This is a genomic window from Microbacterium sp., assembly GCF_017305435.1.
Classification (GTDB): Bacteria; Actinomycetota; Actinomycetes; order Actinomycetales; family Microbacteriaceae; genus Microbacterium.
In genome coordinates, this window is sequence record NZ_JAFKIP010000007.1 from 1 (window position 1) to 56935 (window position 56935).

The following is a 56935-nucleotide window of genomic DNA, read 5'->3' on the forward strand; positions in this document are numbered from 1 at the left end:
CAACCGAAGCTGGAACGAGGTTAATTGGCATTTGACAAGTGCACGCTGTTGAGTTCTCAAGGATCGAACGCTCCCCCCAGCCAGCCTCACGACCAACCCAGAAGGGCAACTTCACCACCTTACCCCCACACCAACCAACCGTCAAATCCACCTCAGCGCCTCTAGAGGCAAGCCATCGGTGATCTTCGACAGATGTCGAGGAGTGGGGATCCCATCCTAGACCGAAAGGTCGTGTTCTCTCAATCGAGAGGTTTGGGATGGGTGGTTCTCCGCTTGAGGGGGCGAGGCCTTCCGGCTCTTGCTCTTCCCTGTGGGGCGAACAGGTATTAAGTTACGTGGCTCCGGCGCATGGGGCAAATCCGCCCCTCATCCCGGGCGTGTCGCGGGGATAGGGTGGCGACGTGAGCGATCACGTCCCGCTTCCCGCCCGCACTGACGTGTCTGCGCTCGCGGCGAGTGCGGTCGAGCGCGTCGCGGCGGCCGCGACGCGGCTGGCGGGTCAGGGCGAGCGGCCCGCGATCGACCCCGTCCGCGTGGCGATCTCCTACTCCAGCGAGCGGTGGTTCCGTCTGGATGGCTGCGCGCAGACGGGGTTCGCGCCGCTTTCGTCGTTCTTCCGCACGCGCGACGGCCATGTCCGTACGCACGCGAACTACCCGCATCACCGCGATGCCCTGCTGCGTGGCCTCGGGCTGCCGCTTCACACCGAGCGAGACGATGTCGCCGACGCCCTTCGTTCCCGAGACACCGATCGTGTCGTCGCGGACGTCACGGCACAGGGCGGACTGTGCGTACCCGTCCGCGCGGAGGTTCCGGCCAGGGATGCCGCGCTGCGCCGCGCTCCGCTCGTGGAGATGAGCCGGATCGCCCACACGCCACCCCCTCCGCCTCGCGTCATCGCGACGGAAGGGTCGCATGCGCCACTCGGCGGCATCCGGGTCCTCGACCTCACCCGCGTCATCGCGGGCCCGGTCGCCACACGCACGCTCGCCTATCTCGGCGCCGACGTGTTGCGCATCGACCCGCCGCACGCACCCGAGCTCGAGACGCAGCACCTGGACACCGGGCACGGCAAGCGGTCGGCGCTGCTCGACCTCCGCTCCCCCGCCGGCACGGCACGCTTCGGAGCGCTCGTGCAGGGCGCCGACATCGTCGTCCTCGGTTACCGCGCCGCGGGCCTCGAGCGCCTGGGCGTCACGCCTGAACTGCTCATCGCCCGGCATCCCGGACTGATCGTCCTGTCGCTGAGCGCGTGGGGCACACCGGATCGCCGCGGCTTCGACAGCCTCGTGCAGGCCGAGAGCGGCATCGCGCTGCTCGAGTCGACGTCCGATGAGCCGGGAGCCCTGCCTGCGCAGGCGCTCGACCACACCGCCGGCTACCTCCTTGCGACCGCGGCGATCGAGCTCGTGACGCGCCGCGCACGCGAGGGCGGCTCGTGGAGGGCCACCACCTCGCTGCGTCGCATCGCCGCGGAACTGCTCGGCATGCCGCGCACGGAGCACCCGACCCCGGGTGTCCTGCCGGCCTCGGCGGACGGCCACACCCAGACTTTCGATGTCGACGGTCGGACCGTCACGACGGCCGGACCGGCATTCACCTTCCCCGGAGGCCAGGATCGGTTCGCCCCGCCGCGCCCGTGGGGACGCGACGAACCGACCTGGACCTGAGCCCGATCTGGGCCTGAACTCCTCGGAGCGCCGCGAATGGACGACGGCCCCCGCTCCGAGGAGCGAGGGCCGTCGTGGTGCGGCGGCGTCTTACTGAGCAGCCTTCACGATCGCGAGGAGGGTCGGGTTGTTGGCGTAGGCCTCGGCCGCGTTCTCCTTCGTGACGATGACGGGCGGCAGCAGGTACGCCGGGACGACCTTCACACCGTTGTCGTACTGCTCGGTGTCGTTGACGTCGACCTCTTCGCCCTTCTGCATCTGACCGATCATCTTGATCGTCTGCTGGACGAGCAGCGTCGTGTCCTTGTTGATCGTCGAGTACTGCTCGCCGGCCATGATCGACTTCACCGACTCGACCTCGGAGTCCTGACCGGTGACGGTGAACGTCGAGATGTCCTTGCCCGCCTGCTTCACCGAAGTGATGATGGCGCGGGCGAGGGTGTCGTTCGGCGACAGCACGCCGTCGATCGTCGCGGACGTGTAGTTCGCGGCGAGCAGGGCGTCCATGCGGCTCTGCGCGTTCTCGGCCTTCCAGCCCTGCGTCGCCGTCTGGGCGATCGCGGTCTGACCGGAGACGACCTTGAGGGTGCCGTCGTCGATCTTCGGCTGGAGCACCTTCATCGCGCCGTTGAAGAACACCGCCGAGTTCGCGTCGTCGGGCGAGCCGGAGAACAGCTCGATGTTCCACGGGGCGCCGTGTCCCGACCGCTGCGCCAGGCCGTCGAGGAGCGCCTGGCCCTGGAGCTCACCGACCTTGAAGTTGTCGAACGCGACGTAGTAGTCGACGTTCGGCGTGTTCTCGATGAGGCGGTCGTACGCGATGATCTTGACGCCGGCATCCGCGGCCTGCTGCAGCTGGGTGCCCAGCTGCTTGCCGTCCTTGGCACCGATGACGATGACCTTCGCGCCGTTCGTGATCATGGCGGAGATCTGGTTCTGCTGCTCGGCGACGGTGTTGGATGCCGGGGCGTACTGCACGTCGCCCGTGAAGCCGGCCTCCTTCAGCCCGTCTTCGAAGAGCTTGCCGGCGAGGACCCAGTTCTCCGAGGTCTTGTCCGGCAGCGCCACGCCGATCGTCGCGTCCGCCGCGAACCCGCCGGAGGCCCCGGCGTCACCGGAGGCGGAGGGGTCGGCGGTGCGTCCGGAGCCGGAGCAGCCGGTCAGCGCGAGCGCCGTGGCAGCGGCCAGAGCCGCCGCCGCGAGTGCGATCTTCTTCATTGATTCATCACTTTCTCTTGGTGGGTACGGAAGGGAAGGAATGGAAGGGCCGGGATGAGCGGCGGATCAGCCTTTCGGCAGGTCCGCGGGCTGGCTCGAGGTGTTCGTGCCGGAGGTGGGGACGACGGCGGGGACCTCGGCGATGACCTCGACGGACGTGTCGCGCCGTCGCATCATGAGGCCGATGATCGACGGTCCGCCGCGGCGCTTGCTGATGACGTCCACCGCGACGGCGAGGAGCAGGACGAGGCCCTTCACGATCGAGACCGTGTCGGCGCCGGCGCCGATCAGCTGGAGACCGTTGTTGAGGAACGCCATCACGAGGCCGCCGATGATCGACCCGATCACGGTGCCGATACCGCCCGAGACGGCCGCGCCGCCGATGAAGACCGCGGCGATGGCATCCAGCTCCCAGCCGTTGCCGTCCTGCGGGCCGGACGCCGTCGCCCGCCCGATGTAGATCATTCCGGCGATTGCGGCGAGCACCGACATGTTCATCATGACGAAGAAGTCGACGCGGCGATCCTTGACGCCGGACAGGCTCGCGGCGAGGCGGTTGCCGCCGACGGCGTAGATGTGGCGGCCGAACACCGTGCTGTTGGTGAGGAAGGAGTAGATCACGACGAGGACGAGGAGGATGACGCCCGAGATCGGGAAGCTCGTGCCGGGGCGCCCCGTGGCGAACAGCCATGCCGCCCAGAGGATGGCGGCGCTCAGCAGGACGACCTTGACGACCGAGACCCACACCGGCGCGCGGTCGGCGTCGATCTTGGCCTGCTGACGGCGCAGCCGGACCTCGTTCCAGACGATCCAGCCCGCACCGATGAGGCCGAGCACCATCGTCAGCACGTTGAAGTCGAAGGGCAGGGGCAGCTCGGGGAGGTAGCCCGACCCGATGAAGCTGTACTCCGGCGGGACCGGGATCGTCGTCGACTGGCCGATCGCCTGGTTCGCGCCCCGGAAGATGAGCATGCCCGCGAGGGTCACGATGAACGCCGGCACACCGACGTAGGCGACCCAGAACCCCTGCCAGGCGCCGGCGAGGGCGCCCACGACGAGGCCGATCGCGATCGCGAACGGCCACGGCACGTTCCACTCGCTCATGGACTTCGCCACGATGATGCCGACGAAGGCCGCGACAGATCCGACGGACAGGTCGATGTGACCCATGATGATCACCATCACCATGCCGATCGCCAGGATCAGGATGTACGACTGCTGGCTGACGACGTTGATGAGGTTCTGGGAGGAGAGGGTCTTTCCCCCGGTCATGATCTGGAAGAAGAGGATGATCGCGATGAGCGATCCGAGGATGCCGAACTGGCGGCCGGTCGAGCCGGATCCGAACATCTTGCGCAGGTCGGAGAACCCGCCCTGTCGGTCCTTCGCTGTCGTGTCGGTCATGCTCTCGCCTTCGGTCGGGAGGAGGTCATGCTGCGCATGAGGTTTTCAGGAGTGGCTTCGGATGCCGGGATGTCGTCGGTGATCTGACCTTCGAAGACGGTGTAGATGCGGTCGGCGATGCCGAGGAGCTCGGGGAGCTCGCTCGAGATGAGGATCACGCCCTTCCCCTGGGACGCCAGCTGCTGGATGATCGTGTAGATCTCGTACTTGGCGCCGACGTCGATGCCGCGCGTCGGCTCGTCGAGGATCAGCAGGTCGGGATCGGTGAACATCCATTTCGCGAGGACGACCTTCTGCTGGTTGCCGCCGGAGAGCTTCGAGACGCCGACGTCCACCGACGGCGTCTTGATGCGCAGTCGCTTGCGGTAGTCCTCGGCGATGTCGTTCTCCGCGTAGGGGTCGACGACGCCGCGACGGGAGATCTTCGAGAGCTTCGCGGCGACGATCGAGCGCTTGATCGTGTCGAGGAGGTTGAGGCCGAGCACCTTGCGGTCTTCGCTGACGTACGCGAGACCGTGCGCGATCGCGGCCTGGACGTCCTTCAGGACGATCTCCTGGCCGTCCTTGACGATCGTGCCCCCCAGGTACTTGCCGTAGGACCGACCGAAGATGCTCATCGCGAGCTCGGTGCGCCCGGCCCCCATGAGACCGGCGAGCCCCACGATCTCGCCGCGGCGGACGAACAGGTTCGAGCCTTTCGCCACGAGGCGCTCGGCGATCTGGGGATGCTGGACGGTCCAGTCGCGCACCTCGAAGAACACCTCCCCGATGTGCGGGGTGCGGTCGGGGAACCGGCTCTCCAGAGATCGGCCGACCATCCCGCGGATGATGCGGTCCTCGTCGACGCCGCCGCCGCGCAGATCGAGCGTCTCGATGGTGCGGCCGTCTCGGATGATCGTGATCTCGTCGGCGATCTGCTCGATCTCGTTGAGCTTGTGGCTGATGATGATCGACGTGATCCCCTTGCCCTTGAGGGAGAGGATCAGATCCAGCAGGTGCTGCGAGTCGTCCTCGTTGAGCGCCGCGGTCGGCTCGTCGAGGATCAGGAGCTTGACGTCCTTCGCGATCGCCTTCGCGATCTCCACGAGCTGCTGCTTGCCGACGCCGAGGTGCTTGATCTGGGTGTCCGGATCTTCGCGGAGTCCGACGCGGGCGAGCAGGTCGACCGCGCGCAGACGCGCCTCGGACCAGTCGATGACGCCGCCGCGGGCGATCTCGTTGCCGAGGAAGAGGTTCTCGGTGATGGAGAGCTCCGGGATCAGGGCGAGCTCCTGATGGATGATCGCGATACCGGCCTGCTCGGAGGCGCGGATGTCGCGGAAGGCCACGAGGTCACCGCGGAACCAGATCTCGCCGGTGTAGGTGCCGTGCGGGTACACGCCGGAGAGAACCTTCATGAGCGTGGACTTCCCCGCGCCGTTCTCCCCGCAGATCGCGTGGATCTCCCCCGCGCCGACCGTGATCGACACATCGCTCAGCGCCTTGACGCCGGGGAACTCCTTCGTGATGGAGCGCATCTCCAGGATCGGGACCGCGTCCGCCATGGGCTCGACCTCCTCGTCGTCCGTTATGCCCGAAGCATGATTGCGGCGGTTCTCCGCCGTCGATGTGACCGTTCACATCGCTTGAACATCGTGCACCCTCCGCCGCCTCGTGTCAATTACGCGCGGGGCCCGTTATCGAAGCGTCATCTTCGACGCGTCGCGGCGGGCGCCGTGGAGCCCCGCACGACGAGTTCGGGCGTGAGATCGACGATCCCTTCGCCCGCTCCTCCGGCGCCGCCCGCGGCATCCGTCGCCGCCGCGCTCGCGGGGCCGGCAGGCCCGATCGCGCGCAGCAGCGCACGGACAGCGCGCTCGCCCAGACCCGCGAAATGCTGGTGGACGGTCGTGAGCGGCGGGGCGGCATGGCGCGCCAGCGGGATGTCGTCGAAGCCGACGACGCTCATCTGATGCGGCAGGTCCACCCCGACGTCGCGGAAGCCGTGCAGGAGCCCGAACGCCATCGCGTCATTCCCCGCGAAGACGGCGGTGAAGTCGAGCCGGCGGGAGAGCTCCACGGCAGCCCGGTAGCCGAAGTCGGCTGTCCAGTCGCCGAGGATCGGCGGGCGGGTCGGCAGATCGGCGTCGGAGAGGGCATGGAGGTAGCCGCGCATCCGGCTCTCGGCCTCGATCCAGTCCTGCGGGCCCGCGACGTGGAGGATCTCGACATGGCCGAGCCCGATGAGATGCTCGGTCGCCAGGCGCGCCCCGCGCACCTGATCCTCCGCGATCTCCGCGACGCCGCGCTCGGCCGTGTGCAGACCCAGATACGGGACATCGACGTCGAGCTCGGCGAGGACGTCGAAAACGCGCACCTGCGGGGCGTGCACGATGATGCCCTCGACCGACTGGCGACGCAGGTGCTCCACGGCCGCGCGGATCGTCTCGGGGCGCGTGTCGGCGAGGTAGGCGGAGTTGACCCAGTAGCCGTGCGCCCGCGCCGCATCCTCGACGGCGGCGACGCTGGAGGTCGGGCCGTACTCGCCGCGCGACCCGAGAATCAGCCCCAGCGTGCGCGAGCGGCTGGTCACGAGGGCGCGGGCGGCCTGGTTGGGCCGGTAGCGCAGCTCGGTCATCGCGTCGAGCACGCGCTGCTTCGTCTCGGGGCGGATCGAGGGATGGCCGTTGAGGACGCGCGAGACGGTTTGATACGACACGTCGGCAGCGCGCGCGACATCGCGGATACTCGCCGTGCGGGTGCGCTCCTCGCCTGCGGTCACCGCGCCCTCGCCTTCGATGTGCACGTTCACATTGCTCGCGTCCACACTAGCGCGCGCGGTTCACGCACGGCGAGCACGGCTTCGTCGTGCGATGACCGCCACGCAGACGGCGACCGTGAGAACGCCCCACACGGCGCAGGCCGGCGGCAGCACGCGGTAGGCGAGGTGCTGGGCCGTCCACGTCGCGGTGAGCGGTCCGTAGGCGAGGAGCCCGATGACCCACGCTCCCGCCAGGATCACGGGCAGCGAGAACCACCACGCACGCCGCACGATCGGCGCGAGCACATGCGGGACGGATGCCGCGGGCGCACGCCGCGACATCCATCGCGCCGCCCACACGGCGAGGATGACGAGAGCGATGGCGCTCGATCCGTGCTGGAGCCATTTGTATCCCGCGAGCGGGCCCCACTGCTCGGCGAGGGCGGGGAAGAGACGCACGCCGTACCGGCCCTCGTGGGTGAAGGCATCCCACGCGATGTGCGAGAGGACCCCGATCACGAGCGAGACGATCACGAGGGCGGCGCGCACCCACGGGCGTCGCGGTGGGAGCGCGCGCACGATCGCGAGCCCCGTGGCATCCCACTGTGCCGGAAGGCGCCGCGCGACGGATGCCGGGGCGAGTTCGCGCACCGCGGGCCGCAGCAGCGCGTACCAGAGCACGAGGAGCGCGAGCGCGATCGCCGTCGACAGGGCGACGTTCGTGTGGGTCTGCTGATAGCTCAGCGGCGTGCCTCGCAGGAAGAGCGGCAGGTCCGGCGTCATGGCGCCGATCGCGATGGCCGCCGGCAGGAGCGGCGTGCGCACGAACGGCAATGCGACGACGGCGTGCGACGGAGTGAACGGCACGCGCGTGGCCTCAGGCGACGAACAGCCCGGCGAGCGTCTTCTTCCCGCGTCGCAGCACCGAGACCCCACCGGGCAGCGTGCCGCTCACGACCGCCGATTCGTCGTCGACCTTCACGCCGTCGAGCGAGACGCCGCCCTGAGCGATCGCCCGCCGCGCCTCCGACAGGCTCGACACGAGACCGGTGTCCAGGAGCGCCTGGGCCACCGACGTCTCCGCGGCGACCGCGGCGTGCGGCAGTTCCTCCAGTGCGCTGCGCAACGTCGCCGCGTCGAGCGCCCGGAGGTCGCCCGCGCCGAACAGGGCCTCGGATGCCGCGACGACCGCTGCCGCGGCGTGCGCACCGTGCACGAAGGTCGTCACCTCGAGCGCGAGTCGCTTCTGCGCGGCGCGGCGGAACGGCTCGGCGTCGACGAGCGCCGCGTACTCCTCGATCTCGGCGCGGGTGAGGAATGTGAAGACCTTGAGCCGATCGACCACGTCGGCATCGGCCGACGACAGCCAGAACTGGTACATGCGGTACGGGCTGCACATCGCGGCATCCAGCCAGATCGCGTTGCCCTCGCTCTTGCCGAACTTCGTGCCGTCGCTGTTCGTGATCAGCGGGGTGCCGATCGCGTGCACCCCCACACCCTCGACGCGATGGATGAGATCGACGCCGCTCGTGAGGTTGCCCCACTGGTCCGAGCCCCCCGACTGCAGCACGCAGCCGTACTGGCGGTACAGCTCCAGGTAATCCATCCCCTGCAGGATCTGGTAGCTGAACTCGGTGTAGCTGATGCCCGCTTCGGAGTTCAGCCGCGCGGAGACGGCGTCCTTCTTCAGCATCGTGCCGACCCGGTAGTGCTTGCCGATCTCTCGCAGGAAGTCGATCGCCGACATCGGCGCCGTCCAGTCGAGGTTGTTGACCATCCGAGCGGCGCTGTCGCCCTCGAAGCTCAGGAACCGCTCGACCTGGGCACGAAGGAAGCCGACCCACTCGGCGACGGTGTCCTTCGTGTTGAGCGTGCGCTCCGCGGTCGGTCGCGGGTCGCCGATGAGGCCGGTCGACCCGCCGACGAGACCGAGGGGCTTGTGGCCGGCCAGCTGGAGGCGGCGCATCGTCAGCAGCTGGACGAGATTGCCCAGATGCAGACTCGGCGCCGTCGGGTCGAATCCGCAGTAGTACGTGATCGGGTCGCCGGACAGCAGCTCGCGCAGAGCCTCTTGATCGGTGGACACATGCACGAGGCCACGCCAGACGATCTCATCCCAGACGTTCTCGAACGTCGGGTCGTTCGCGGGCTCCAGTGCTTTCACGGAGACGGATTCAGACACGCGCTTCAGGCTATCAGTGGCCTTCTGCGGTTTCGGAGCCAAGTGGTCTGACCACAGGTAGAATTGATCTGCAGACACCGGACGACGTCACCCGCCGTCGTCACGCGGATGCCGTGACCGCCCTCACGAGGGACGGTGCCCCGGGCATCCGCCACGACCCCCTCACAAAGGACGGACATGCACACTCGCCCACCCCGCCCCCGCAGAACGACCCGCTGGCTCGCGCGCGCGACGGCATCGGCCACTGTTCTCGCGATCAGCGCCGCACTGGCGCCAGCCGCCTCCGCCGCGCCGCCCACGATGCCTTCGACATCGATCACGGTCACCGGCAACGCCGCCGGCGAGCGCGTCATCGGCGCGGTGCCGCTCACCGGCGGCGGCACCGCGATCGACCTCGCCGACCCCTACCCGGACGCGATTCCCGATGGCTATCGTGACCCGCAACGCCTGTGGGCGCGCATCCAGATCGCGCAGACGTCGAGCGGCACGGTGCTCGAGATGTACTGCATCGACTTCCTCACGTCGATCGTCCACGGCCATGAGTACGACCAGGGCTCCTGGGCCGAGGCGGGCGTTCCCCACACGGGGTACATCTCGCGCCTCATGGCCGAGAACTACCCCGCCGTCCCCTCCCAGCCGGTCGACGTCTCCGACGATGTGCGCGCCGCGGCCGTTCAATCCGCGATCTGGTACTTCAGCGACGGCTACGTCCTTGCCGCCGATGACCCGATCCGACCCCATACGGCGGCACTCGTGACCGCGGCGCTCGGCGCCGGGCCGCTCAGCGAGCCCGTCATCCCCGAGCTGTCGATCACCCCCGACGCCCAAGAGGTCCTCCACGACGAGCTCGCCGGCCCGTACACGATCACGGGCTCGGTCGACGCGCCGACCGTCTCGTCCTCCGGTGCGTCGATGTATGCCGACGCGGACGCCACCGTGCCGATCGCGGACGGCGCGATCGTCGAGAACGGAACGAGCATCTGGCTACGCGCCACCGCCGACGGCACCGGTGCGACCCTGACCGCCGTCGGCAGTGTGACGATGCCCGGCGGGTCGACCTTCCTGTACGCGCACCGGCAGGCCGAGGCCGACGGACAGCGACTCATCGCCGCGCGAGATGCGGATCTCGTCGCGACGGCGCAGGCGACCGCGACCTTCGTGCCGTTCGGCGCCCTCACGGTCACCAAGACGATCACCGGCGACGGCGCGGGATGGCAGGACGACGTCGTGCTCCACGTCACAAGCGACCACGGTCTGGACGAACGGGTGACGATCCCCGCGGGAGCCGCCGCCGGTGCGCACCGTCGCACCTTCGACCGGCTGCCCGTCGGATCGGTCGTCACGGTCACCGAGACGAGCACCGGCGCCAACGCCTTCGTCACGGTCTCCGGCCGCGAGCCGCAGACGGCGACGATCGTCGCCGTCGACATCGTCACGGCAGCGATGACGAACACCTACACGCGCATCCTCGGCGCCGTCGATATCGTGAAGTCGATCAGCGGCGAGGGCGCCGGGGCGCAAGACGACATCGTGATCGATGTCCTCGCCGATGACGTCCCCCTGCAGACGATCACGATCCCTGCGGGCACCACCACGCAGACCACGACCTCGATCACCGATCTTCCCGTGGGCACCGTGGTCTCCGCCGTCGAACGCGTGTCCGGCGCGAACGCCGTCGTCACCGTCGAGGCGAGCGGCACGGAGCCGATCGTCGTCCGCGGCGACGAGCGGGCCCGAATGGACATCGAGAACGTCTACACCTTCACCTCCCCGCCGCCCGTCCCGGGCGACGACGGCCGGGCGTCCGCGCCGCTCGCGGCGAGCGGAGGGGACGGTGCCGGACTCGCGATGCTCCTCCTCGGCGCCGCCGTTCTCCTGTGCGCAGGGGCTGCGACCCGGCTCGTGGAGCGGCGCTGATTCGCCGAGGGGGCGTGCGGCCGCGGCATCCATCGTCGTGACAGACTGTCCGCGTGGATGCCGCAGCCGTCGACCTCGCTGGGATGACGCTCGACGCGCTCATCCTCGTCGTCGGCGTCGTCGCGGCGCTCACAGCGGCGCTGGTGCTCGTGACGGTCTCTTCCCGGTCGGTGCGGACGGGCCCGCTCGCGGTCGCCGGAGCGCTCGTCGTGGTGTGCTTCGTCGCCGTCTCGGTCGTCCCGGCACGGATCCCTGCGCTCGCCGGCGCGGTGCTCGCGCTCCTGACGATCGCGCTCGCGACCGTCGGGGGGAATCCGGTCGCGCGCTGGGTGCTCCGCGCGGCGGACGGAGGAAAGACCACGGAGGGGCCGCGCGGCGGCATCCTGGTCGAACTGATGGCCGAGCGCTCCGTCGCCGCGACGGTGTCGGGGACACACCAAGAGGAGATCCTGCGCGGCGGCACGACGATCGGCTACCTCGAACGGCTGGCGGCGGCGCTCAGTCTGGTCGCGGGCTTCCCCGCGGCGATCGCCGTCATCGTCGCACTGAAGGGCATCGGCCGCTTCACGGAGCTCGCGACGCCGGCCGCTCGCGAGCGTTTCATCGTCGGCACCCTCGCGAGCCTCGTCTGGGCGTGCGCCGTGGGGGCGATCGCACCGCTCGCCCTGTGGTGAGCACCCGTCAGAGATCGACGAGCTGCGCGTAGGCGAGGATGATCGTCGTCGCGCCGGCCGTGGCGAGCGTCTGGGAGACCGCGGACTGGCTGATCCCGTGCGCCTCCGCCAGGTCGCCCTGCGTCACGCCGGCGATCCGCCCGGAGACGAGGGCACGAACCCGATCGCTCCAACGCCCGATGACACGGTCGCGCGCGAGCGCCCCGGCGTTCGCGATCCCGACGAGCTCGTCGACGCCCGCGGATTCCGCCGCATCGGCGACCACCCACGTGCGCGCCTGCGGCGCCTCGCGACGTGCCACGTCCTCGACGCGCTCGACGGCGGCGCGAGCGGCCCACCATCCGGGACCCTCGGCGAGCACGCCTCCCACCGACGGGATGTCCTGCACGGCGCCCATGCCCAATCCGAACCTCAGATCCAGCCCCGACGGCAGCGCGAGCCGCACGAGCAGTGTGCCCGCCAGCGCCGCGCGGAGCGAGGGGAAGACCCCTTGGAACTCGTCGCCGACGACGGCTTCCAGCGATCGGACAGGGCGCGCGTGGGCGGGGAGCACGCGCTCGGCATCGGCCAGCGCCTGCTCGATTCCGCGCTGCGCGACACGTCGATCAGCCAGTTCGCGGGAGCCGACGATGTCGGCGATCACAGGAACCATCACGCCATCAATCTATATCTTATGATGCTGGAGAAAGAAGCTTTGGGCCTATATTCCGCCGGATATCAGGCGATCACGGAGCGCGCGGCAGTCTGCGCGCGTGCGACGAGCTCGGCCCGCTGCTCCGCGACCCGCACGCCGGCCGTGCCGCCGACACCGGTGCGGCTCGCCACCGACCCCTCGATCGACAGCACCTCCCGCACCGACGGATCCAACTGCGGCGACACCGCGGCGAGGAGGGCGTCATCGGCATCCTCCAGCCCGATCCCGTGCTCCTCGCACGCCCTGACGAGCGCACCGGAGATCTCGTGCGCATCACGGAAAGGCACACCGCGCTTGACGAGCCATTCGGCGACGTCGGTGGCGAGCGAGAAGCCCGCCGGCGCCAGCGTCGCCATCCGGTCCGTGTCGAAGCGGAGCGTCGCGACCATCCCCGCGAAGGCGGGCAGGACGACCTCAAGCGTCGTCACGGAGTCGAACACGGGTTCCTTGTCCTCCTGCAGATCGCGGTTGTACGCGAGAGGCAGCGCCTTCAGGGTCGCCATCAGCCCGGACAGGTTGCCGATCAGACGGCCGGCCTTGCCGCGCGCGAGCTCGGCGATGTCGGGGTTCTTCTTCTGCGGCATGATGCTCGAGCCCGTCGAGTATGCGTCGTCGAGGGTGACGAAGCCGAACTCGCGCGTGTTCCAGATGATGATGTCCTCGGCGAACCGTGAGAGGTCCACGCCGATCATCGCGGCGATGAACGCGAACTCGGCGACGACATCGCGGGCCGCCGTCCCGTCGATCGAGTTCTCCGCGGGGCGTGCGAGGCCGAGCCGATCCGCCACCAGCTGGGGGTCGAGGCCGAGCGTGGCCCCGGCGAGCGCACCGCCGCCGTACGGCGAGACGGCCGCGCGGACGGACCAGTCACGCAGGCGCTCGAGGTCGCGCACGAGCGGCCAGGCGTGCGCCTGCAGGTGATGCGCGAGCAGCACCGGCTGCGCGTGCTGCAGGTGCGTGCGCCCCGGCATGATGGCCTCCGCGTGCGCATCGGCCTGGGAGACGATGGCGTCGATGAGCCGCAGGATGTCGCGGGCGATGACACGTGCGTGGTCACGCAGGTACAGGCGGACGAGCGTCGCGATCTGGTCGTTGCGGCTGCGCCCGGCGCGCAGCTTGCCGCCGAGTTCGGCGCTCACCTCGGCGATGAGCGCGGCTTCCAGCGCACCGTGGACGTCCTCATCGGCGTCGGATGCCACGAGCGCGCCCGACTCCCAGGCATCCCGCAACGCGTCGAGCCCGGCATGCATGCGCTGCTCCTCGTCGGGCGTGAGATAGCCGGCGGCGGCGAGGGCCGCCGCGTGCGCGTGCGAACCGGCGAGATCGTAAGGGGCCAGCGCCCAGTCGAAGTGCGTCGAGCGGCTGAGCGCGGCGAGCTCGGGCGAGGGGCCGGACGCGAATCGCGCGCCCCAGAGCGACCCCTCGTTGGTGCGCGCTCCCTCGTTCGTGCTCTGTGCGGTGGAATCAGTCACCGCGCCAGCCTACCGACCTCGCCCGGGGCTCCCGATCCCGCCTCCGCCACCGGAACCAGGTAAGGGTGCCCTAACATCGTCACCGTGACTCCGCGCGAACGCACGTTCTTCTCGACCCGCACCCTCCTCACGCTCGCCGCGATCGGCGTCGGCGCGGGCCTCATCGTGATCCCCATCTCGTGGGTGTCCCAACTGGTGTGGGCAGGGGCGCCCATGCTCTACGGCGCGTTCGTGATCCCGTGGGTGCTCCCCGGCGTCATCGCGCAGGCCGTCGTGCCCCGCGGCGGCAGCGCACTCGTCTCGGGCCTCATCGCCGGCCTCGTGGCGGTGCCGTTCACCGGCGGGATCGGCGGGCTCAGCCTGTTCCTGTTCATCGCCGCGTTCCTCGAGCTGCCCTATGCGCTCACACTGTGGCGCCGCTGGACCGCGGCGATGGCGTACCTCGCAGCCGGTGTCCTGTCGGTCGGCTATGCCGCCTTCTGGTGGTTCACGCTGGATGCGGGGCGCTTCCCGCCCGTCGTCCGGGCGATCACGATCGTCGTGCTGGTCGCCGCGATCCTCATCGCGACGGCGCTCGGCCGCCTCATCGCCGCCCGGCTGCAGCGCGCGGGGGTCGGCGTGGCGGCTGGCCGCGCCCGCGAGGTCAGCGCCCCAGCACCCGTCGGCTGACGACGGCGAGAAGGGCTTCGAGGGGGCCGCGCCCGACGAGGAGCGCCCACGCCGTGCACAGCAGCACCGTGCCGACGACGAACGGCCAGAACGGATGCAGCGCGCGCATGCCGTCGAGATCGGCGGTATCACCCAGGACGATCGCGGCGACGACGGCCCACGCGACGATCTGCGCCACGTATGCCGTCAGCGGCATCGACCCGACCGCGCGAAGCGGCAGAACGGCGGCGGCCACGGCCCGCGCCCGACACACGAGCCCGCACGCCCCAATGACCGCGAGAGCGACACCGCCCGACCCGACGACCTCGAAGAGACCGCCGGAGTGGGCGCGCGCCGTCAGCACCGCCGTCAGCTCCGCGCCGAGCAACGGGTCGCCGGCGATCGAGGAGCTGAACGGCGCCGATCCGGCCGCGCCGGCGCGAACGACCGCATCGGCGCCGTAGCCGATCACGGCGAGCGCCGCACCCGCGCCCAGCAGCCGCGCCTGCGTCGCGCGTACGGCGAGGCCCGAGCGACCGGCGGCGAGACCGGCGACGAGGAAGACGATCCACACCGTCACGGGATAGTGCCAGCCGAGGAGCAGGGCGAGGATCGCGCCCTGCTCCCCCTGCCAGAGCGGCAGCGCGTCGAGTGCCGGCTGGATCCAGGGCATGACGAGCGCCAGGGCGGCCGCGACGATCCAGAGTGTCCGGGCCGCCAGCCGCAGGAGCGGGAGCGCGAGGAGGAAGAGGAGCGCGTACGCGGGAAGGATCACGAACACCGGCACGCCCGTCGCGATGAGGGCGAGGCCGATGAGCCAGAGCAGGATGCCGCGGATCGCGAGCGCCTGGCGCACGAACGTCAGCCGCGGCCCCCGCGGCATCCTGTGCGCGCCCCCCGACACGAGCGCGATCGAGACGCCCGCGAGCGTCGCGAACAGGATCGACGACCGCCCGCTCGCGATGTCACCCCACGTCGCCGGTTCGCGCCAGTCCCACGGCGCAAGCGCGATGAGGTGCGCCGCGAACATCCCGAGCACGGCGAGCCCGCGCGCGAGATCGACGCCGGGCAGTCGGCCCGGCGCCGAGAGTCCGCCTCTTACGGCTGACGCAGCAGCCACACCAGCAGCGCCTTCTGCGCGTGCAGGCGGTTCTCGGCCTCATCCCAGACGACCGACTGCGGGCCATCGATGACCTCGGCGTCGACCTCGTATCCCCGATCGGCGGGGAGGCAGTGGATGAAGATCGCCTCGGGCGACGCGAGCGCCATGATCTCCTCGGTGACCTTGTAGCCCCCGAGGTCGTGCACCCGCTGGATCTTCTCCTCCTCCTTGCCCATCGACACCCACGTGTCGGTGACGATGACGTCGGAGCCGGCCGCCGCCTCGTTCGGGTCGGTGAAGAGGGTGACGGACCCGCCAGTCTGCGCGGCGATGCGATCCGCGTCGGCGATGACGTCCGCGCGCGGCGCGTAGGCGGCCGGGGATGCCACGCGCACGTGCATGCCCGCGGTGACGCAGGCGAGCACGTAGGAGTGGCCCATGTTGGACAGCCCGTCGCCGAAGAAGGTGAGGGTGAGGCCCTTCAGGTCGCCCTTGTGTTCGCGGATCGTGAGCAGGTCGGCGAGCAGCTGGCAGGGGTGGAAGTCGTCGCTCAGCGCGTTGACGACGGGCACCGTCGTGCCGCGAGCCATCTCCTCGAGGCCCGCCTGCGCGTACGTCCGCCACACGATGGCGGCGACCTGGCGCTCGAGGACCCGCGCCGTGTCGGACGGAGTCTCCTTGCCGCCGAGCTGGCTGTTGGCCGTCGAGATGACGAGCGGCGAGCCGCCGAGGTCGGCGATGCCGACGGCGAAGGAGACGCGCGTGCGGGTGGAGCTCTTGTCGAAGATCACCGCGACGGTCTGCGGACCCTCGAGGGGCTTGAGCTTCCAGCGGTCCTTCTTGAGCGAGACGGCGAGGTCGAGGATCTCGGCCTGCTCGGCCGGGCTCAGGTCGTCGTCGCGGAGCAGATGGCGGGTCATGCGGGCACCTCCGAGGTCGGGGTCTGGGCATCGAGGAGGAGGGCGTCCTGCACGGTCGCGAGCGCGCGAGAGAACAGCCGGGTGAACTCGTCGATCTCGACGTCGCCGATTGTGAGCGCCGGCGCGAGCCGGATCGTCGAGTCGTTCGCGGCATTCACGATGAGGCCGTGCTGCTGGGCCGCGGCGACGACGGCCGGGGCGACCGGCGCGGTCAGCGCGACGCCGATGAGCAGGCCCTCGCCGCGGCATCCCTCGACGAGCGTCGAGCCCAGTGCGGCGACCTGCTCGCGCAGCTGGATGCCGCGCTGCCGGGCGTTCTCGACGAGACCGGCGCGCTCGATCTCGGCGAGGACGGCGTCGGCGACGGCCGTCCCGAGCGGGTTGCCACCGAAGGTGGAGCCGTGGCTGCCGGGGGTGAACAGGTCGCTCGCCGCGCCGAACGTGATGAGCGCACCGATCGGGAACCCGCCGCCGATGCCCTTCGCGACGGTGATCGCGTCGGGGACGATCCCCGCGCGTTGGAACGCGAACCAGCTGCCGGTGCGGGCCGCCCCGGTCTGGATCTCGTCGATGATGAGCAGCGCCCCGTGCCGCGCGGTGAGCTCGCGCGCCGCCTCGAGGTAGCCCTCCGGCAGCGGAACGACGCCCGCCTCGCCCTTGATCGGCTCGACGAAGAGGGCCGCGACGCGGTCGTCCATGGCCGCCTCGAGCGCCTCGACCGTGGAGTCGAGGAACTCCACGCCCGGCACCATGGGCGCGAACGGCTCCTGCATGTAGGACTTCCCCGTGAGGGCGAGAGTGCCCATCGTGCGCCCGTGGAAGGCGTTCGTGAGCGCCAGGATGCGCGGGCGGGTGTCCGTGCCGTCGGACCCGCGCCCGTGCAGACGCGCGAGCTTGAACGCGGCTTCGTTCGCCTCGGCGCCCGAGTTGCCGAAGTAGACACGCCCCGCCTCGCCCGCACCCGCGAGCCGTTTGAGCGTCGCGGCGAGCGCGAGCTGCGGGGGCGTCGCGAAGAAGTTCGACACATGTGCGAGGGTGGCGGCCTGCTGCGCGACGGCCTGGACGAAGACCGGATGCGCGTGGCCGAGCGAGGTCACCGCGATGCCGCCCAGGAAGTCGAGGTAGCGGCGCCCCTCGTCGTCCCACAGCGACGACCCCTCGCCCCGCACGAAGAGCGCGAACCGCTCCCCCGCGTTGCGCACGAGATCGCGTCCGGCATCGTCCTTCCAGCTCGCCTGCGTTCCGCTGTCCTGCTCCACCGCGCTCACTGCGCCACCACCTCTGTTCCGATTCCCTGTTCCGTGAAGATCTCCACCAGCACCGAGTGGGGCTGGCGGCCATCGATGATGGCGGCCGTCTCGACGCCGCCGAGCGTCGCGTCCAGGCACGCCTGCATCTTCGGGATCATGCCCGACTCGAGCGTGGGGAGCAGTTCCCGCAGCTCGGATGCCGTGATGTGCGACACGAGCGAATCGCGACGGGGCCAGTCGGCGTAGAGCCCGGCGACGTCGGTGAGCACCACGAGCTTCGCGGCGCCGAGCGCGATCGCGAGGGACGCAGCGGCGGCATCCGCGTTGACGTTGAGCGACTGCCCGGGGTTGTCGAGATCGGGCGCGATCGAGGAGACGACCGGGATCCGCCCGGCGGCGAGCTGATCGAGCACCGGCTGCGGGTCGACGCGCACGACGTCGCCCACCGCGCCGAGGTCGTGCTCGGTGCCGTCGATCACGACACCGCGACGGCGCCCGCCGAACAGTCCCGCGTCCTCGCCGGAGAGCCCCGCAGCGAACGGACCGTGTGCGTTGATGCGGGCGACGAGCTGCGGATTGACCTGCCCCGTGAGCACCATCCGCACGACGTTCATGGCCTCCGTCGAGGTGACGCGATAGCCGCCCTTGAACTCGCTCGGGATGGCGAGCCGGTCGAGCATGTGCGAGATCTGCGGGCCGCCGCCGTGGACGACGACGGGCTTCACGCCGACGAAGCGCAGATAGGCGATGTCCTGGGCGAAGGCATCCTGCAGCTCTTCGGAGACCATCGCGTTGCCGCCGTACTTGATCACGATGATCTGATCGCGGAAGCGCGCGAGCCAGGGCAGCGACTCGATGAGGACGGCGGCCTTCTCGGCGGCCTGCTCGGGCGTCGTGTGCTGGACGTTGTCGGCGGCACTCATGAGCTGTACGCGCTGTTCTCGTGGACGTAGTCGTGCGTCAGGTCGTTCGTGAAGATCGTCGCCGCCGCGTCGCCGGCCTTGAGATCGATCAGCACGTCGGTCGCGCGCGGCGTGAGGTCGACCTCCTCCCGGGGGCGGTCGGGCGCGCCGGCGCTGCACAGGCGCACGCCGTTGAAGCTGACGTCGACGGCGTAGGGGTCGAACGGAGCCGATGTCGTGCCGATCGCGGCGAGCACGCGCCCCCAGTTCGGGTCGTTCCCGAAGATCGCCGCCTTGAAGAGGTTGTTCCGTGCGACCGAGCGTCCGACCTCGACGGCGTCGTCTTCGGATGCCGCGCCCACGACGCGGATCGCGATGTCGTGACTCGCGCCCTCGGCATCCGCCTGCAGCTGGACGGCGAGGTCCGTGCACACCTCCACGAGGGCGGAGCGGAACGCGTCGACGTCGGGGACGATCCCGGACGCGCCGGACACCATGAGGGTGACCTGGTCGTTCGTCGACATGCAGCCGTCGGAGTCGAGTCGGTCGAAGCTCACGCGCGTCGCAGCGCGCAGGTGCGCGTCGGCCTCGGCGGCGGTGAGGACGGCATCGGTCGTGAGGACGACGAGCATCGTCGCGAGGCCCGGCGCGAGCATGCCCGCGCCCTTCGCCATCGCCCCGATCGTCCAGCCGTCGCGGCGGAACGTGACGGTCTTCGGCACCGTGTCGGTCGTCATGATGGCGAGCGCGGCATCCGGGCCGCCCTCGGGAGAGAGATCGGCGATACCGGCCGCGGTCCCGGCCAGGACCTTGCCGCGGAAGACCTCGTCCCCAGAGCCGATGAGGCCCGTCGAGCACACCAGCACGTCGCCGGGGCTCACCCCGAGGAGCTCGCCCGCCTTCTCGGCGGTCTGATGCGTCGTCTGGAACCCGAAGCTGCCGGTGAAGCAGTTCGCGCCGCCGGAGTTCAGCACGATCGCCTCGACGACGCCGTCCGCGATGACCTGCTGCGACCACAGGATCGGGTTCGCCTTCGCCCGGTTCGACGTGAAGACGGCTGCGGCGACCTTGAGCGGCCCGCGGTTGACGACGACGGCGACATCCGGCTTGCCGGTGGATTTCAAGCCGACGGCGACGCCGGCCGCCTCGAAGCCCTCGGGCGCGGTCACTCCCTGCGCGGTGGTGCTCACGGTGCGACTCCGTTCACGGTCAGGCCCCGATCCTCGGGGAGGCCGAGGGAGATGTTCATCGATTGGATCGCCGCACCCGCGGTGCCCTTGACGAGGTTGTCGACCGCGGCGACGACGACGACGCGGTTCGCGGCGCGATCGATCGCGAGGCCGAGGAGGGCCGTGTTGGCGCCCAGGACGTCGGCCGTGCGCGGGAACTGCCCCTCCGGCAGGAGCTGCACGAAGGTCTCGTCGCCGTACGCCTGCACCCAGGCATCCCGGATCTGCGCGTCCGTGGCGCCCGCCGCGATCGGCGCCGTCGAGGTCGCGAGTATCCCCCGCGCCATCGGCACGAGGACCGGTGTGAACGAGATGCGCACGTCGCCGCCCGCCGCCGGCGCGGTCGCGGCGGCGAGCGCCTGCCGGATCTCCGGGATATGCCGATGCGTGCCGCCGACGGCATACGGGTTGGCGGAGCCGAGGATCTCGGATGCCAAGAGGTTCGTCTTCAGGCTCTTCCCCGCCCCCGACGGGCCGACCGCGAGGACGCTCACGATGTCGGAGGCATCGATGACGCCGGCGGCGACGCCGGGCGCGAGGCTCAGCGCGACCGTCGAGGCGTTGCAGCCGGGCGCCGCGATCCGCGTCGCCCCGGCGAGGTTCGCGCGCTGCCGCGTGCTGCCGGGGCTGCCCAGCCCGCCGACCGGCAGCTCCGGCACGCCGTAGGCCCACGGATCGTGGAACGCGCCGCCGTAGAACTGCGCCCAGGCATCCGGTGACGTCAACCGGTGGTCGGCACCGGCGTCGATCACGAGCGGTGTGCCGGCGAGCGCGTCGGTGTACTGTCCGGACTGCCCGTGCGGCAGCGCGAGGAACACGATGTCGTGACCGGCGAGCACGCCGGGAGTCGTCTCCTGAAGCTCGAGGTGCGCGAGCGAGCGCAGGTGCGGCTGGTGCAGCGCGAGCGGCTGACCCGCGTTGGCGTGCGCGGTCACCGTCGTGATCTCGATGTCGGGGTGCGCGGCGAGCAGGCGCAGGATCTCGCCGCCCGCATAGCCGGAAGCGCCGGAAACGGCGACCGAATAGGTCATCTCTCAACCTTATTGTCTGTGGTGACGCCGCTCATGACGCGGCACGGACCGGAGACGGCGACACCCACTCCTCGACCCGCCGAGGACGGGGAGGTACGGGGCCGCCTAGAGTCGGCGGTCGCCCAGGCGTCGGCGCGCGCGGGACACCGCGGAGGCGGTGGTCGGGGCCGAGAGCATGCCGCGACGATAGCGTGCGGGCGGGCCGGGAGGCAAATCCGCGCCCTCACAGCTCCAGCGCGGCGATCAGCTCCCTCTCCTCGGCGCGGGTGAGCCCCGCGGCGCGCGCACGCTCGAGGCCCCGATCCCGCTCGTCGTCGAGAGTGCGCGCGATCGTCTCGCTCAGCGGGCGGAGTCCGCCGCCGAGCAGGCGGTACATCGCGTTCGACCGCGTCGCGAACCCGGGCGCATCCGCGGGCAGCCACAGCGGGAGGGATCGCGGGCCCGCCCAGTACTCGACGCCGTGCGCGCGCAGCGCATCGGGGGACGCGGCGACGACGGCACCGGTGTGGCCGGATGCCGCGCGCGCGAGCCGCAGCACCTCCCCGAGCGGCACGGAGTCGCCCACCGCGTTGACGGCGCCGGTGAATGCGGCGCGACCGACCGCGACGATGAACGCGGCGAGGTCGTCGACGTCGATGACCTGGGCACGGGCGTCCGGCGCGTCCGGCACGAGCACGGGCTCCGCCCCGGCGAGGGCGAACCGCGCCGGCCAGTAGCCGAACCGATCGGTCTGATCGCCCGGTCCGACGATGAGTCCCGGCCGAACGATGGCCGCGCGGTGCCCGAAGGCCTCGCGCATCGCTCGCTCAGCAGCGGATTTCTGGCCGGCGTAGTCGCCGTCGGCATCCGGATCCGCCGAATCCACGGGGGCGGCGAGCGCGGCGCGCTCGTCGGCGCCGGGCTCGTCGTCGCGGGCGTAGACGGAGACGCTCGAGACGTACGTGACGTGGCGGGCAGTCCCCCGCAGCGCGTCGGCGGCCGCCGCGACGTGCGCCGCCCTCGACGAGACATCGACGACCTCGTCCCAGTCCCGGCGGCGGACGTCGTCGTAAGCGCCGGCCGCGGTGCGGTCGGCGCGGACGAGCCGCGCCCCGTATGGTGCCTCGCGCGCGCCGCGTGCGAGGCACGTGACGGATGCCCCGGCATCCAGCCAGGCCGTGCAGATCCGGCCGCCCAGCCATCCGGTCCCGCCGAGGATCAGCACGTCGGTCATGGGGCTCCTCAGGTCGTCGGGAAGGCCTTGATCCGCAGCAGCAGATCCGGGCCCGTCCGATCCAGCGTGCGACCGCCGACGACGATGCCGGCGGCGATCTCGGCGATGCCGACCACCAGGCCGACGAGAAGTGCGACCGCACCGAGGGTCGCCGACGCGGTGCTCATCGCCGTGATCCCGAGGACGAGGGCCGGCAGCGCGAGCAGGCCGCACGCGCCCATGACGACGAACACCATGAGCCCGGAGAGGAAGGTTTGGCCGGGCACCGTCTTGAAGGGGCTGTCCCCGGGGGCGGCGACGGGGGTGACGAGGAGCGCCGACGAGACCGAGCTGACGGCATGGCCGGCGAGGAGGAGTCCGAGGGATGCTCCCAGGATACCGGGCAACTGCGCCGCCCGTCCGCTGACGATCGCGGTCACGACCGCGACGACGATCACGAGCGGGACGCCGACGGTCGCCGCCCCGAGCACGCGCCCCAGCCGGTCCTGCCTCCCCCGGACGCCGCTCGCGAGGACCGACGCGAAGGCCGTGCCGTCGTAGGAGATGTCCGAGTAGCCGGCGATGCACAGGACGAACGCGACGAGGAGCGCGGATGCGGGGAAGAGGAATCCGTCGATGCCGCCCGTGAACGCGAACAGGATCGGGAACAGCGGGACGAGGATGAGCTGTCGCACGTATCGCGGGTCGCGCAGCCATCCCCGCAGCGACCGCGCCCAGGTGGCGCCGACACCGCCCGTCGGCATGACGCCGAACAGCCCGAGCGCGCCCTGACGCACGGTCCGCGCCGCACGACGCGGCGGCGCGTCCGTCGATCGCTCGAGTGCGGCCCGCCAGGCCACCCAGAGGGCGCCGAGCGTCGCGAGCGCGATCAGGAGACGGGCGAGGGCGAGGAGCCACTCCCCGGCGGCGACGTCGCCGGGGACGGCCCAGGCCGCCCCGAGCGGCGTCCAGGCGAGGATGCCGGCGACCTGCTGCAGCTGGGCGACGAGGTCGCGTCCCCCGGACACGAGGGCGACGGCGCCGCTCAGGATCGGGCCCGCGAAGATCACGACGGCGAGGACGATCGTGCCGATGAGCTCGCGCCCGCGGCGGCCGGCGCCGAGCCCCGTCGAGAGGGTCGCCGCGAGTCGCGTCGCGACGACGCATGTGAGCACCGCGACGAGGACGCACGGCACCGCGACGATCGCGGCCGGGGGCCACGGCATCCACATCAGGATCGAGAGGAGCGCCGCGAGCGACGTCGCGATACCCGGGATCCCGGTGAGGCCCGTCGCCGTGAGCACGGCCATCAGCTGGCGCGTGGTGAGCGGGAAGGTCGCGAGCTTCGCGGCATCCACGGTCGTGTCGACGCCCGCGACCACCAGCGGGCCCACGACCCAACCGAGCAGCAGCACCGAGCCGGCGACGACGACGATCGTGCGGGTGAGGGTCAGGTCGTGGACCGCGGCGAGCGCGACCGAGCCCGCCCCGACGAGCGCGAGCGCCGACAGCCCCCACAGCGCGCCGAAGCAGAACCCGACGAGCTGCCAGGGGCTGCGCGCGAGCGTGTTGCCGAGGATGCGATAGCGGAGCCTCAGGACTGTCGCAACCACGCGGGCCCCTCGCTCGTGTGCCGTCCGCCCACGAGGGCGACGAAGCGGTCCTGCAGGGACTGCTCGCCGCGCACCTCGTCGACCGTGCCGGCGGCGAGCACCCGGCCCGCGGCGATGACGGCGACGTGGTCGCACATGCGCTGGACGAGGTCCATGGAGTGGCTCGACACGATCACGGTGCCGCCGGATGCCGTGTACGAACGCAGCACGTCCTCGATGTTCGCCGCGGAGACCGGATCGACCGACTCGAACGGCTCATCGAGGACGAGCAGGCGCGGGGCGTGCACGAGTGCGCACGCGAGAGCGACCTTCTTCGTCATGCCGGCCGAATAGTCCGCGACGATCGTGCCCGCGGCCTCCCGCAGGTCCATGAGGTCGATCAGGTCGCTCACCCGCCCCGCGATCTCGGGACGTGGCAGGGAGAACATCATCGCGGTGTAGGTGATCAGCTGCTCTCCCGTGAGACGGTCGAACAGGCGCACGCCGTCCGCGAGGTTGCCGATCATGGCTTTCGCGCGGGCAGGCTCGGCCCAGACGTCGACGCCGTGCACCCACGCCGTGCCCGCGTCGGGGCGCAGGAGTCCCGTCGCCATCGACAGCGTCGTGGTCTTGCCGGCACCGTTGGGGCCGACGAGCCCGTAGAACGATCCGGCCGGGACGACCAGGTCGACGCCGGCGACGGCCGTCTTCTCGCCGAAGCGTTTGACGAGGCCGGCGAGTCGGAGGGCGGGGAGGGGGGTTGTCTCGCTCATCCTTCCCGAGCCTACCCACGCCCACGCGCCGGTTGTCACCAGATCGACGTCGCAGATCGTCGCCGCCCGCGGGAAGGAGCTACTCGCGGATCGTCGCGCCGAAACGCGCCGCCGCGACGGCGACACCCGCGAGCTTCGCCTCGGTCGCCTCCGCCGCGGTGAGCGTGCGGTCCGGCGCCCGGAAGCGGAGGGCGAACGTCAGGCTCTTCGTCCCCTCCGCGAGGCCCTGACCGCGGTAGTCGTCGACGAGGTGGAGCGATTCGAGCAGCTCGCCCGCCCCTTCGCGGAGCGCCGCGGCGAGGTCGCCCGCCACGACGTCGTCGCCCACCACGAGCGAGACGTCCTGGGTCGCCGCCGGGAAGGACGAGAGGGATGCCTCGACGTCGGGCGTTCCCGCGAGGCCGAGCACGAGGTCGAGGTCGAGCTCGGCCACGTACGCCCGACCCGGCAGGTCGGCCTCGGCGGAGACGGTGGGGAGGATCTCCCCCACGTAGCCGACCTCGACGCCGCCGATCGACAGGGCGCCCGTGCGCCCCGGGTGCAGCGCCGCGCGCTGCCCCTGGGCGACGTCGATGCGCACGCCGGCCGCGGCCGCGATCGCCTCGACGGCGGCGAGAGCGTCGGAGAGATCGACGGCGACCGCCGGTCGGCCGGGGCGCTTCGTGTCGATGTTGCCGGCGAGGAGGACCGCGACCAGCCGCGGCTGCGGCGGGATGGACGCATCCAGCGCGGCGAGGGTCGCATCGTCCGGGCGCTCGCCGAGCGGCGGGACGACCTCGGTGCCGTAGGTCACGCCCGCTTCGGGCGTGAAGACGAGTCCGGTCTCGAAGAGCGCGAGGTCGGTGAAGCCGCGCGAGATGTTGCGGTGCGCCACCTGCATCAGACCGGGCACGAGCGATCGGCGCAGGAACGGGGCCTGGCCGTCGAGCGGGTTCGCGAGCCGGACGGCCGGCGCGGCCTCCCCCGAGGCGGAGCCGTGCAGATCGTTCGCCGCTGCCGTCGTGAAGGGGAACGACGGCGTCTCGACGTAGCCCGCCGCGGCGAGCGCGTTCGCGACGCGGCGCCGACCCTTCTGCAGTGGAGTGAGCCCACGGCCGGCGGGCGGCGTCGGCAGCACGGACGGGATGCGGTCCAGCCCGTGGATGCGGGCGACCTCTTCCGCGAGCGTCCAGCGGTCCGTGAGGTCGGGACGCCACGACGGCGGGATGACCTCCCAGCCGGCATCCGCATCCTCGAGCGGGGCGACCTCGCACCCGATCGTCTCGAGGGCGCCCGTGATCTCGGCATCCGTGTAGTCCACGCCGATGAGCGCGGGGACGAAGCCCCTCGGCAGCTCGATCGCCTCGAGGAACACCTCGCCGTAGAGCGCTCCGCCGAGCTCGGTGTCGAGCGTGCCCCCTGCGAGATCGACCATGAGGTCGGCGACGCGGCGCGCGGCGATGAACGGGATGAGTGGGTCGACCCCGCGCTCGAAGCGTCGAGACGCCTCCGAGGGCAGCTTGTGCCGCCGCGCGGTGCGCGCGATCGACACGGTGTCGAAGACGGCGGCTTCGATGAGGACGTTGCGCGTGGCATCCGTCATCTCCGTCGCGCCTCCGCCCATGACGCCGGCGAGGCCGATCGGGCCGGACTCGTCGGTGATGAGGAGGTCTTCGGTCGAGAGCGTGCGCTCCTTGCCGTCGAGCGTCGTGAGCGTCTCTCCCTCGGCCGCGCGACGCACCGTGATCCCGCCCGAGAGCCGGTCGAGGTCGTAGCCGTGGATGGGGTTGCCGAGCTCGAGCATCACGTAGTTGGTGATGTCGATGAGGATGCCGAGGGAGCGGATGCCCGCGAGCGTCAGCCGCGCGACCATCCACGCCGGCGTGGGCCGCGACGGGTCGACGCCCCGCACGACGCGCACGACGAACTCGCTCGCGCCGACGCGGCCGCGGATCGGGTTCCGATCGTCGACCGCGAGCGGGAACCCGCTGCCGGGCTGCACGTCGTCCCACTCGTGCGCGGCGGGGTCGCGGAATGCGGCGCCCGTCGCGTGCGCGTACTCGCGCGCGACACCGCGGATCGACAGCGCGTAGCCGCGATCGGGCGTCACGTTGATGTCGACGCCGACGTCGTCGAGGCCGAGGAGCGCGATCGCGTCGGTGCCCGGCGCGGGATCGAGCCCGAGCTCGGCGAGGCGCAGGATGCCGCCGTGCTCATCGCCGAGGCCGAGTTCGCGCGCCGAGGCGATCATGCCGTCGGAGACGTGACCGTAGGTCTTCCGCGCCGCGATCGGGAACGGGCCCGGCAGGACGGCGCCGGGCAGGGACACGACGACCTTGTCGCCGACGAAGAAGTTCGATGCGCCGCAGACGATGCCGCGGACGCCTCCGTGCGCCTCGCCCACGTCGACCTGGCACCAGCGGATCGTCTTGCCGTTCGACTGCGGCTCGGCCTCGAAGGACAGCACCTCGCCGACGACGACGGGACCGGTCACGGCGAAGCCGAGCGCCTCCTCCTCCTCGAATCCGACGGAGACGAGCGCGGCGAAGACATCGTCGGTCGTCGCCTCCGCGGGGAGATCGACGTACTCACGCAGCCACGAGAGAGGGACGCGCATCAGACCACCATTCCGAACTGCTCGCTGAAGCGGACATCGCCCTCGGCCATGTCGCGCATGTCCTGCACGTCGGAGCGGAACATCAGCGCCCGCTCGACGCCCATCCCGAACGCGAAGCCCGAGTACACCTCGGGGTCGATGCCCGCGGCGCGCAGGACGTTCGGGTTCACCATGCCGCAGCCGCCCCACTCGATCCAGCGCGCTCCGCCCTTGAAGGTCGGGTGCCACAGGTCGAGCTCGGCGGACGGCTCGGTGAACGGGAAGAAGTTGGTGCGGAACCGGGTCTTCGCCTCGGGGCCGAACAGCTGCCGCGCCACGTGGTCGAGCGTGCCCTTGAGGTTCGCCATCGAGATGCCCTTGTCGACCACGAGCCCCTCGAACTGCACGAAGGCGGGGAGGTGCGTCGCGTCGAACTCGTCGGTGCGGTACACGCGGCCGGGGCACAGCACGTAGATGCCGCGCCCGTCGCGCGTCAGCGCCGCACCGCGCTCGAGCATCGAGCGCACCTGCACGGGGCTCGTGTGGGTGCGAAGGACCAGGTGGCGCTCCACCGGGTCGACGAAGAAGGTGTCCTGCATCTGGCGTGCGGGGTGGTCGACGTCGAAGTTGAGGGCGTCGAAGTTGAACCACTCGTGCTCGAGCTCGGGACCCTCGGCGATCTCCCAGCCCATGCCGACGAAGAGATCGGCGATCTCCTCCTGCAGGAGTGAGACGGGATGCCGGGCGCCGACCCGCGCCCGCGGCGCGATCGCCGTGATGTCGACCCGTTCCGCCTCCAGCTGCGCGGCGGACTCCGCTTCGGCGAGGACCGCCTCACGGCCGGCGATCGCCTGGCTCACGCGCCCGCGGGCCTGCCCGACGAGCTTGCCGAACGCGGCCTTCTGCTCGTTCGGCACGTTCCGCAGCTGCGCGTTCAGCTGCGCGAGCGGGGATGCCTCGCCGGCGTGGGCGGCGCGAGCCGCCTTGAGCTCCGCCGTGGTCGAGGCCGCATCGATCGCCGACAGGGCATCGGCGACCGCGGCATCCACGGCTTCTGGGGTGATCAGGGGTGCGTCGGACACGAGAGACGAGTCTACCGGCGCAGGCGCGGGCGTCCGAGCGGACTCAGAAGGCGTTGCTGTCGTACTTGCCTGCGTGCTTCTGAAGCGCGATGAGTTCGGTGTCGGTCCCGTCCCCCACCGGGTGGTGCGGCTGGCCGCCTTCGGCGGCCTGCTGACGCTGGCGGCGCTTCGTGCGCTGCTCGATGCGGTACGCGACGTAGCTGAGCGCCAGACACATCGCGACGTAGATCGTGCCGCCGACCATCGCCGTCGGGATGAGCGGCGAACCGTAGACGGCGTTCGATCCGAGCAGCTTGATGACGTAGAGGAGCTCGTGGTACGTGATGATGAACCCGAGCGCCGTGTCCTTGAGGGTCACCACGAGCTGCGCGACGATGACCGGCATCATGGCGCGGATCGCCTGCGGCAGCAGGATCAACCGCAGCACACCCGACTTCCGCAGTCCGATCGCATAGCCCGCTTCGCTCTGCCCGCGCGGCAGCGATTCGACACCCGCCCGGATGACTTCGGCGAGCACCGATCCGTTGTACGCGATGAGGGCGATGACCACGGCCCAGTACGGCTCCATCCGGATGCCGACGACGGGCAGTCCGTAGTAGAGCAGCATCATGAAGACGAGGACGGGGATGGCCCGCAGCACCTCGGTGATCCAGCCGACCGGGACGCGGATCCATGCATGGTCGGAGAGGCGCCCGATCGCGAGCACGAAGCCGAGGACGAGCGCGCCGACGGCAGCAGCGGCGAACGCGGACAGCGTCGCGAGCACGCCGTCCAGGAGCAGCTGCCAGATGGCGCCGTACGTGAAGATCTCCCACTTCGCGGCGCTGAACTGGCCGGTGTCGGCGAGCCGCCAGATGACCCAGCCGATGACGGCCAGGACGAGGACGACGGTGACGACGCTGAGGATGCGGTTGCGGGCGACGGCCTTCGGGCCCGGGACGTCGTACAGGACGGAGCTCATCGCGCCACCTTCCATCTGCGCTCCATGACGCGTTGCAGCCACGCGAGCAGGAGCACCATGACGATGAAGATCACCATGACCCACACGAGGACGGCGAGCTGGTTCTCGCCGCGCTCGCTGAGCCACGATCGGATCGAGCCGAGGTTCAACACGGAGAATCCGGCGGCGACCGTGGTGTTCTTCAGCAGGGCGATGAAGACGCTCATCATCGGGGGGATGACCGAACGGCTCGCCTGCGGCAGCACGACGAGCGTCATGACCTGTCCGAACGTGAGGCCGAGCGCCCGGGCGGCCTCGGCCTGGCCGACGGGGACGGTGTTGACGCCGGAGCGGATCGTCTCGGCGACGTAGGTGGCCGTGTAGAACCCGAGTGCGAGTGTCGCGAGCAGGATCGCGTCGATGCGCTGGCGGAGCAGGATCGGCAGGCAGAACGCGAAGAAGAACATCACGAGGGTCAGCGGGGTGTTGCGGATCCAGTTGACGTAGACCGCCCCGACCGTCCGGGCGATGGGGATGGGCGAGACCCGCATGGCGCCGATCAGCAGCCCGACGACGAGTGCGAGCAGGCCCCCGCCGAAGAACAGGATCAGGGTGCCCCGGACGGCTTCGCCCCACAGATCCAGGTTGTCGGTGATGACGCCCATGTGTGGCCTTTCCGGTGGATGTTCGAGAGGTGGGGTGACCCGGCGGCGGGGACGAGCCGCGCCGCCGGGTCTACGGAGTGGAACGGATCAGCCGACCGGGTCGACCTCGGGCTGGGTGCCCTTGACGCCCGACGCACCGAGGTTCTTCTCGAAGATCGCCGTCCAGATCTCCCCGCCGTCGGTGAAGGTCGTGTTGATGAACTCCTGGAAGGCGGTGTCGCCCTTCGCGATGCCGACGCCGTAGCGCTCCTCGCTGAAGACGTCGCCGACGACCTTCAGGTTGTCGGGGTCCTGCGCCGCGTAGCCGATGAGGATCGCCTCATCGGTGGTGACGGCATCCACCTGTCCGTTCTTGAGGTCCTCGACGCACGCGGAGTACGTGTCGTACTCCTTCGTCTTCGCGGGGGTCTCGTCCTTGATCCGCTGGATCGAGGTCGACCCCGTCGCCGAGCAGACGACGTCGTCGGAGGTGAGGGAGTCCTTGCCGGTGATGGTGTCGTTGCCGGCGGCGACGAGGAGCCCCTGGCCCGTGATGAAGTACGGGCCGGCGAAGGAGATCTGCTCCTTGCGCTTGTCGGTGATCGAGTACGTGCCGACGTAGTAGTCGATGTCGCCGTTGACGATCGCCTGCTCGCGGTTGGCGGAGGGGATCGCCGTGAATTCGATCTTGTCCTCGTCGTAGCCGAGGGCCGCCGCGATCCAGCGCGCGATGTCGACGTCGAAGCCCGTGCGCTCGCCCGTGACGGGGTCGAGGTAACCGAGACCGGGCTGGTCCTCCTTGACGCCGACCTTGACGACGCCCGCGGCCTTGATCTTCTCGAACGTGGGGCTGCCGTCGATCGTGACGCCCTCGGCGACCGTCCACGGGTTGCCGGCGGGAGCCTCGCCGGATGCCTCGCCTCCGGGGGTCGTGTCGGCGCCGGGCGTGCCGCTGTTGCACGCCGTGAGCGCCAGGGCGGCGATCGCGATGCCGGCGAAGGCGCCGGCGATTCTGGTGGTACGCATGTGATCCTCCTGGTTTCGTGTCTTCATTTCGGGGGTGCCGCGCCGGTGCAGGGCGCGGACGTCTCAGTGCGCGATGCGCGTCTCAGTGCGTGATGAGCTTGGAGAGGAAGTCCTTCGCGCGCTCGCTCTTCGGGTTCGTGAAGAAGTCGTCGGGGGTCGCCTCCTCGACGATCTGCCCGTCCGCCATGAACACGACGCGGTCGGCGGCCTTGCGCGCGAACCCCATCTCGTGGGTCACGACGACCATCGTCATCCCGTCCTGCGCGAGGCCGACCATGACGTCGAGGACCTCGTTGATCATCTCGGGGTCGAGGGCGCTCGTCGGCTCGTCGAACAGCATGACCTTGGGCTTCATCGCGAGAGCGCGCGCGATCGCGACGCGCTGCTGCTGCCCGCCCGAGAGCTGCGCGGGCAGCTTGGATGCCTGCTGGGCGACGCCCACACGCTCGAGAAGCGCACGCGCCTCGGCTTCGGCATCCGCCTTCTTCATCTTCTTGACCTTGATCGGGCCGAGCGTGACGTTCTCGAGGATCGTCAGATGCGAGAACAGGTTGAACGACTGGAACACCATGCCGACGTCGGCGCGGAGCCCGGCGAGCGCCTTGCCCTCCTTGGGCAGCTCCTTGCCGTCGATCGTGATGGAACCGCTCGTGATCGTCTCCAGGCGGTTGATCGTGCGGCACAGCGTCGACTTGCCCGAGCCCGAGGGGCCGATCACCACCACCACCTCGCCGCGGTTGACGGTGAGGTCGATGTCCTTCAGCGCCTGGAACTGTCCGTAGTGCTTCTGCACGTCCGAGACGACCACGAGCGGGTCGCCGCGGCGGACGGTGATGTTGCTGGTCGCGGGGGCAGGATCCGGGGTCGCCATGGGGTCAGCCTAGGCAGAGCCCCCCGAGGGCGCTCAAGTTATACACAGGATCTTGACCGAGCCGTTACGGGGCTGGAACAATCCCCGCTCAGCCCGCCGCGCGCTGCGCGAAGGCCGTCTCATACAGACAGACGCTCGCCGCCGTCGCGAGATTGAGCGACTCGGCACGGCCGTAGATGGGGAGGCGCAGCGAGAGATCGGCGTGCGCGAGCGCCTCCGGCTCCAGCCCGCGTGCCTCGTTGCCGAACAGCCACGCCGTCGGCTCGGCGAGGAGGTCACGGCGGGCGAGGAAGTCCTCTCCCCCGACATCCGCGGCGACGACCCGCAGCCCCGCCGCGTGCGCACGCTCGACGGTCGTCTCGAGATCGGCGGCCACCGCGACCGGCACGTGGAAGAGCGACCCGGTCGTGGCGCGCACGACCTTGGGGTTGTACGGATCCACGGTGCGGCCGGTGAGGATCACGGCATCCGCCCCCGCCGCGTCGGCCGCGCGGATGATCGTGCCGAGGTTGCCGGGATCGCGCACCTCCTCGCAGATCGCGATGAGGCGCGGGGATGCCGCGAACACGTCCTTCAGCGCGGTCGGCGACTGGCGCGCGACGGCGACGATGCCCTGCGGCGTGACGGTGTCGGCCATGGCGTCGAGCACCGCCTCGGTCGTGAACTCGATGTCGAGTCCCGCCGCGCGGGCCGCATCGCGCACGTCCTGATGACGCTCCATCGCGGTCGGCGTCGCGTAGAGCTCGACGACGGTGTCCGGCCGGTACGCAAGCGCTTCGCGCGCCGCCTGCGGCCCCTCCAGCAGGAACAATCCCGTCTCCTGACGGGCGCTGCGCTTGGTGAGCTTGGCGACAGCCCGCACGCGCGGGGAACGAGGGTTCTCGAGCACGCTCTCATCCTAGAGAACGAGAAAGGGTGTCCCCCGTTCGGGGGACACCCTTTCTCGTTCGCGCTGCTTACGCCTTGGGGGCGTTCACGTCGGCCGGGAGCGCCTTCTTGGCGGTCTCGACGAGCGACGCGAAGGTCTTCGGCTCGTTCACCGCGAGCTCGGCGAGCATGCGACGGTCGACCTGCACACCCGCGAGACCCAGACCCTGGATGAAGCGGTTGTAGGTGACGCCGTTCTGACGCGCGGCGGCGTTGATGCGCTGGATCCACAGACGGCGGAAGTCGCCCTTGCGCTTGCGACGGTCGCGGTACGCGTAGACGAGCGAGTGGGTGACCTGCTCCTTCGCCTTGCGGTACAGGCGCGACCGCTGACCCCGGTAACCGGAGGCGCGCTCGAGGATGACGCGGCGCTTCTTCTGGGCGTTGACGGCCCGCTTGACTCTAGCCATTTCTCAATTTCCTATCGTGCGTCGCGGCTCAGAGGCCGAGGAGCTTCTTGGCGACCTTGGCGTCACCCGGGGCGAGGACCTGGTCCTGCGAGAGGCGACGGGTGCGCTTGGTGGGCTTGCCCTCGAAGTTGTGGCGGAGGTTCGCCTGCTGCTTCATGATCTTTCCGCTACCGGTGACCTTGAAGCGCTTCTTGGCACCCGAGTGGGTCTTCTGCTTCGGCATGTCTCTATCCTTCGTTGTGGTTCCCGCAGGGCGGGAGTCTGTGGGGCCCGCGCCTCAGGAGGCGGGGGCGTCGGCGGCCGGAGCCGCCGCGGCGGGGGCGGTCTCACCGGGGGTGCTGCGCGCCTGGCGCGCCGCCTCCTTGTTCGCAGCGCGCTGCGCGTTCTGCTCGGTCTTGACCTCGGACTTGTTCTTGTGCGGCGCGATCACCATGACCATGTTGCGTCCGTCGATCGTGGGGTTGGACTCCACAGTGCCGAACTCGGCGACGTCCTCGGCGAACTTGCGGAGAAGGCGCACGCCCTGCTCGGGGCGGGACTGCTCGCGTCCGCGGAAGAGGATCATGGCCTTGACCTTGTCGCCCGCCTGGAGGAAGCCCTCGGCGCGCTTGAGCTTCGTCGTGTAGTCGTGCGCCTCGATCTTCAGGCGGAAGCGGACTTCCTTGAGCACGGTGTTGGCCTGGTTGCGACGGGCTTCCTTGGCCTTCTGCGCCGTCTCGTACTTGAACTTCCCGTAGTCCATGATCTTGACCACGGGCGGCTTCGAGTTCGGGGCGACCTCGACGAGGTCGAGATCTGCTTCCTGCGCGAGGCGGAGCGCCGCCTCGATGCGGACGACGCCGACCTGCTCACCGTTCGGCCCGACGAGGCGGACCTCGGGGACGCGGATGCGGTCGTTGGTGCGGGGATCGCTGATGCGGAACTCCTCTGTCGTACGGGTGGATGCCACCGCTCGACGGAAGTCTTACGGGCGGAAGAGTCTCACGCCCACCCGGCGCGACGCCGGGAAGTTCTACACCCTGTCCTCCACGGCTTCTCGCCGTGCGGAGCTACCCGGTGCCGATGTCGCTGGCAGGCCGGGCGGAGTGCGGGACCCGGTAGCCTGGAGCGGCAAGCGCGGGTGGGATGTGATCCACTTTCGATCCGGAGCAGAACACTCCGGTGCGCGGCAAGTCTAGCAGAAAGCGATCCGTGAGCACGAACGCCCCCTCCCCCGACCATTCGCACGCCGCCCCCTCCGCCGCGGAGGCCGAACGCCTCGCGCGCTGGGAGGAGCAGGAGCGGGCCGCCGCCGCGGCATCCCGCGACATCGCCGATGTCCCCGCGGTCGAAGTCATCACGACGGCGGCCGTCCATCTCATGAGCGCCGCCGCCGTGAAGGTCGGTCTCGCCGACGCCCCCGAGACGCAGACCGACCTGGACGAGGCGCGCAAGCTGATCAACGCCCTCGCGGGACTCATCACCGCCGGCGCCCCCGAGATCAGCGACATGCACGCGCGATCCCTGCGCGACGGGCTGCGCTCGCTGCAGCTCGCCTTCCGCGAAGCCTCCGTCATCCCCGACCCGATCGGCAAGGGCCCCGGCGAGAAATGGACCGGCCCGGTCACCTGACCCGGCGCGTCAAGCGCGGAGGAGCTTGACCGTCAGCGAGTCGACGAGCACCGCGATGCGGTCATCGGCCGCCCAGCGCCCCGCGAGCCGCTGCAGGATCGCATCGAGCTCGGCCTGCGCGAGGCCGTCCACGAGATGGAGCCGCACGATGAGCTCCGGACCGCGGAGGCGACCGGACGGATCGCCGTCCTCCACGGAGAGGTCGATCACGCCGAGTTCGCCGCCGATGGATGCCTGCAGGCCCGAGAACACCTCCGGCGAGCGATGCGCGGGTTCCCACGCCTGGCCTTGGCCGATCGCCCACACGGCGGGGCGACGGAGGATGAACTCCGTCGGCGAGGTCGGATCGATCACGATCAGGTCGGTGTCGTCGGCGGCCGCCGACAGCGCCGTGCGCACACCGTCGACGGGCACGGGGCGCGCGCGCGGGTCCCACGCGGCGAGCGCCGCGACCGACGTGAACACCGGCAGCACGCGCCGCCCGTCGGGAGCGGCGACCGTCACGATCGAGAGCTCTTGCGTCTTGTCGACGGCGAGACCAGACGGGGCGACGCCGACGTCCCCCGCCTCGGCGACGAGCGGGATCAGCAGCCGCGCGGTGCGGTAGGCCTCGACCACGGCGACGGCGTCGCCGACCCCGGCGCGGACCTCCTCGAGGGCGCGCAGCAGCGCGGCATCCGCCGATCCGTCGTCGCCCGCGTGCGGATTCGACTCGAAGCTGCGCCCCTCCCACGGGACGCCGGCGCTGTCAGCCTGCTGCGACATCCAGCGCCTCGGCGAGCGTGAAGGCGCCCGCGTACAGCGCCTTGCCGACGATCGCGCCCTCGACGCCGAGCGGCACGAGCTCCCGCAGCGCCGCGATGTCATCGAGGCTCGAGATGCCGCCGGAGGCGACGACGGGGCGCGTCGTGCGCGACGTGACCTCGCGCAGGAGTTCCAGGTTCGGCCCCCGGAGGGTGCCATCCTTCGTGACGTCGGTGACGACGTAGCGGCTGCACCCGGCATCCTCCAGGCGATCCAGCACGTGCCACAGATCGCCGCCGTCGCGCGTCCACCCGCGTGCGGCGAGCGTCGTGCCGCGCACGTCGAGTCCGACCGCGATGGCCTCGCCGTAGCGTCCGATGACGTCGGCCGCCCACTCGGGGTTCTCGAGCGCAGCGGTGCCGAGGTTGATGCGCGCGGCGCCGGAGTCGAGCGCCGCCTCGAGCGACGCATCGTCACGGATGCCGCCGGACAGCTCGACCTGCACGCCGCGCAGCTGCTTGATGGCCTTGCGAATGACGGCCGTGTTGTTCCCGCGTCCGAATGCGGCGTCGAGGTCGACGAGGTGGATCCACTGCGCACCGTCGCGCGCCCAGGCGAGGGCCGCGTCGACGGGGTCGCCGTAGTTGGTCTCGGTCCCCGCCTCGCCCTGCGTGAGGCGGACGGCCTTGCCGTCGGCGACGTCGACGGCCGGCAGGAGGATCAGTTCAGGGGTCGACGCGAAATCGTTCATGGCTCCAGGTGGGGTGGTCATGGCCCGGGATCTCGGCGGTCGAGCCCCGGCACAATGAGAGAGACTACCCGCCCGCTGCGGGCACGTCGTACACTCATGCCGTCCGCGGCAGCGCGGAGATCCAGTTGCCGAGCAGGCGGATGCCGGCGGCGCCGCTCTTCTCGGGGTGGAACTGCGTCGCGCTCAACGGACCGTTCTCGATCGCCGCGAGGAACGGCTGCCCGTAGTCGCACCACGTCGTCACCGGCGCACGGAAGGGCCGCATCGGCTCGAGGGTCCAGTGCTGCGCTCCGTACGAGTGGACGAAGTAGAACCGCTCGTCCTCGATGCCGTCGAACAGGACCGAGCCTTCACCGGCACGGAGGGTGTTCCAGCCCATGTGCGGCAGGACGGGCGCGTCGAGTTCGGTCACCGTGCCGGGCCACTCGCCGAGGCCGTCCGTCTCGATCCCGCGCTCGACGCCGTGCTCGAAGAGGACCTGCATGCCGACGCAGATCCCGAGGACGGGGCGCCCGCCGGACAGGCGCCGCTCGATGAGCTCATCCCCGCGGATGCCGCGGAGCGCGCTCATCACGGCGTCGAACGCCCCGACGCCGGGAACCACGAGGCCGTCCGCCTCGGCGACGAGTCCGCGATCCGCCGTCAAGCGGGCGTCCGCGCCCGCAGCGACCAGGGCCTTGACGGCGGAGTGGACGTTTCCCGAACCGTAGTCGAGGACGGCGACGATCGGGCGGGAAGCGGCATCCGTCACAGGGCGCCCTTCGTGCTCGGGATGCCGTCGACGAGCGGGTCGAGCGCTTTGGCCTGCCGGAACGCACGCGCGAACGCCTTGTACTCCGCCTCGGCGATGTGGTGCGGGTCGCGCCCGCCGAGGACGGTGACGTGGACCGTCAGGCCTCCGTTGAAGGCGATCGCCTCGAACGTGTGCCGCACGAGTGACCCCGTGAAGTGACCGCCGATGAGATGGTGCTCGTAGCCCGCGGGCTCCCCCGTGTGCACGAGGTACGGGCGCCCGCTGATGTCGACGACGGCCTGCGCGAGCGCCTCGTCGAGCGGGACGAGAGCGTCGCCGTAGCGGGAGATCCCCGCCTTGTCGCCGAGAGCCTGACGGATCGCCTGACCGAGGACGATCGCGACGTCCTCGACGGTGTGGTGGGCATCGATGTGCGTATCGCCGGAGGCGCGGACGGTCAGGTCGGTGAGCGAGTGCTTCGCGAAGGCCGTCAGAAGGTGATCGAAGAACGGCACCGTCGTGTCGATGTGGCTCGTGCCCGTACCGTCCAGATCGAGGTCGAGCTCGACCGTGGATTCGCTCGTCACCCGACGGAGGGATGCCGTGCGATCAGAGGCGGACGGAAGGGACGCGGATGCCATGCTGCCGAGTCTAGCGACGCACGCGCTCAGTCCCGATCGGACGAGACCTCACCCGCGTGCGCTCCGCCGTCGCCGAGCGACGCGAGCGCGTCGAGGAAGGCGGTGGACTCCTCTTCCGTGCCCGCGGTCACGCGCAGGCTGCGGGGCAGCCCCACGTCGCGGACGAGCACTCCCTGGTCGTAGAGCCCCTGCCACGTGGCGGCGGGATCGTCGACGCCGGCGAAGAGCACGAAGTTGGTCCAGCTCTGGAACGGCTCGTAACCCAGCGCATCGAGGGTCGCGGAGATCCGGTCCCGCTGCGCGACGATGTCATCGACCATCGCGAGCATGGCGGGGGCGTGACGGAGCGCGGCGATCGCCGCCGCCTGCGTGAGCGCGCTCAGGTGATACGGCAGCCGGACGAGGCGCAGAGCGTCGATGAGCGCCGGATCGGCCGCGAGATAGCCCACGCGGGCGCCGGCGAAGGCGAAGGCCTTGCTCATGGTGCGCGAGACGACGAGCCGCTCGCGACCCGGCAGCAGCGTCAGCGCGGAGCGGACATCACGCGGCGCGAACTCCTGATACGCCTCGTCGACGATCACGATGCCGTCGGTCGCGTCGTAGACGGCCTCGATCACATCGAGTCCGAGCGGCGTGCCGGTGGGGTTGTTGGGAGAGCACAGGAAGGTGACGTCGGGGCTCGCCTCTTCGATCTGCGCGGCGGCGTCGTCCGCGGCGATCGTGTAGTCGACGCCGCGCGTGCCGGCGACGTAGGACGCTCCCGTGGCGCGGGTGAGAAGGGGGTACATCGAGTAGGTGGGGCCGAAGCCGAACGCCGTGCGCCCGGGGCCGCCAAACGCTTGGAGAAGGTGCTGCAGGACCTCGTTCGACCCGTTCGCCGCCCAGATCTGCTCGGGGAGCAGACCGTGTCCGAGGTATTCGGCGAAGCCCTCGCGCAGCGCCGTGAACTCGCGATCCGGGTAGCGGTTGACGTCGCGCAACGCGTGCGCGAGTGAATCGAGGATGTCGTCCGCGACCTCCTCCGGCACCGGGTGAGTGTTCTCGTTGACGTTGAGGGCGACCGGCAGCGGCGCCTGCGGCGCCCCGTATGGGGTCAGTCCACGCAGATCGGGCCGGAGGGGAAGGTCATCGAGACGCGCGCTCACAGCACCATCGTAAAGCGCGACCGGTCCTCAGTGCTCCGCGCGGACGGGGAGCGAGATCGTCTGACCGACCACGAGCGCGCCTGACGGAAGCGCGTTCAGCCGAACGATCTCGTCGACGACGTCTCGCGGGTCGGATGCCGGGTCCGCGGCTTCGGCGATCGACCACAGGGTGTCGCCGGGCATGACCGTCACCTGCTCGAACGAGTCTGCCGGGGCGCCTCCGTCGCTCGAGGCGAGCGCCCCGCCGCCGGAGACGATCGCGAAGGCGAGAGCGAGGACCGCGGGAAGTGCGGCGATCGCGGCGAGCACGCGACGCCCGCGCACGGTCAACCGTAGCCGCGTCGCGGGGACGCGCGGAACGAACGTGGCGGTGGTGAGGTCGATCGTGGTCATTGTCTTCTCCTCGACGGAAGTCGTGATCTTCGCATCCGACTCTCGGCCGGGAGAGCCGGATACGAAGTTCTCTTCCGAACCTATCTTCGATATAGTACGGGTGTCAAGATCGCATCGGATCGGAAGCGGATCGAACGCGACACGCGTGAGCCTGTCGGTCGGGGCGTCCGGGACCGGATACGGTTTCGACGAGGACACCCCATCACCGACCTCCGACATTCGAAGACGAGCCTCCGGCATTCGAAGACGAGAGCGCGCGGTGCGATCGAAGGAGAGCGACATGGAACGGCCGCAGACTCGGCGACGCAAGAGCCTGAGCGACAAGCAGCTCGCGATCCTGGAGGTCATCCAGCGCTCGATCGCGCGGCACGGCTATCCGCCGAGCATGCGCGAGATCGGCGACGCCGTGGGGCTCAAGTCGCTCTCGAGCGTCACCCACCAGCTCAACCAGTTGGAGCTGAGCGGGTACCTGCGCCGCGACGCGGGCAAGACGCGCGCCATGGAGGTCCTCATCGACCTGCCCGGATCGTCCGCCGAGAACCCCGCTGACGAAGCGCCCGCCGTGGGCGACGCCGCGCTCGTCCCGCTCGTCGGCCGGATCGCAGCCGGTGTTCCTATCACGGCGGACCAGCAGGTCGAGGAGATCTTCCCGCTCCCCCGCCAGCTCGTCGGCAAGGGCGAGCTGTTCATGCTGAAGGTGAGTGGCGAGTCGATGATCGACGCCGCGATCTGCGACGGCGACTGGGTCGTCGTCCGTTCCCAGCCGAGCGCGAACAATGGGGACATCGTCGCGGCCATGCTCGACGGCGAAGCGACGGTGAAGACGTTCCGCCAACGCGACGGCCACACGTGGCTCCTGCCGCGCAACACGGCGTTCGAACCCATTCTCGGCGACGACGCCACGGTGCTCGGGAAGGTCGTCGCGGTCCTGCGCGCAGTCTGAGCCGTCCACGCCGGCGACGCGGTGCGTCTCCCCGGCCGAGTTTTCGGCGGGGAGATCGTCTCTTCCGCCACAATGGCGCCATGACGAACGGCGCCACGACGCAGGACGAGGATCTTCCCGCGCGCATCTCGGCCCTCGAGGCGGAGAACGCCCGGCTCCGCGAGGCGGTCGCGCCCGTGCACGGCCGAGGCGCGGGGCGATGGCGGGCGTGGCTCTCGGCGCTCTGCATCGTCGTGGCATCCGTCCTCGTTCCGGTGTCGGTCGTCACGGCGTGGGGCCGGGCACAGCTCGTCGATGAGGATGCCTTCGTCGCGACGCTCGCACCCCTCGCCGCGGACCCGGCGGTCCAGTCGATGATCATCGACGAGACGATGGATGCCATCACGGCACAGGTCGACTTCACCGCGATCACCTCGAGCGCCATCGACGGCATCGCGGATCTCGGCCTTCCGCCGGCGGCCGTGTCAGCGCTGACGCTGCTCAAACAGCCCGCGGCGGACGGCCTCGAGAGCCTGGTCGAACGCGCCGTCACGCGGGTCGTCACCTCGGACGCCTTCGCCGAGGTCTGGGCGACGACGACACGCGCCGGCCATCGGGCGTTCACGACCGCGGCGACCTCCGACGGGGGCGGTCTCGTCGTCCGGACCGACGACGGCGTCGGCGTCCAGCTGGGCGCGATCGTCGAACGCGTGACGCAGACCCTGACGGCGCAGGGCGTCGGCATCGCCGGCCTCATTCCGCGCGTGGATCGGGTCGTGATCCTCGGTTCCGGGGAGAGTCTCGCGCAGGTTCGGACGGGCTACGCCGTCGCCGCGGGGGTCGGCTACTGGGCGCCCGTTCTGACGCTAGGGCTTCTCGTGGGCGGGATCCTCATCGCGCGCCGTCGGCAGACGGCCCTCCTGGGAGCAGGGCTCGGGCTCCTCATCGGGGGCGGCGTCCTCGCGATCGTCATCTCGATCGGTTCCGCCCTGATGGCGGCCGTCGGCGCCCAGACCGGACTCGAGCCGGCGGCGCTCGCCGCGATCTACGCACAGGTGTCTGATGGGATGGCGCGGACGTCGGTGGTCCTTGCCCTGATCGGCGCCGCCGTCGCCGCCGTCGCGTGGGTGCACGGGCGGTCACGTCCGGCGGTCGCCCTCCGCAGCACGTTCGGCTCGATCAATCGCAGTCTGCGCCGCGCGCGCACCGCACGCGGCCTCGAGACGGGCGCGGTCGGCCGGTGGCTCTATGCGCAGCGCGTGCTGGTGCGCGCCCTGATCGTCGCGCTCGCCGTCGCCGGCCTGCTCGTCTTGCGTCCGCTGACGGTGAGTGCCGTCATCCTCGTCGGAGTTCTCGCGCTGTTCGCCTGGTGGATCGCAGAGCTCCTGCAGGCGCGTCCCGACGAGGCGATCACCGCCACGGAGGAGAGTGCCGCGCCGGTCTCGCTCTGAGCTCTCAGGCCTGGTTCTCAGGCGTCGATGCGGGACCGGTCGCTGAGCCGGTGCCACGTGCGGTTGTGGTACACGAGGGCATCGCCCGCGTCACCCGCCCCGAGCTCACGCCCGAATCCGCTCTCGAGCGCGTGCGCGGCGATGACGGTGGAGGTCCCGGCATCCATGCGATCGATGACGGCGCAGCGCACCCAGGCGCGCACACCGTCGTACACGGGCTCCCCCGTCGCGAGCCGCGACCAGCCCTGCTCCTGCGCGAAGCGGTCGACCCCGCGCGCCGCGCCGAGCTTCGCGACCTCGATGTCGTTCGCATCCAGCAGATGGACGACCACGGTCTCGGCGCGCGCGAGGACATCGGAGGACGACGACAGCGTCGAGATCGAGAAGATGAGCAGCGGCGGCTCCGCACTCACGGACACGACCGACGTCGCCGTCAGCGCGACAGGCCCGTCGCCGGCGTCGGCGGTGATGACGGCGACACCACCCGGATGCCCGCGGAAGAGCGCCTTGAACTCGTCTGCGGACAGCGAAGACGCGAACCCGTGCCGGGCTTCGGCCTCGACGCCCGACGGGGCACCGGAGGGCGCGGTCACGGCCGCACTCCGGTGGCCTCCGTGAGCTCGCCCCGGACGAGGGCGGCGCCCGCGCTCAGCGCGGTGAGCTTTCGGAGCGCGACGTCCCGAGGGAAGGGCGCCATGCCGCAGTTCGTGCTCGGGATGAGCTTGTCGGCATCGACGAACGCGAGCGCGCGGCGCAGCGTATCGGCCACCTCCTCCGGTGTCTCGACCGTCTCGTCCGCCACATCGATCGCGCCGAGCATGACCTTCTTGCCGCGGACGAGCTCGATGAGCTCCATCGGCACGTGCGAGTGCTGACACTCCAGGGAGATGATGTCGATGCTCGACTCCTGCAGAAGGGGGAAGGACTCCTCGTACTGCCGCCACTGCGACCCGAGACCGGCCTTCCAGTCCGTGTTGGCCTTGATCCCGTATCCGTAGCAGATGTGCACGGCGGTCTCGGCGCGCAGGCCTTCCGTCGCTCTCTCGAGCGTCGCCACGCCCCACTCCTTCACCTCGTCGAAGAAGACGTTGAACGACGGTTCGTCGAACTGGATGATGTCGACGCCGGCGGCCTCGAGGGCGCGCGCCTCCTCGTTGAGGATCGTCGCGAACTCCCACGCCAGCTTCTCGCGGCTCTTGTAGTGCGCGTCGTAGAGAGTGTCCACCATCGTCATCGGCCCGGGGAGGGCCCATTTGATCGGCCGATCGGTGGTCTCGCGCAGGAAGCGTGCGTCGTCGACGAACACGGGACGCTCGCGACGCACCTCGCCGACGACGGTCGGAACGCTCGCGTCGTAGCGATCGCGGATGCGCACGGTCTCGCGTTTCTCGAAATCCACTCCGCTGAGATGCTCGATGAACGTCGTGACGAAGTGCTGTCGAGTCTGCTCACCGTCGCTGAGGATGTCGATCCCACGCCGGGTCTGCTCCTGCACGGCGATGCGCAGCGCGTCCTGCTTGCCTTCGATCAGGGCGTCGCCCTCGAGCGTCCATGGCGACCAGAGCACTTCGGGCTGTGCGAGCCACGAAGGTTTGGGCAGACTCCCGACGATCGTCGTGGGCAGCAGCGCGGGGGCGGGGACGGTCATGCGACGGCCACCGCCGTCTGCGCGGCCACCGTCACCTGAGCGGCCCAGCGCTCGAGCACCTCGCGGTGCGGCTCGATGAAATGCTCCTGCGCGAACCGGCCCTGGGTGAGGGCGAGTCGGTTGCGCTCGTCGCGGTCGTAGTCGATCTGCGTGCGGGAGAAGTCCTGCGCGCCCAGGCTCGGCCGGTAGACGGCGGGTGCGGCGGAGTTCGCGTTGTAGATCTCGGGGCGGTAGATCTTCTGGAAGGTCTCCATCGCGCTGATCGTCCCGATCAGCTGCAGGTCGGAGTAGTCCGCGAGCAGGTCGCCGCGGAAGTAGAAGGCGAGCGGGGCGACGCTGCCGCGCGGCATGAAGTACCGCACCTGCAGGCCCATCTTCGCGAAGTACTCGTCGGTGAGGGAGTACTCGTCCTGCCGATACTCGACACCCAGGACCGGATGGTGAGTGGTCGTGCGGTGGTAGGTCTTGCTGGTGGAGACGCTGATGCAGATCACCGGGGTCTGCGGGAACCGCTCGCGATACGCGTCGGACTCGAGGAACTGCTGGAACAGCTTGCCGTGGAGCACCCCGAAACCCTCCGGCAGCACGGGTGCACCCGTGCGCCCGTCGTTCGCCGCCGGCAGAAGCACGCTGAAATCGAAGTCGCGGACGTACGAGGAGAAGTTGTTGCCCACGATGCCGTGCGTCCGCGTGCCGGTGCGGGTGTCGACGATCTGGATGTCGAGGACTTCGAGGAGCGGAAACTGCTGGTCGGCATCCGCGCCCTGCCCACCCTGTGCGGTGAACTGCAGGTCGACCGAGACGATGTCGAGTTCGACGGTGTAGCGGTCACCCGTGGGGTTGTCCGCATCGGCGAGGTCGTTGAAGCGGTTGTCGATCATGGTCAGCGCACCACGCAGGTTCTGTCGGCGATGCTCGCCGCGCGCGAGGTTCGCGAAGTTCGTCGTGATCCGGGAGCTCTCCGACGGGGCGTAGTCCTCGTCGAACCGGGTCGTCCTGATGCTGAACGCGAATTCCTCCGCCATGAGTGGCCAATCCTGTGGGTCTGCGGCCGACTCGGCCGTACGTGAAAGGAGTCAGATCCATCGTGCAGCGAATCCGAGATATCGAGTAACTCGGTGGAACTATGGATAGATATAGCCTTGCACTATGGCTCAGGGAACGAGCGGTCTGACGCTCCAGCAGCTCCGCTACTTCATCGAGGTCGCCGCCGAGGGATCGATCTCAGCGGCTGCCGACGTGCTGTACGTCGCGCAGCCCACGATGTCGGCGGCGATGAAGGACCTCGAGTCGCGGGTCGGCCGCGCGCTCCTGACCCGCTCGGCGCGCGGCGTCAGCCTCACCGATGACGGTGCGGAGTTCCTCGGGTACGCCCGCCAAGTCGTCGAACAGGTGGCGCTCCTCGAGCAGCGGTACCTCGGGCGCCCGCCCTCCCGGCGCCTGCTGGGCGTCTCTGCCCAGCACTACTCGTTCGCTGTCGACGCCTTCGTCCGGATGGTCAAGGCGAGCGGTGCCGAGGAGTACGAGTTCTCGCTGCGCGAGACGCGCACGTGGGACATCATCGAGGACGTCCGGACGCTCCGCAGCGAGCTCGGCATCCTCTACCGCAATGACTTCAACCGCGCCGTCCTGGAGCGACTGCTGCGCGATTCCGGCCTCGCGTTCCATCCCCTGTTCGTCGCCGAGCCGCACATCTTCGTCTCCCGCCGCAATCCCCTCGCGGCGAAGGAGCGGGCGACGCTCGCCGATCTCGCGGGCCTCCCGCGACTCACGTTCGATCAGGGAGCGAACAACTCCTTCTACTTCGCGGAGGAGATCCTCTCCACCCTGTCGAGCGCTCAGGAGATCCGCGTGTCCGACCGCGCGACGATCTTCAACCTCATGATCGGACTCGACGGGTACACGATCTCGACGGGCATCATCAGCGATCAGCTCGACCCCGAGATCGTCGCCGTGCCGCTCGACGTCGACGAACGCATCGAGATCGGGTGGATCGGGCATGCCGCGATCCCGCTCACCGAGCAGGCGCAGCGCTACCTCACCGAGGTGCGGGCCGTCGTGGCAGGCTTCGGCGTCACCCTGCTGGAGTGAGCGCGCGTACCGTAAAGGTCATGGTCGACACGCTGCCCTACGGATCCTGGCCTTCCCCACTGACGGCGCAGTGGGCGTCCGTCTCCTCACCGCGCGTCGACGGGGCGGCGTTCGTCGGCGACGAGATCTGGTGGGGCCAGTCCGTTCCCGAGGAGGGCGGCCGCACGACGGTACGGCGGCGGATGGATGCCGGGGTCGTCGACATCCTGGAAGCACCCTGGAACGTGCGTTCGCGCGTACACGAGTACGGCGGCGGGGCGTGGGCGGCGACGGACGACGGACGACTCGTGTTCGTCGAGAAGACCGATCAGCGCGTCTGGATCGTCGATCCGGGCGGCGACCCCCGTGCGCTCACCGCGGTGGACGAGTCGGCGTGCTACGGCGGGCTGCGGTTCTCGCACGGCCGGCTGCTCGCCGTGCGGGAGTGGCAGGGCGAAGGCGTCGTGCGGCGGGGCATCGTGGAGATCGCGCTCGAGGGCGCGGCATCCGTCCGTCAGCTCGTCGGGGACAGCGACTTCGTCGCCCAGCCCGACCTCTCCCCCGACGGCACGCACCTCGCGTGGGTCGCCTGGAACCACCCGCACATGCCGTGGGACCGCACCGAGGTGCGTGTCGGCCGCATCGACGACGGCCGCGTGCGGTCGTGGTCCGCCGTGACGGCGGGCGACACGGCGGCGCTCCAGCCCACGTGGCGCAGCGACGCGGAGCTCGTCTACCTCGACGAGCCGACGGGCCGCTGGAACCTCTGGAGCCGGGGGCACGACGCGCGCACGGACGGCACGCGCACGCAGGGCTTCGGCGCTGCCGTGCCGCTCGCGCCGTTCGACGCCGACACGGGCGGCGCGCTCTGGTCCCTCGGGATGCGGTGGTACGGCGTGCTGAGCGGCGGCCGCATCGTCGCCGTCCGCACGAACGGTTCCGACGAACTCGTCCTCATCGGCGCGGACGGCGGGGTCGCGCCGCTCCCCATCCCCCCGACGGCCGAACTGAACGTCGAGGCCGTCTCCGGTGGGCGCGCGCTCGTCTCCGGCAAGGCCGCCGGAACGGGCGGCCTGTGGCTCGTGGACGTCGACACCGGCACGGCGCGGCAGGTCGTCGGCACCCCCGGCGAGATCGACGGTCGATGGATGCCGCGGACCCGCGCGATCACGGTGGACGGACCGCACGGTCCCGTCCACGCGTTCGTGTACCCGCCGACCCACCCGGACGTCACGGGTTCCCCCGGCGAACTGCCCCCGTACGTCGTCCTGGTGCACGGCGGACCGACCGGTCACGAGGGCGGGGTGACGGATGCCAAGACGGTGTACTTCACGAGTCGCGGCATCGGCGTGGTTCAGGTGAACTACGGCGGATCGACCGGCTACGGACGCGACTACCGCGAACGTCTGTGCGGCCAGTGGGGCGTCGTCGATGTCGATGACGTCGTGGCCGTCGCGGCAGGACTCGTCGTCGCCGGCGACGCCGACCCGGCGCGGATCGCGATCAAGGGCGGCTCCGCCGGCGGCTGGACGGTGCTCGCGGCGCTGGCGCGCACCGACGCGTTCGCCGCGGGCATCAGCCGGTACGGCGTCGCCGACGCCCGCGCGCTCGCGGAGGACACGCACGACTTCGAGTCACGCTATCTCGACGGCATGATCGGCCCGCTCCCCGAGGCGGACGAGGTGTACCGGGAACGCTCGCCCCTGACGCACGTCGACGGCTTCACCGCACCCGTGCTGCTCCTGCAGGGAAGCGACGACCGGGTCGTGCCGCCGTCGCAGTCCGAGGCGATCCGCGATGCTCTCGCCGACCGCGGCATCCCGCACGCCTACCGCCTCTACGAGGGCGAGGGCCACGGGTTCCGCCGCGCCGAGACCATCATCGACGCGGCGGAGGCCGAGCTCGCGTTCCTCGGCGCCGTCTTCGGGTTCACGCCGCCGGGCATCCCGCCGATCGCGCTCGACTGACCGGCCGGCGGACGATCAGATCGCGAAGGCCGCGAGTCGCCCGCCCAGGATCGCCGGCACGTGCGCGTGCAGGATCGTGCCGTCGGGACCATGGTCCTCGCTCAGGATGATGCCGTGCTCATGCACGGCCGAGACGAGGTCGCCCCGGTCGTACGGCACGACCGCACGCACCTCGACGGCGGGAAGCGGGAGGGTCTCCTCGACGCGTGCGCGCAGCTCGTCGACGCCCTCCCCCGTCCGCGACGACACGAACAGGGCCTGCGGCACGAGCCCGCGCAGCACGAGGCGCGTGTCGTCGTCCAGCAGGTCGGCCTTGTTGAAGACGACGATCTCGGGGATGTCGCGCGCGCCGACGTCGCCGATCACGTCGCGGACGGTCTGCAGCTGGGCGGCCGGGTCGGGGTGCGAGCCGTCGACGACGTGGACGATGACATCGGCATCCCCCACCTCTTCGAGGGTCGAGCGGAACGCCTCGACAAGCTGATGGGGCAGATTCCGCACGAAGCCGACGGTGTCCGTGAGCGTGTACACGCGACCGTCGACGGTCTCACTCCGCCGCACCGAGGTGTCGAGTGTCGCGAACAGCGCGTTCTCGACGAGCACGCCGGCGCGGGTCAGCCGGTTGAGCAGGCTCGACTTGCCGGCGTTCGTGTAGCCGGCGATCGCGACGGCGGGGATCGTGTGACGCTTGCGCTCGGCGCGCTTCGCCTCGCGCGCCGGAGCGAAGTCGCGCAGCTGCCTGCGCAGTTGGGCCATCTTGGTGCGGATGCGGCGGCGATCGAGCTCGATCTTCGTCTCACCCGGACCGCGGGAGCCCATGCCCGCGCCTCCCGCGCCGACCTGACCACCCGCCTGCCGGCTCATCGACTCGCCCCAGCCGCGCAGCCGCGGCAGAAGGTACTCGAGCTGGGCGAGCTCGACCTGGGCCTTGCCTTCGCGACTCTTGGCGTGCTGGCTGAAGATGTCGAGGATGACGGTCGTGCGGTCGATGACCTTGACCTTCACGACGTCCTCGAGCGCACGTCGCTGGCTGGCCGCCAGCTCGGTGTCGGCGATGACGGTGTCCGCGCCGACTGCGGCGACGAGATCCCGGAGCTCGGCCGCCTTGCCGCGACCGATGTACGTCGCCGGGTCGGGGTGCGGGCGCCGCTGCAGCACGCCGTCGAGGACGACGGCTCCCGCGGTCTCGGCGAGCGCCGCGAGTTCGCGCAGCGAGTTCTCCGCATCGTCGTGCGAGCCCTGCGGGTAGACGCCGACGAGGACGACGTTCTCGAGGCGCAGCTGGCGGTACTCGACCTCGGTGACGTCCTCGAGCTCCGTCGACAGGCCCGGCACGCGGCGCAGTGCGGCGCGCTCCTCACGGTCCCACTGGTCGCCGTCGGTGTCGCCGTACGCGACGGTCGCCTCGTCCTGCAGCGCCTGGGCGGCGCCGAACACGTGCACGCCGGCGCGCGATTCCGCGCGCGCGAGCACCCGATCGACGGGGTCGATCGGGTCTACGCCGACCGTGACGGCCTCGTCAGCGGTGTCGGCGGCGTCCGTGAAGCCGGTGTCCTGAGTCATTCGTTCCTTCTCGTCAGTGAGCCTTGCAGTCTAGCCGCTCTCCGGGCTATCTGGCCGCGCGGCGCCTCCGGTACGCTGGCGGGCATGGGGCTCGATCACTACTTCAGTGCATCCCCGTCCAGTGCAGAGCACCTTCGCCGCATCCCTGTCTCGCTCGCGGGGCGCTCCGGCGAGGTGACGACCGCGGGCGGGGTGTTCAGCCCCGACCACGTCGACGGCGGAACCGCCGTGCTCCTGTCCAACACGCCTCCCGCCCCGCCGGGTGGGCATCTGCTGGACCTCGGATGCGGGTGGGGTCCGATCGCGATGAGCCTCGCGATCGCCTCTCCGCACGCGACCGTGTGGGCCGTCGACGTCAACGAGCGGGCGCTCGATCTCGTGCGTCGCAATGCTCACGGCTGGGGGCTCGAGAACATCAACGCGGTTCTCCCCGACGACGTGCCCGACGACGTCGTCTTCCGCACGATCCGCTCGAACCCGCCCATCCGGGTCGGCAAGAACGAGCTGCACGGACTGCTCGAGCGGTGGATCCCCCGCCTCGACGAGCGCAGCGACGCGTGGCTCGTCGTGCAGCGGAACCTCGGTTCCGACTCGCTGCAGCGGTGGCTGGATGCCACGTTCCACGCGGGCTACTCGGTCACTCGTGCCGCGACCGCGCGCGGGTTCCGCGTGCTGAAGGTGCGCCGCCACGGCGCCGTGCGGACGGGCGCCGTCGACGTGGTGGACGCGTGAGCGCAGACTACTCAGGCGAGCGCGACCTCGCCCGAGTAGACGAGGGTCGCGGGGCCCGACAGCAGCACGTGTGATCCGTCGCGCTCCTCCACGATGCGGACGCCCAGGATCCCGCCCGGGACGTCCACGATCCACTCGTCGGGCGCGGCGGCCCCCGCCCAGTGCCGCACGGCGAGCGCGGATGCCGCGACGCCCGTGCCGCACGAGAGTGTCTCCCCCACCCCGCGCTCGAACACGCGCATGCGGATCGCGCCGACGCCCCCGGTGACGAGCGGATCGGCGGGCACGACGAACTCCACATTCGCGCCGTGCGGCGGGAGCGGCGAGAGCACGGGCTGGAGGGCGAGGTCGAGCGCGTCGAGCTCTGCGGCCGCACCGAGCGCGACGACGACGTGCGGGTTTCCGACGTCGATGCCGAGCCCCGGCCGCGGCACGTCGAGTCCGCGCGCCCGCACGAGGACGTCGGACTCGTCGACGGCGAACAGTCCCAGGTCGACCTCGAACCCGAGCGCGCTGCGGGTGAGCACCTTGGTCCCGGCACGCGTTCCGATGCGCAGCGGGGCGTCGTCGATGGACGCGAGCCCCGACTCGACGAGGTACTTGGCGAACACGCGGGTGCCGTTTCCGCACATCTCCGCCGCGGAGCCGTCGGCGTTGCGGTAGTCCATGAACCACTCCGCATCGGGCGTCGCGGCGCCCTCGGGCAGGTTCGCGGAGCGGACGACGCGCAGCGTGCCGTCGGCGCCGATGCCGAACCGGCGGTCGGTGAGAGCGGCCACCTGATCGTCGCTCAGGACGAGCTCGCCGTCCGGATCGGGCAGGATCACGAAGTCGTTGCCCGTGCCGTGGCCCTTGGTGAACGCGACCGTCCGAGTCATGCGTTCAGCTTAGAGCCGCCGGACGAGCGTCAGTCCGGGATGAGCCGCTTGGCGGTCGTCCAGATCTCGAACGGCTCGTAGCCGACGGCGGCGTAGAAATCGTGGACACCGCCGTTCTCGGGCCGCACCATGAGCTGCACTTTGGGGCATCCCATGTCGCGGAGGAGTTCCTCGGCGCGCGCCACCAGCCGACGTCCGATGCCCTCACCGCGGCGCTCCGGCGCACTCGCGAGGTAGTAGAGCCACCCGCGGTGTCCGTCGTAGCCTGCCATCACGGTCCCGACGATCCCGTCGTCGTCCACGGCGACGAGGAAGAGCTCCGGCTGCACCGTCAGCTTGCGTCTGATGTCCTGGGTACGGGTCGTTCCACGGGCGCGTGAGACCCGTCTCCTGCCAGAGCTCGACGACGGCGTCCGTATCGAGGACGGAGAACGGGCGGATCTCGATGGTCATCCGATCGAGTCTGCCAGGGCGGCGGCATCCGCGTCCGGCCCTGTCCACACGATGCCGGGGTATCGACGGAACCATGACACCTGCCGGCGCGCGTAGCGACGCGTCAGGGCCTGGGTCTGCGCGATCGCCTCGTCCTGGCCGATGGCCCCCTCCAGGTGCGCGAGCGCCTGCGCATAGCCGATCGCTCGGCCAGCGGTCGGCGAGTCCGCGATCCCCCGACCGCGCAGCGCGTCGACCTCGGCGCGGAGCCCGTCCGCCCACATGCCCTCGACGCGGGCATCCAGCCGGGCGACGAGCGCCGCGCGATCGAGCGCGACGCCGACGAGCGTCGTCCGCTTATGCCAGAGCGCCGGTTCGTCGGGCAGCGCGGCGCCGTGCGTGTCCGCGCCCTGCGCGAGCACTTCGAGCGCTCGCACGATGCGGCGCCCGTTGCGCGGGTCGACGCGGGCCGCCGTGGCCGCGTCGAGAGCCCGCAGGCGCTCGTAGAGGGCGGCGGGGCCGCTCGCCGCGAGGTCGGCTTCGAGCCGCGCGCGCACGGCGTCGTCGTGCGGCGGGAAGCGGAAGTCGTAGACGACGCTCGAGACGTACAGCCCCGAGCCGCCGACGAGGATCGCGTCCGACCCGCGGGCGAAGATCTCCGTGATCGCCGTGCGCGCGGCATCCTGGTACCAGGCGACGGCGGCTTCGTCGGTCACCTCCAGCACGTCGAAGAGATGGTGCGGAATGCCGCGACGCTCCGTCTCCGGGAGCTTCGCCGTGCCGATGTCCATGCCGCGGTACAGCTGCATCGCGTCGGCGTTCACGATCTCGGCGGGGCGGCCGCGTGCAGCGAGCGCCTCCGCGAGGCGGAGCGAGAGGTCGGTCTTCCCCGTCCCGGTCGCGCCGACCACGGCCCACAGGCGGGGCGGCCGCGGCGGGGCGTTCACCGCGCGTCGACGGGGCGGAGCACCGGGATGCCGAGGCCGACGGCGCGGCGCCCGTCGGCGGTGAGCGTCGCGGCGGGCGCGGGAACGCCGCACGATTCGGCCTGCGTGCGGTCCCACGCATCCCCCGCGCGGGTGCGCCGGATGCGCAGCGGAGCGCCGTCGGGGCTGTCGGCGAGGAGGTGGAAGGGCGCGGCGTGGGTGACGGTCACCGTCACGACGTCACCGGGGCGGGGGCGCGCGCTGCCGGCGGGGAGCTCGAAGTGGACGAGGCGGTTGTCTTCGGCGCGGCCGGTGAGGCGGTGCGTCTCGGCATCCTTCTTGCCCTCGCCGGTCGACACGAGCACCTGCAGCTCGCGGCCGACCTGCGCCTGGTTCTCCTCGAGCGAGATGCGCTCCTGCAGCGCGGTCAGACGCTCGTAGCGTTCCTGCACGACGGCCTTCGGCACCTGATCGGGCATCGTCGCGGCGGGGGTGCCCTCGCGGATCGAGTACTGGAAGGTGAACGCGCTCGCGAACCGTGCCTGCTCGACGACGCGCATCGTGTCTTCGAAGTCCTCGTCGGTCTCGCCGGGGAAGCCGACGATGATGTCGGTCGAGATCGCCGCGTGCGGAATGCGCTCGCGGACGCGGTCGAGGATGCCGAGGAAGCGCTCGCTGCGGTACGAGCGCCGCATCGCCTTGAGGATGCGGTCGGACCCGGACTGCAGCGGCATGTGCAGCTGGGGCATGACGGCGGGTGTCTCGGCCATGGCGTCGATGACGTCGTCGGTGAACGCCGCCGGGTGGGGGCTCGTGAAGCGGATGCGCTCGAGGCCCGGGATCTCGCCCGCGGCGCGCAGCAGCTTGCCGAAGGCCTGACGGTCGCCGAACTCGACGCCGTAGCTGTTGACGTTCTGACCGAGGAGCGTCACCTCGATCGCGCCGTCATCGGTCAGCAGGCGGATCTCGTTCAGGATGTCGCCGGGGCGACGGTCCTTCTCCTTGCCCCGCAGATGCGGGACGATGCAGAACGTGCAGGTGTTGTTGCAGCCGACCGAGATCGACACCCAGCCGCTGTAGACCGAATCGCGCTTGGTGGGCAGCGTGCTCGGGAAGACCTCGAGCGACTCGAGGATCTCGAGCTCGGCATCGCCGTTGTGGCGCGCCCGCTCGAGGAGCGTCGGCAACGAACCCATGTTGTGCGTGCCGAACACGACGTCGACCCAGGGCGCCTTCTCGAGCACCGCATCCTTGTCCATCTGCGCGAGGCATCCGCCGACGGCGATCTGCATTCCCTCGTGCTTGTCCTTGCGGCTCTTCAGGTGACCGAGCGTTCCGTAGAGCTTCCCCGCGGCGTTGTCGCGCACCGCGCACGTGTTGATGACGACGATGTCGGCATCCGCGCCGGCGTCGGCCCGCACGTACCCGGCCGACTCGAGCGAGCCGGAGAGCCGCTCGGAGTCGTGGACGTTCATCTGGCAGCCGAACGTGCGCACTTCGTACGTGCGTACGCGACCGTCGGCGGCGACGGCTGCGACAGAAGGCGCGATGAGGGTGGGGGCGGCGGACGGAGAGGTCATGATGCGTCCATTGTACGAGCGGTGCACCGGAGGGATGCCGGTCGGGCGGCGCCGTTCAGGGCTCGAACCGGACGCCGCTGCCCGAGGAGCGCGGTGTGGTCTCATCGAGCGCCCGACGCGCGACCTCGAGCGACAGCCCACCGTATCCGCGCCGGGCCAGCTGGCCGGCGAGACGGCGCAGTGCGACGTCGCGCTCCAGCCCGCGCATCGCGCGCACCTTGGTGCGCGCGAATTCGAGGGCCCGCGCGAACTCGTCGTCCGGGAGGGCGCCGAGCGCCTCGTCGATCACGTCGCGTGCGATCCCCCGCTGGGCGAGACTGCGCGCCAGCGCGGACCGCCCCTGACTCTTGCGTGCGACCCCGGTGTGCAGCAGCTGCTCGGCCAGGCGTGCATCGTCGAGATAGCCGTTGCCGAGGAACCGCGCGACGATCGCCCCGATGGATGTCTCGTCCACCTCGCACGCTGCGAGCACATCGCGCGCCTCGCGCTCCGACAGCGATCGGGTGCGCAGCTTCCGCAGCAGCGTCGCCTCGCCCGCGGCGGCGATCTCGTCATCGGCGGGCGGATCGTGCGGCGCGGAGACGCCGGGCATCTCCGTGGCGCGGTCGGCCCAGGTGTTGTTCCACGCCGCCGCGTCGTCGGCGGATGGCCTCGATGCGCTCGCGCCCTGCGACCGCCCGCGGCCGGCGGCATCTCCACCAGCACCGAACAGGGGGATCACAGGGGCGAGGTCACCCTCGCCCCCGTCGTCGAAACACATCAGGCCGGGCGACGCTCGGCCAGGTCGGCGACCGGCGCCGCGGCATCCGTCGACTTCGGCTGGCCGATGCCGAGCTTCTGCAGGATCTTCTGCTCGATGTCGGCGGCGATGTCGGCGTTCTTCAGCAGGAAGTTGCGCGCGTTCTCCTTGCCCTGACCGAGCTGCTCGCCGTCGTACGTGTACCACGCGCCGGACTTCTTCACGATGCCCTGGTCGACGCCGTAGTCGATGAGCGACCCTTCGCGGGAGATGCCGACGCCGTACAGGATGTCGAACTCGGCCTGCTTGAACGGCGGCGCCATCTTGTTCTTGACGACCTTCACGCGGGTGCGGTTTCCGACCGCTTCCGTCCCGTCCTTCAGGGTCTCGATGCGACGGATGTCCAGGCGCACGGACGCGTAGAACTTCAGCGCCTTGCCGCCGGCGGTCGTCTCGGGCGATCCGAAGAAGACGCCGATCTTCTCGCGCAGCTGGTTGATGAAGATCATCGTGGTGCCGGTCTGGCTGAGACCACCCGTCAGCTTGCGGAGGGCCTGCGACATGAGGCGTGCCTGGAGGCCCACGTGCGAGTCGCCCATCTCGCCCTCGATCTCCGCCTTGGGAACGAGGGCCGCGACGGAGTCGATGACGACGAGGTCGATCGCCCCCGAGCGGACGAGCATGTCGGCGATCTCGAGAGCCTGCTCCCCCGTGTCGGGCTGCGAGACGAGGAGCTGGTCGATGTCGACCCCGAGCTTCTGTGCGTAGTCGGGATCGAGCGCGTGCTCGGCATCCACGAAGGCGGCGATGCCGCCGGCGCGCTGGACGTTGGCGATCGCGTGCAGCGTGAGGGTCGTCTTACCGGAGGACTCCGGACCGTAGATCTCCACGATGCGACCCCGCGGCAGCCCGCCCACGCCGAGAGCGACGTCGAGAGCGATGGACCCGGTGGGGATGACGGCGACGGGAGCGCGCTCGTCGCTGCCGAGGCGCATCACCGAGCCCTTTCCGAACTGCCGGTCGATCTGGGCGAGGGCCGATTCGAGCGCCTTCTCGCGGTCGGCGGGTGATGGCATGACGTGCTCCTTCTGTTCGCGTGTCCGTCGCCTGTAGGCTGTCGCGCCCCGCCCCGACGGGGCGGCATCTGCGACAAGGCGGAGGTGTCGTGGTGACATCGCCTACGTTACGAAGGGCCTCCGACATCGGTCGGCGGAAACTGCGAAACGGTGGATAACTTCTCCGCGACACCTCTTGTGGAGGAGCCTATGACAGGGTCGAACAAAAGTACGACGACACGCCGCGTCCCGATGGACCGGCGCCGGCAGCGACGCGCTCAGCGCCGTCGCGGCTCCAGCCGCCCCACCCCATGGCGGCGCGAATCGGGCACATCCATCTCGGCGCACAGCGCCAGCCAGACCTCGCGCGGCGGCACGCCGTCCGCGATCGCCTGCCGGGCCGTGCGATAGCCGATGCCGCCGAGCGTCAGATCGCCCACGACGTAGCTCGCGCGCGGCCCGAACTCATCGGCGACGGCGCGGTCGAACTCGCTGCGCCGCACGTCAGCGCAGCGAGAGCTGCGACTGGATGTCACGGTCGAGCGCGACGAGGTCGTCGGGAACGACATCGGGGAAGACCTGCAGCCCCTCGAGGACCGAGATCCGGTCGCCGACCTCACGCATGATGGTGGAGATGGGCACGTCGAGCGCCTCCGCGACCGAGGCCAGGATCTCGCTCGAGGCCTCCTTCTGACCGCGCTCGACCTCACTGAGGTAGCCGAGGGCGACGCTCGCGCGCCCCGCGACCTGGCGGAGGGTGCGCCCCTTCTGCAGACGGAAGTCGCGCAGGACTTCGCCGATCTCTTGACGTACCAGGATCATGTCGGGCCCCCTCCTTACGATGATCGAACCGTGTCCCGGGTGGACTACAGTACAGCACCTTGCGAGTCACACTAGACCCCCGGCCCTGAGGAATGGCCTGGAATCACTGAGACGTAACAGGGACGACATCTGCGGTATTCCCGGCGCCGACGGAAGGGCGCCGCGGGCGGTACCCGCCCGCATCACAGCGCGTCGAGAGCCAGCCGGATCGCCCGCGCGGCGGCCTCCGCACGGATCGACGCGCGGTCGCCGCGCAGACGCAGGGACTCGACACGCGATCCGAGGGCGGTCGCCACGGCGAGGTGGACCGTTCCCACCGGCTGCCCGTCGGGCGACATCGGTCCCGCGATGCCCGTCGTCGCGATGCCCACGTCGGCGGGCTCGCCGGCGCCGGCGACCGTGCGCCGGACGCCCTCGGCCATCTGTCGCGCGACCCGGGGGTGCACGGGGCCGTGCGCGGCGAGCAGGGTCTCGTCGACGCCCAGCAGCGCGGCCTTGAGGTCGGTCGCGTAGGCGACGACGCCCCCGCGCAGCACCTGGGACGACCCCGCGACGTCGACGATGGTCGACAGGACGAGCCCGCCCGTCAGCGACTCCGCGACGCCCAGGCGCCAGCCGAGTTGGGACAGACGCGCGACGAGCCGCTCCGGCTCGCTCAGCCGACCGCTGGAGACCTGCGTGCGTTCGAGATCATCGGTGCGCTCCAGATCGTCGGTGCGCTCGAGATCGTCGCCGAGTTCCGGCGCGGGCGGCTCCAACCACCCGCTCACGCGTCACCCGAGGGACGCTCGGATGCCGCCGCGCGCGCCGCGCGCGATCCGCGCACTTCGGTCACGACGTAGTCGATGCCGCTCGCGACCGTCAGGGCCACCGCGATCCACATCGCCACCGTGTTCACGACGTGGATCCAGTCCCCCACCAGAGTCCACAGCGGCAGGAGCGCCAAGGAGAGCGCGACGGCCTGCGCGACGGTCTTGAGCTTTCCCATCCAGGCAGCGGCGACGACGTGATTCGAGGCGACGACGAGCCGATGCACCGTGATGCCGA

General features: G+C 70.5%; 57 protein-coding genes (1 of these 57 cut by a window edge). 10 read left to right on the top strand and 47 right to left on the bottom strand.

The window, feature by feature from the left end:
• The first annotated feature begins 401 nt into the window (after positions 1-401).
• Positions 402-1670 carry a CoA transferase gene (locus J0I43_RS12880; protein ID WP_292864478.1) on the top strand — a complete coding sequence of 423 codons (1269 nt, stop codon included), beginning with the start codon at positions 402-404 and terminating at the stop codon, positions 1668-1670.
• A 90-nt stretch (positions 1671-1760) separates the two neighbouring features.
• Here the strand turns inward: J0I43_RS12880 and J0I43_RS12885 are convergent, their stop codons facing one another.
• The 6 genes from J0I43_RS12885 to tyrS form a co-directional block, all read right to left on the bottom strand.
• Positions 1761-2888 (bottom strand): sugar-binding protein, encoded by a 1128-nt coding sequence (locus J0I43_RS12885; protein ID WP_292864481.1) that lies wholly within the window; start codon positions 2886-2888, stop codon positions 1761-1763.
• 66 nt (positions 2889-2954) lie between these two features.
• The gene (gene mmsB, locus J0I43_RS12890) at positions 2955-4292 is read right to left on the bottom strand and encodes a multiple monosaccharide ABC transporter permease (RefSeq protein ID WP_292864484.1); all 1338 of its coding nucleotides are present in this window, start codon (positions 4290-4292) and stop codon (positions 2955-2957) included.
• Complete coding sequence (gene mmsA / locus J0I43_RS12895; protein ID WP_292864487.1) at positions 4289-5836, bottom strand: multiple monosaccharide ABC transporter ATP-binding protein; 1548 nt, start codon at positions 5834-5836, stop codon at positions 4289-4291. Before mmsA ends, mmsB begins: the two co-directional genes overlap by 4 nt.
• Before the next feature lie 143 nt (positions 5837-5979).
• Positions 5980-7083 carry a LacI family DNA-binding transcriptional regulator gene (locus tag J0I43_RS12900; RefSeq protein WP_292864490.1) on the bottom strand — a complete coding sequence of 368 codons (1104 nt, stop codon included), beginning with the start codon at positions 7081-7083 and terminating at the stop codon, positions 5980-5982.
• Between the two features lie 30 nt (positions 7084-7113).
• Positions 7114-7899 (bottom strand): DUF4184 family protein, encoded by a 786-nt coding sequence (locus J0I43_RS12905; RefSeq protein ID WP_292864493.1) that lies wholly within the window; start codon positions 7897-7899, stop codon positions 7114-7116.
• 10 nt (positions 7900-7909) lie between these two features.
• Positions 7910-9214, bottom strand: a complete 1305-nt coding sequence (tyrS, locus tag J0I43_RS12910) for a tyrosine--tRNA ligase (RefSeq protein WP_292864496.1) — start codon at positions 9212-9214, stop codon at positions 7910-7912.
• Positions 9215-9514: 300 nt separating this feature from the next.
• On the opposite strand from tyrS, the gene J0I43_RS12915 reads away from it, so the two are divergent.
• Positions 9515-11131, top strand: coding sequence for a thioester domain-containing protein (locus J0I43_RS12915; RefSeq protein ID WP_292864499.1), 1617 nt, complete (start codon positions 9515-9517; stop codon positions 11129-11131).
• Positions 11132-11184: 53 nt separating this feature from the next.
• Entirely contained in the window at positions 11185-11805 is a 621-nt protein-coding gene (locus tag J0I43_RS12920; RefSeq protein ID WP_292864502.1) for a hypothetical protein, read from the top strand.
• A gap of 7 nt (positions 11806-11812) precedes the next feature.
• Here J0I43_RS12920 and J0I43_RS12925 read toward each other — a convergent pair whose 3' ends face one another.
• Both J0I43_RS12925 and argH read right to left on the bottom strand, forming a co-directional pair.
• Positions 11813-12457 carry a SatD family protein gene (locus J0I43_RS12925; RefSeq protein WP_292865325.1) on the bottom strand — a complete coding sequence of 215 codons (645 nt, stop codon included), beginning with the start codon at positions 12455-12457 and terminating at the stop codon, positions 11813-11815.
• Between the two features lie 65 nt (positions 12458-12522).
• Complete coding sequence (argH, locus tag J0I43_RS12930; protein WP_292864505.1) at positions 12523-13971, bottom strand: argininosuccinate lyase; 1449 nt, start codon at positions 13969-13971, stop codon at positions 12523-12525.
• Between the two features lie 84 nt (positions 13972-14055).
• On the opposite strand from argH, the gene J0I43_RS12935 reads away from it, so the two are divergent.
• The gene (locus J0I43_RS12935) at positions 14056-14640 is read left to right on the top strand and encodes an ECF transporter S component (RefSeq protein WP_292864507.1); all 585 of its coding nucleotides are present in this window, start codon (positions 14056-14058) and stop codon (positions 14638-14640) included.
• Here the strand turns inward: J0I43_RS12935 and J0I43_RS12940 are convergent.
• The 19 genes from J0I43_RS12940 to infC all read right to left on the bottom strand — a co-directional run bounded on the left by J0I43_RS12940 (position 14615) and on the right by infC (position 34034).
• Positions 14615-15739 carry a DUF418 domain-containing protein gene (locus tag J0I43_RS12940; RefSeq protein ID WP_292864510.1) on the bottom strand — a complete coding sequence of 375 codons (1125 nt, stop codon included), beginning with the start codon at positions 15737-15739 and terminating at the stop codon, positions 14615-14617. The two genes, J0I43_RS12935 and J0I43_RS12940, sit on opposite strands and share 26 nt — an antisense overlap.
• Positions 15718-16641, bottom strand: a complete 924-nt coding sequence (gene argF / locus J0I43_RS12945) for an ornithine carbamoyltransferase (protein ID WP_292864513.1) — start codon at positions 16639-16641, stop codon at positions 15718-15720. The genes J0I43_RS12940 and argF overlap by 22 nt, the downstream gene beginning before the upstream one ends.
• Positions 16638-17909: an acetylornithine transaminase gene (locus tag J0I43_RS12950; RefSeq protein WP_292864516.1), complete on the bottom strand. Its 1272-nt coding sequence runs from the start codon at positions 17907-17909 to the stop codon at positions 16638-16640. Before J0I43_RS12950 ends, argF begins: the two co-directional genes overlap by 4 nt.
• Positions 17906-18814, bottom strand: a complete 909-nt coding sequence (gene argB / locus J0I43_RS12955; RefSeq protein ID WP_292864519.1) for an acetylglutamate kinase — start codon at positions 18812-18814, stop codon at positions 17906-17908. Before argB ends, J0I43_RS12950 begins: the two co-directional genes overlap by 4 nt.
• Positions 18811-19983, bottom strand: coding sequence for a bifunctional glutamate N-acetyltransferase/amino-acid acetyltransferase ArgJ (argJ, locus tag J0I43_RS12960; protein WP_292864522.1), 1173 nt, complete (start codon positions 19981-19983; stop codon positions 18811-18813). Before argJ ends, argB begins: the two co-directional genes overlap by 4 nt.
• The gene (gene argC, locus J0I43_RS12965) at positions 19980-21053 is read right to left on the bottom strand and encodes an N-acetyl-gamma-glutamyl-phosphate reductase (protein WP_292864525.1); all 1074 of its coding nucleotides are present in this window, start codon (positions 21051-21053) and stop codon (positions 19980-19982) included. Before argC ends, argJ begins: the two co-directional genes overlap by 4 nt.
• 223 nt (positions 21054-21276) lie before the next feature.
• Positions 21277-22266 (bottom strand): NAD-dependent epimerase/dehydratase family protein, encoded by a 990-nt coding sequence (locus tag J0I43_RS12970; protein ID WP_292864528.1) that lies wholly within the window; start codon positions 22264-22266, stop codon positions 21277-21279.
• Positions 22267-22274: 8 nt separating this feature from the next.
• Positions 22275-23858: a hypothetical protein gene (locus J0I43_RS12975; RefSeq protein ID WP_292864531.1), complete on the bottom strand. Its 1584-nt coding sequence runs from the start codon at positions 23856-23858 to the stop codon at positions 22275-22277.
• Entirely contained in the window at positions 23840-24610 is a 771-nt protein-coding gene (locus J0I43_RS12980; protein WP_292864534.1) for an ABC transporter ATP-binding protein, read from the bottom strand. Before J0I43_RS12980 ends, J0I43_RS12975 begins: the two co-directional genes overlap by 19 nt.
• 79 nt (positions 24611-24689) lie before the next feature.
• Positions 24690-27206 carry a phenylalanine--tRNA ligase subunit beta gene (gene pheT / locus J0I43_RS12985; RefSeq protein WP_292864537.1) on the bottom strand — a complete coding sequence of 839 codons (2517 nt, stop codon included), beginning with the start codon at positions 27204-27206 and terminating at the stop codon, positions 24690-24692.
• Positions 27206-28267, bottom strand: coding sequence for a phenylalanine--tRNA ligase subunit alpha (pheS, locus tag J0I43_RS12990; RefSeq protein ID WP_292864540.1), 1062 nt, complete (start codon positions 28265-28267; stop codon positions 27206-27208). The genes pheT and pheS overlap by 1 nt, the downstream gene beginning before the upstream one ends.
• A 43-nt stretch (positions 28268-28310) precedes the next feature.
• On the bottom strand, positions 28311-29228 hold the full coding sequence (locus J0I43_RS12995) for an amino acid ABC transporter permease (RefSeq protein ID WP_292864543.1): 918 nt from the start codon (positions 29226-29228) through the stop codon (positions 28311-28313).
• Positions 29225-29872, bottom strand: coding sequence for an amino acid ABC transporter permease (locus J0I43_RS13000; RefSeq protein WP_292864546.1), 648 nt, complete (start codon positions 29870-29872; stop codon positions 29225-29227). Before J0I43_RS13000 ends, J0I43_RS12995 begins: the two co-directional genes overlap by 4 nt.
• 87 nt (positions 29873-29959) lie before the next feature.
• The gene (locus tag J0I43_RS13005) at positions 29960-30877 is read right to left on the bottom strand and encodes a glutamate ABC transporter substrate-binding protein (RefSeq protein ID WP_292864549.1); all 918 of its coding nucleotides are present in this window, start codon (positions 30875-30877) and stop codon (positions 29960-29962) included.
• 82 nt (positions 30878-30959) lie between these two features.
• On the bottom strand, positions 30960-31748 hold the full coding sequence (locus J0I43_RS13010) for an amino acid ABC transporter ATP-binding protein (RefSeq protein ID WP_292864551.1): 789 nt from the start codon (positions 31746-31748) through the stop codon (positions 30960-30962).
• An 88-nt stretch (positions 31749-31836) separates the two neighbouring features.
• The gene (locus tag J0I43_RS13015; protein ID WP_292864554.1) at positions 31837-32637 is read right to left on the bottom strand and encodes an RNA methyltransferase; all 801 of its coding nucleotides are present in this window, start codon (positions 32635-32637) and stop codon (positions 31837-31839) included.
• 67 nt (positions 32638-32704) lie between these two features.
• Positions 32705-33085 carry a 50S ribosomal protein L20 gene (gene rplT / locus J0I43_RS13020; protein WP_292864557.1) on the bottom strand — a complete coding sequence of 127 codons (381 nt, stop codon included), beginning with the start codon at positions 33083-33085 and terminating at the stop codon, positions 32705-32707.
• Positions 33086-33113: 28 nt separating this feature from the next.
• Positions 33114-33308: a 50S ribosomal protein L35 gene (gene rpmI, locus J0I43_RS13025; protein ID WP_292856079.1), complete on the bottom strand. Its 195-nt coding sequence runs from the start codon at positions 33306-33308 to the stop codon at positions 33114-33116.
• Positions 33309-33362: 54 nt separating this feature from the next.
• Entirely contained in the window at positions 33363-34034 is a 672-nt protein-coding gene (gene infC / locus J0I43_RS13030; protein ID WP_292864560.1) for a translation initiation factor IF-3, read from the bottom strand.
• 242 nt (positions 34035-34276) lie between these two features.
• On the opposite strand from infC, the gene J0I43_RS13035 reads away from it, so the two are divergent.
• Positions 34277-34696 (top strand): DUF1844 domain-containing protein, encoded by a 420-nt coding sequence (locus J0I43_RS13035; protein WP_292864563.1) that lies wholly within the window; start codon positions 34277-34279, stop codon positions 34694-34696.
• Between the two features lie 9 nt (positions 34697-34705).
• Here J0I43_RS13035 and J0I43_RS13040 read toward each other — a convergent pair whose 3' ends face one another.
• The 6 genes from J0I43_RS13040 to J0I43_RS13065 all read right to left on the bottom strand — a co-directional run bounded on the left by J0I43_RS13040 (position 34706) and on the right by J0I43_RS13065 (position 39103).
• The gene (locus J0I43_RS13040) at positions 34706-35461 is read right to left on the bottom strand and encodes an SseB family protein (protein WP_292864565.1); all 756 of its coding nucleotides are present in this window, start codon (positions 35459-35461) and stop codon (positions 34706-34708) included.
• Positions 35445-36191, bottom strand: coding sequence for a bifunctional 1-(5-phosphoribosyl)-5-((5-phosphoribosylamino)methylideneamino)imidazole-4-carboxamide isomerase/phosphoribosylanthranilate isomerase PriA (gene priA / locus J0I43_RS13045; protein ID WP_292864568.1), 747 nt, complete (start codon positions 36189-36191; stop codon positions 35445-35447). Before priA ends, J0I43_RS13040 begins: the two co-directional genes overlap by 17 nt.
• A gap of 94 nt (positions 36192-36285) precedes the next feature.
• On the bottom strand, positions 36286-36942 hold the full coding sequence (gene hisH / locus J0I43_RS13050) for an imidazole glycerol phosphate synthase subunit HisH (protein ID WP_292864570.1): 657 nt from the start codon (positions 36940-36942) through the stop codon (positions 36286-36288).
• Positions 36939-37565, bottom strand: a complete 627-nt coding sequence (gene hisB / locus J0I43_RS13055) for an imidazoleglycerol-phosphate dehydratase HisB (RefSeq protein WP_292864573.1) — start codon at positions 37563-37565, stop codon at positions 36939-36941. Before hisB ends, hisH begins: the two co-directional genes overlap by 4 nt.
• A 26-nt stretch (positions 37566-37591) precedes the next feature.
• Positions 37592-38710 carry a histidinol-phosphate transaminase gene (locus J0I43_RS13060; RefSeq protein WP_292864576.1) on the bottom strand — a complete coding sequence of 373 codons (1119 nt, stop codon included), beginning with the start codon at positions 38708-38710 and terminating at the stop codon, positions 37592-37594.
• A 27-nt stretch (positions 38711-38737) separates the two neighbouring features.
• Positions 38738-39103, bottom strand: a complete 366-nt coding sequence (locus tag J0I43_RS13065) for a LysM peptidoglycan-binding domain-containing protein (protein WP_292864579.1) — start codon at positions 39101-39103, stop codon at positions 38738-38740.
• 280 nt (positions 39104-39383) lie between these two features.
• Between J0I43_RS13065 and lexA the strand changes: the two genes are divergently transcribed.
• Both lexA and J0I43_RS13075 read left to right on the top strand, forming a co-directional pair.
• Positions 39384-40046, top strand: a complete 663-nt coding sequence (gene lexA / locus J0I43_RS13070; protein WP_292864581.1) for a transcriptional repressor LexA — start codon at positions 39384-39386, stop codon at positions 40044-40046.
• A gap of 80 nt (positions 40047-40126) precedes the next feature.
• On the top strand, positions 40127-41476 hold the full coding sequence (locus J0I43_RS13075; protein WP_292864584.1) for a hypothetical protein: 1350 nt from the start codon (positions 40127-40129) through the stop codon (positions 41474-41476).
• A gap of 17 nt (positions 41477-41493) precedes the next feature.
• Here the strand turns inward: J0I43_RS13075 and J0I43_RS13080 are convergent, their stop codons facing one another.
• Genes J0I43_RS13080 through J0I43_RS13090 form a run of 3 tightly spaced genes read right to left on the bottom strand, consistent with a single transcriptional unit; the run spans position 41494 to position 44149 of the window.
• Positions 41494-42069: a flavin reductase family protein gene (locus tag J0I43_RS13080; protein ID WP_292864587.1), complete on the bottom strand. Its 576-nt coding sequence runs from the start codon at positions 42067-42069 to the stop codon at positions 41494-41496.
• On the bottom strand, positions 42066-43124 hold the full coding sequence (locus tag J0I43_RS13085) for a methionine synthase (RefSeq protein WP_292864590.1): 1059 nt from the start codon (positions 43122-43124) through the stop codon (positions 42066-42068). The genes J0I43_RS13080 and J0I43_RS13085 overlap by 4 nt, the downstream gene beginning before the upstream one ends.
• Positions 43121-44149: a putative oxygenase MesX gene (locus tag J0I43_RS13090; RefSeq protein WP_292864593.1), complete on the bottom strand. Its 1029-nt coding sequence runs from the start codon at positions 44147-44149 to the stop codon at positions 43121-43123. The genes J0I43_RS13085 and J0I43_RS13090 overlap by 4 nt, the downstream gene beginning before the upstream one ends.
• A gap of 124 nt (positions 44150-44273) precedes the next feature.
• Here J0I43_RS13090 and J0I43_RS13095 point away from each other — a divergent pair, with 124 nt between their 5' ends.
• Both J0I43_RS13095 and J0I43_RS13100 read left to right on the top strand, forming a co-directional pair.
• Entirely contained in the window at positions 44274-45215 is a 942-nt protein-coding gene (locus J0I43_RS13095; protein ID WP_292864596.1) for a LysR family transcriptional regulator, read from the top strand.
• Between the two features lie 20 nt (positions 45216-45235).
• The gene (locus tag J0I43_RS13100; RefSeq protein ID WP_292864601.1) at positions 45236-47161 is read left to right on the top strand and encodes a prolyl oligopeptidase family serine peptidase; all 1926 of its coding nucleotides are present in this window, start codon (positions 45236-45238) and stop codon (positions 47159-47161) included.
• Positions 47162-47176: 15 nt separating this feature from the next.
• Here J0I43_RS13100 and hflX read toward each other — a convergent pair whose 3' ends face one another.
• Positions 47177-48724, bottom strand: a complete 1548-nt coding sequence (hflX, locus tag J0I43_RS13105) for a GTPase HflX (protein ID WP_292864604.1) — start codon at positions 48722-48724, stop codon at positions 47177-47179.
• A gap of 84 nt (positions 48725-48808) precedes the next feature.
• Between hflX and J0I43_RS13110 the strand changes: the two genes are divergently transcribed.
• Complete coding sequence (locus tag J0I43_RS13110) at positions 48809-49456, top strand: methyltransferase (protein ID WP_292864607.1); 648 nt, start codon at positions 48809-48811, stop codon at positions 49454-49456.
• A gap of 11 nt (positions 49457-49467) precedes the next feature.
• Here the strand turns inward: J0I43_RS13110 and dapF are convergent, their stop codons facing one another.
• The 10 genes from dapF to pgsA all read right to left on the bottom strand — a co-directional run.
• Positions 49468-50334 (bottom strand): diaminopimelate epimerase, encoded by an 867-nt coding sequence (dapF, locus tag J0I43_RS13115; protein WP_292864610.1) that lies wholly within the window; start codon positions 50332-50334, stop codon positions 49468-49470.
• A gap of 29 nt (positions 50335-50363) precedes the next feature.
• Complete coding sequence (locus J0I43_RS13120) at positions 50364-50663, bottom strand: GNAT family acetyltransferase (RefSeq protein WP_367267557.1); 300 nt, start codon at positions 50661-50663, stop codon at positions 50364-50366.
• A 120-nt stretch (positions 50664-50783) separates the two neighbouring features.
• The gene (gene miaA, locus J0I43_RS13125; protein ID WP_292864613.1) at positions 50784-51677 is read right to left on the bottom strand and encodes a tRNA (adenosine(37)-N6)-dimethylallyltransferase MiaA; all 894 of its coding nucleotides are present in this window, start codon (positions 51675-51677) and stop codon (positions 50784-50786) included.
• A gap of 32 nt (positions 51678-51709) precedes the next feature.
• On the bottom strand, positions 51710-53272 hold the full coding sequence (miaB, locus tag J0I43_RS13130; RefSeq protein ID WP_292864616.1) for a tRNA (N6-isopentenyl adenosine(37)-C2)-methylthiotransferase MiaB: 1563 nt from the start codon (positions 53270-53272) through the stop codon (positions 51710-51712).
• A gap of 55 nt (positions 53273-53327) precedes the next feature.
• Entirely contained in the window at positions 53328-54032 is a 705-nt protein-coding gene (locus J0I43_RS13135; RefSeq protein ID WP_292864619.1) for a regulatory protein RecX, read from the bottom strand.
• Complete coding sequence (recA, locus tag J0I43_RS13140; RefSeq protein WP_292864622.1) at positions 54032-55087, bottom strand: recombinase RecA; 1056 nt, start codon at positions 55085-55087, stop codon at positions 54032-54034. The genes J0I43_RS13135 and recA overlap by 1 nt, the downstream gene beginning before the upstream one ends.
• A 257-nt stretch (positions 55088-55344) precedes the next feature.
• On the bottom strand, positions 55345-55569 hold the full coding sequence (locus tag J0I43_RS13145; RefSeq protein ID WP_292864625.1) for a DUF3046 domain-containing protein: 225 nt from the start codon (positions 55567-55569) through the stop codon (positions 55345-55347).
• 1 nt (position 55570) lies between these two features.
• Positions 55571-55888: a helix-turn-helix transcriptional regulator gene (locus J0I43_RS13150; protein WP_292864628.1), complete on the bottom strand. Its 318-nt coding sequence runs from the start codon at positions 55886-55888 to the stop codon at positions 55571-55573.
• A 182-nt stretch (positions 55889-56070) separates the two neighbouring features.
• On the bottom strand, positions 56071-56547 hold the full coding sequence (locus J0I43_RS13155; protein WP_292865328.1) for a CinA family protein: 477 nt from the start codon (positions 56545-56547) through the stop codon (positions 56071-56073).
• Between the two features lie 107 nt (positions 56548-56654).
• Positions 56655-56935: the 3' portion of a CDP-diacylglycerol--glycerol-3-phosphate 3-phosphatidyltransferase gene (gene pgsA / locus J0I43_RS13160; protein ID WP_292864630.1), read on the bottom strand. It continues 316 nt past the right edge of the window; only the last 281 of its 597 coding nucleotides appear in the window; its start codon lies off the right edge, out of view; the stop codon is at positions 56655-56657.

Coding starts and splice junctions, on each gene's coding strand:
- J0I43_RS12885 (WP_292864481.1), bottom strand. CDS start 2,888: ATGAAGAAGATCGCACTCGCGGCGGCGGCTCTGGCCGCTGCCACGGCG.
- mmsB (WP_292864484.1), bottom strand. CDS start 4,292: ATGACCGACACGACAGCGAAGGACCGACAGGGCGGGTTCTCCGACCTG.
- mmsA (WP_292864487.1), bottom strand. CDS start 5,836: ATGGCGGACGCGGTCCCGATCCTGGAGATGCGCTCCATCACGAAGGAG.
- J0I43_RS12915 (WP_292864499.1), top strand. CDS start 9,515: ATGCCTTCGACATCGATCACGGTCACCGGCAACGCCGCCGGCGAGCGC.
- J0I43_RS12925 (WP_292865325.1), bottom strand. CDS start 12,457: ATGGTTCCTGTGATCGCCGACATCGTCGGCTCCCGCGAACTGGCTGAT.
- argF (WP_292864513.1), bottom strand. CDS start 16,641: ATGACCCGCCATCTGCTCCGCGACGACGACCTGAGCCCGGCCGAGCAG.
- argB (WP_292864519.1), bottom strand. CDS start 18,814: ATGAGTGCCGCCGACAACGTCCAGCACACGACGCCCGAGCAGGCCGCC.
- argC (WP_292864525.1), bottom strand. CDS start 21,053: ATGACCTATTCGGTCGCCGTTTCCGGCGCTTCCGGCTATGCGGGCGGC.
- J0I43_RS12970 (WP_292864528.1), bottom strand. CDS start 22,266: ATGACCGACGTGCTGATCCTCGGCGGGACCGGATGGCTGGGCGGCCGG.
- J0I43_RS12980 (WP_292864534.1), bottom strand. CDS start 24,610: ATGAGCGAGACAACCCCCCTCCCCGCCCTCCGACTCGCCGGCCTCGTC.
- pheT (WP_292864537.1), bottom strand. CDS start 27,206: ATGCGCGTCCCTCTCTCGTGGCTGCGTGAGTACGTCGATCTCCCCGCG.
- J0I43_RS12995 (WP_292864543.1), bottom strand. CDS start 29,228: ATGAGCTCCGTCCTGTACGACGTCCCGGGCCCGAAGGCCGTCGCCCGC.
- J0I43_RS13000 (WP_292864546.1), bottom strand. CDS start 29,872: ATGGGCGTCATCACCGACAACCTGGATCTGTGGGGCGAAGCCGTCCGG.
- J0I43_RS13005 (WP_292864549.1), bottom strand. CDS start 30,877: ATGCGTACCACCAGAATCGCCGGCGCCTTCGCCGGCATCGCGATCGCC.
- J0I43_RS13010 (WP_292864551.1), bottom strand. CDS start 31,748: ATGGCGACCCCGGATCCTGCCCCCGCGACCAGCAACATCACCGTCCGC.
- rplT (WP_292864557.1), bottom strand. CDS start 33,085: ATGGCTAGAGTCAAGCGGGCCGTCAACGCCCAGAAGAAGCGCCGCGTC.
- rpmI (WP_292856079.1), bottom strand. CDS start 33,308: ATGCCGAAGCAGAAGACCCACTCGGGTGCCAAGAAGCGCTTCAAGGTC.
- J0I43_RS13040 (WP_292864565.1), bottom strand. CDS start 35,461: ATGTCGCAGCAGGCTGACAGCGCCGGCGTCCCGTGGGAGGGGCGCAGC.
- priA (WP_292864568.1), bottom strand. CDS start 36,191: ATGAACGATTTCGCGTCGACCCCTGAACTGATCCTCCTGCCGGCCGTC.
- hisB (WP_292864573.1), bottom strand. CDS start 37,565: ATGGCATCCGCGTCCCTTCCGTCCGCCTCTGATCGCACGGCATCCCTC.
- J0I43_RS13065 (WP_292864579.1), bottom strand. CDS start 39,103: ATGACCACGATCGACCTCACCACCGCCACGTTCGTTCCGCGCGTCCCC.
- lexA (WP_292864581.1), top strand. CDS start 39,384: ATGGAACGGCCGCAGACTCGGCGACGCAAGAGCCTGAGCGACAAGCAG.
- J0I43_RS13075 (WP_292864584.1), top strand. CDS start 40,127: ATGACGAACGGCGCCACGACGCAGGACGAGGATCTTCCCGCGCGCATC.
- J0I43_RS13085 (WP_292864590.1), bottom strand. CDS start 43,124: ATGACCGTCCCCGCCCCCGCGCTGCTGCCCACGACGATCGTCGGGAGT.
- J0I43_RS13090 (WP_292864593.1), bottom strand. CDS start 44,149: ATGGCGGAGGAATTCGCGTTCAGCATCAGGACGACCCGGTTCGACGAG.
- J0I43_RS13095 (WP_292864596.1), top strand. CDS start 44,274: ATGGCTCAGGGAACGAGCGGTCTGACGCTCCAGCAGCTCCGCTACTTC.
- J0I43_RS13100 (WP_292864601.1), top strand. CDS start 45,236: ATGGTCGACACGCTGCCCTACGGATCCTGGCCTTCCCCACTGACGGCG.
- hflX (WP_292864604.1), bottom strand. CDS start 48,724: ATGACTCAGGACACCGGCTTCACGGACGCCGCCGACACCGCTGACGAG.
- J0I43_RS13110 (WP_292864607.1), top strand. CDS start 48,809: ATGGGGCTCGATCACTACTTCAGTGCATCCCCGTCCAGTGCAGAGCAC.
- dapF (WP_292864610.1), bottom strand. CDS start 50,334: ATGACTCGGACGGTCGCGTTCACCAAGGGCCACGGCACGGGCAACGAC.
- miaB (WP_292864616.1), bottom strand. CDS start 53,272: ATGACCTCTCCGTCCGCCGCCCCCACCCTCATCGCGCCTTCTGTCGCA.
- J0I43_RS13135 (WP_292864619.1), bottom strand. CDS start 54,032: ATGTGTTTCGACGACGGGGGCGAGGGTGACCTCGCCCCTGTGATCCCC.
- recA (WP_292864622.1), bottom strand. CDS start 55,087: ATGCCATCACCCGCCGACCGCGAGAAGGCGCTCGAATCGGCCCTCGCC.
- J0I43_RS13150 (WP_292864628.1), bottom strand. CDS start 55,888: ATGATCCTGGTACGTCAAGAGATCGGCGAAGTCCTGCGCGACTTCCGT.